Here is a 56,064-nt window from a genome sequence, read left to right as displayed (position 1 = left end):
GCCTGGTCATCAGGTAGTGCAGCACGCCGTACTCCTTGGGGGTCAGCGCCAGCGAGCGGCCGTCGAGCGACACCTCCAGCCGGGCCGTGTCGATGCGCAGCCCGCCCACCTGGAGCACGGAGGTGCGGCCGCCGGTGTCCCTGCGCAGGAGCGCCCGCACCCTGGCCAGCAGCTCGGGGAAGGCGAACGGCTTGACGAGGTAGTCGTCGGCGCCCTCGTCGAGGCCGCGCACGCGGTCGTCGAGCCGGTCGCGGGCGGTCACCATGATGATTCGCGCCCCCTGGCCCGCCGCGCGTACGGTGCGGCAGAGCTGGAACCCGTCGCCGCCGGGCAGATTGAGGTCGAGCAGGACCAGGTCGTAGGTGTTGACCTGCACCTTCTCGTGCGCGGACGGCGCGTCGTAGGCGACGTCGACCGCGTAGCCCGCCCGGACGAGGCCGACGCGCAGCGCGTCGACCAGGTCCTCCTCGTCCTCCACCACAAGCAGTCGCATGCCTTGAACCCTAGTTCGGTGAACCTAGTCGCGAATGATCCGTTCGGCGACGGGCGCCGCCCGGTCGATGGGGATGGCGAAGCCGATGCCGATGTTGCCGCCGCCCCGGCTCGCCGCGATCGCGGTGTTGACCCCGACGACCTCGCCACGGGCGTTCACCAGGGGGCCGCCGGAGTTGCCCGGGTTGATGGAGGCGTCGGTCTGCACCGCCGTACGCGGGGAGCCGCCGAGGCGCACCTCCCGGTCGAGGGCGCTGACGATGCCGGCCGTGACGGTGCCCGACAGGCCCAGCGGGGAGCCGATGGCGAGCACCTCGTCGCCCACGGACAGGTCGGAGGACCTGCCGAGCGTGGCGGGTGTCAGCTCCCCAGGGTAGGCGACCTCCAGTACGGCGAGGTCCTCGTCGTCGTCCGCGCCGATCACGTCGGCGCTCAGCCTGCTGCCGTCGTTGAGCACCACCGTCACCCGGCTGCTGCCGCTGACCACGTGGGCGTTGGTGAGGATGTGGCCGAGGGCGTCCACCACGAAGCCCGAGCCGCCCGAGTTGCGCGTCTCCACGGAGACCACGCTGGGCAGCACCTGGGCCGCCGTCGCGCTCAGCCCGGACAGGCCGGTCGCGGGCGCGGGCGCGGCCCTGGGCAGGGCCGTGACGGGGGCCGGCTCGGACCCTTCGAAGAGCCGGGCCCCCGCCACGCCCGCCGCCGCCCCGGTGAGCGCCGCGACGAGCGCGGCGGCGACCAGGACGCGTCCCCGGTGCGGCGGCCCAGTGGGAGTGGGAGTGCTCGTGGGCGTGCTCGGGGCCGGTACGACGAAGCCCTGCAGAGGACGCGTCCCGTTGTCCCCAGGGGCCTCCTGGCTGACGCCCACCGGCAGCGTGCGGAACTCCGGCCCGCTCGGCCTGCCCAGCCCCCTCATGGCAGCCTCGAGAACCACAACATCGACGTCATCGCCGCGATCAGCGCGAAGATGAGCCCAGCCCCCACGAACCACTGCCAGACCTCCTGAACCTCGGTGCGGTAGCCGACCGACGTGCCGATGTCCTCGTAGACCGCCTGCAACTGGTCGCCGCTGGCCGCCTCGTAGAAGCCGCCGCCCGCCGCCTCGGCCAGGCCGCGCAGGGCGGGCCCGTCCACCGGCACCGGGACGTCCCTGCCCGACAGGCTGATGACGCCGTCCGGGGTGCCGTAGGCGATGGTGGTGACCGGGACGCCCCTGGACGTCGCCTCGGCCGCCGCGTCGTTCACCGTGCGGCCGGTGGTGTTGGAACCGTCGGACAGCAGCACGATGTGCGCGGGCGGCGTCTCCTCCTCCGAGTCGAGGGCGGCGATGGCCTCCAGCGAGGTGAAGACGGCCTCGCCGATGGCGGTGCCCGAGTCGGTGCTGAGCCGCTCCAGCGCGTCCAGCACGGTCTGCCGGTCCGTGGTGGGCGGCACGGCGACCGAGGCCGCCCCTGAGAACGACACCAGCCCCAGGTTGAACCGCTCCGGCAGCCCCTGGACGAACTGCCTGGCCGCCTGCTTGGCCGCCTCGAACCGGTTGGGCGCCACGTCGGTCGCGCCCATGGACGCCGACACGTCGAACGCCACCATGATCGTCGCCCGCTCCCTGGGCACCTGCACCTCGGCCGTCGGCCGGGCGAAGCCCACCACCAGCAGGGCGAACATGAGCAGCAGCGCCGCCGCCGGCACGTGCCTGCGCCATCCCGGCCGCCGCGGCGCCACCTTGTCGAGCAGGTCGAGGTTGGTGAAGCGCACCGCGTAGGAGGTCCGGCTGCGCAGGGCCATGAACACGTACGCGACGGCCAGCAGGGCCACCGGCACGAGCAGCAGCAGCCACAGGGGCGCGAGGAGGCTCACGCCGCGTCACCTCCCCCGCTCGGCGCCCGTCCGCGGCGGGACGGACTGGCGGCCAGCGTGGCCAGGCGGCGCTGGGCCATGACGTGCTTGACCAGGTCGCGCACCCAGTCCCGGTCGGTACGCAGCCGCAGATGGGTGGCCCCGGCCCGGCGCAGCGCCCCCGCGACGGCGTCGCGCTGCGCGGCGGCGGCCTCGGCGTACCTGCGGCGCAGGCGGGCGTTGCCGGTGGCGACCTCGCGCCGCCGCCCGGTCTCCGGGTCGATCAGCGTGAGGATGCCCACGTCCGGCAGGGTCAGCTCGCGCGGGTCGAGCACCTCCACGGCGAGCACCTGGTGGCGGGCGACGAGCCTGCGCAGCGGCAGCTCCCAGGTCTCGGGGGTGTCGAGGAAGTCCGACACGACCACGGCCAGCCCGCGCCGCCGCATCATCCGGCCGAGCTGCTCGGCCGCCACGCCGAGCAGCGGCTCGGCCACCCCCGGCGGGGTGCGCGGCAGCGCGAACGCGGCCTGCAACAGCGCCATCAGGTGCGGCCGGCCCGTCCGGGCGGGCAGCGTCCTGACGCCGCCGCCGTGCAGCAGGTGGGTGCCGATCCGGTTGCCCGTGCGCTGGGTGAGGAAGCCGACCGCGGCCAGGGCCGCCACGGCCAGCTCCCGCTTCTCCATGGCCACGGTCCCGAAGTCCATGCTCGCGCTGGCGTCGAGCAGCGCCCAGATCTCCAGCTCCCGGTCGGCGACCAGGTCCCGGACGTGCGGCTCGTTGGTGCGGGCGGTGACGTTCCAGTCCATCCGCCGCACGTCGTCGCCCGGCTGGTACGGCCGGGACTCCGCCGGTTCGCTGCCCGGACCTGGCACCAGGCCGAGGTGTTCGCCCTGGAGCAGTCCATCCAGCCTCCTGGTGATCGTCAGCTCAAGCCGGCGCAGCGCGGGCTCGGCCATCAGGTACGGCCTCATGCCACGGCGTCCTGCTGCTGGGGGGCGATGACGGGCAGCGGCACGGCGGCCAGCACCCGGTCCACGATCTGCCTGGGCAGCACCCCGTCGGCCAGCGCGTCGAAGGAGAGCACCAGCCGGTGCGCCATGACGTCGTGCGCCAGGTCCCGTACGTCCTCGGGCAGCACGTAGTCGCGGCCGCGCATGAGCGCCAGCGCCCGGCCGGCCGCGAGGAGGCCGAGCGTGGCCCTGGGGCTGGCCCCGAAGGCCAGCAGCCGGCCCGCGTCCTGGACGCCGTAGCGGTCGGGGTCGCGGGTGGCGTAGACCAGGCGGACGGCGTACTCGGCGACCGCGTGGTGCACGAAGACCTCCTCGGCCCGGCGCTGCAGCGCGACGACCTGCGCCGGGCCGAGGATGCTCTGGGGCGTGGGCGGGTCCACGCTCATCCGGTAGACGATCGCCAGCTCCTCCGACTCGCTGGGATAGTCCACGTCGATCTTCATGAGGAAGCGGTCGCGCTGCGCCTCAGGCAGGTGGTAGACGCCCTCCGACTCGATCGGGTTCTGGGTGGCCAGCACCAGGAACGGCCTGGGCACCTGGTGGGTGACGCCGCCGATGCTGACCTGCCGCTCGGCCATGATCTCCAGCAGGGCGGACTGCACCTTCGCCGGCGCCCGGTTGATCTCGTCGGCGAGCAGCAGGTTGACCATGACCGGCCCCAGCTCGACGTCGAACGACTCGGTGGAGGGCCGGTAGATCCGGGTGCCGATGATGTCGGACGGCACCAGGTCCGGGGTGAACTGGATGCGGGCGAACGTCCCCCCGACCACCGTGGCCATGGTCTCGGCGGCCAGCGTCTTGGCGATGCCTGGGACGCCTTCGAGCAGGCAGTGCCCCTTGGCGAGCACCGCCACGAGCAGCCGCTCGACCATGTGGTCCTGCCCGACGATCACCCGCTTGACCTCGAACAGGGCCCTTTCGAGCAGTGCCGGGTCGGTCATGGCTGGACACTTCCGTGGTGGCAGTCGTCCACGACCACGCGCAGTTCCAGAGCGGTCGGCTCCGGGTCGGCGAACGCGGCACTGCCCGTCATGAGCACCGCGGCGGCGGCGAGCAACACCAGAGCGAAACGTGATGTGCGCATGAATTCCTCGTCCCTCGTATGAGCCGTATCGGCTTAGGACGCATGTCATCAAGCGACCGCGAAAGCCCGCGTAACCGCCGCCTTTACACGATTTTTCGGTTGGTATCGCCCCCGGTCCTCCACGCGAAACGGCCGCCCGCGGACGTGCGGGCACGCGAACGGGCCGCCCACCGTGACACCGGTGGACGGCCCGTCGGGCGCCTCGTGAGGCTCAGTCGTTGAGGTGCTGGCGCAGGTAGGACTCCACGCCGTCGATGGAGATGCGCTCCTGACCCATCGAGTCGCGCTCGCGGATCGTCACCGCCTGGTCCTCGAGCGTGTCGAAGTCGACGGTGATGCAGAACGGCGTGCCGATCTCGTCCTGGCGGCGGTAACGGCGGCCGATCGCGCCCGCGTCGTCGAACTCGACGTTCCACCGGCGGCGGAGCTGGGCGGCCAGGTCGCGGGCCTTCGGCGACAGGTCGGCGTTGCGCGACAGCGGCAGCACCGCGGCCTTGACCGGCGCGAGCCGGTGGTCGAGCCGCATGACCGTGCGCTTCTCCATGACGCCCTTGGCGTTGGGCGCCTCGTCCTCGCTGTAGGCGTCGAGCAGGAAGGTCAGCGTGGCGCGGTCGACACCGGCCGCGGGCTCGATGACGTAGGGGATGTAGCGCTCCCCGCTGTCCTGCTCGAAGAAGCTGAGGTCGGCGCCGGACGCCTTGGAGTGGGCGGTGAGGTCGAAGTCGGTGCGGTTGGCGATGCCCTCCAGCTCACCCCACTCCGAGCCGGTGAAGTTGAAGCGGTACTCGACGTCGACCGTGCGCTTGGCGTAGTGGGACAGCTTGTCCTTCGGGTGCTCGTAGAGGCGCAGGTTGTCCTTGTTGATGCCGAGGTCGGAGTACCAGCGGAAGCGCTCGTCGATCCAGTATTGGTGCCACTCCTCGTCGGTGCCCGGCTTGACGAAGAACTCCATCTCCATCTGCTCGAACTCACGCGTGCGGAAGATGAAGTTGCCCGGGGTGATCTCGTTGCGGAACGACTTGCCGATCTGGCCGATGCCGAACGGGATCTTCTTGCGGGCCGACTGCTGCACGTTGAGGTAGTTGATGAAGATGCCCTGCGCGGTCTCGGGCCGCAGGTAGGCCAGGCCCGACTCGTCCTCGACCGGGCCGAGGAAGGTCTTCAGCAGGCCGCTGAACTGCCGGGGCTCGGTGAAGGTGCCCTTGTTGCCGCAGTTGGGGCAGGTGATGTCGGCCAGGCCGCCCTCGGGCACCTTGCCGTTCTTCTCCTCGTACGCCTCGATCAGGTGGTCGGCGCGGAAGCGCTTGTGGCAGGACAGGCACTCGGTCAGCGGGTCGGTGAAGGTGTCGACGTGGCCGCTGGCCCGCCACACCTCGGGCGCGAGGACCACGGAGGAGTCGAGGCCCACCACGTCGTCGCGCGACTGGACCATCGACAGCCACCACTGCCGCTTGACGTTGTTCTTCAGCTCGACACCCAGTGGACCGTAGTCCCACGACGCGCGCAGTCCGCCGTAGATCTCGCTCGACGGGTAAACGAGCCCGCGGCGCTTGGCGAGGCTGACGATGGTGTCCATGACGTCGGTGCGTCGTGCCATGTGGTTGATTCTCTTTCCGGCTGGAGGTCGGCGAGGGAAATTGGTGAGATCCCAGCTTAGGGGACGGTCACCCGCTCTCGCGCGCGAGTAAATGCTACGCCCCGTCCCGCGTGTAGACGTCCTCGAACGCGCTGGGCTCGTTGAGCATGAGAATCATGAGCGGATACATCACCATCCGCGCGGCCGACAGCGCCCGGCGGTAGAAGCCGGCGCCCTCCCACTCCGTGACCAGCGCCCAGAGGTTGGGCTCGTCGACCGAGCGGGCGAGTCTGCCGCGCAGATAGCCGGGCTGCGAGGCGAACGTGTCAAGGATCGTGTGGCCCTGCTTGACGAAGTCTTGGGACTGGGACTCTGGAACGGTGTATCGGATCACGGCGAGCACCCGACCAGCCTAGAGGCGTACACCGCACAAGACGTGCGAACTCCCGTAGGCTCTGTCACGTGGCCCCTGACAACAAGCGCCGCCCGCTGCCCCAGGGCGAGCAGTTCTTCACGCCGGGCGCGACCGGCCTGCGCAAGGCGGTCGAGCAGCGCAGCGCGGTGCCGATGGCGTTCCTGTTCACGCAGGTGCCCCGGTGGGTGGCGCCCGCCGTGCTGGTGATCCTGCTGCTGGCGGGGTTCGCCGTGGCCAATCCGCTGGGCGGCGTGGCGGTGCTGCCGGTGATCGCGTTCGTGGGGTGGCTGGCCTACCTGTCGTGGCCGTCGCTGGGCGTCGCGGGCAGGCTGCTGCGGGTCGCCATGCTGACGTTCCTCGTCCTGCTCGCGGCGACCCGCTTCGGCGCCTTCTAGGCGCGCTGAAGGGCTGCTGGAGGGCTGAAAGCGGCCCTGGAGGGCCCTCCCGCGCCGGAGGGCCCTCGGGGCCGCCTTAGGCAGCTTCGCAGCGCTGGTGAGCGCTAAGGCAGCAGCGTGTAGCTCGGGAAGTTGCCGGGCAGGCGTTCACCGTCCGGGCCGGTGGTGGCGGCGCGGACGAGCAGTTCGCCGCCCACGAACGCGCCCCGCCACGACGCGCCGAGCCCGCCGAACAGCTCCTCGCGGTCCCCGCGTGAGCGCGGCCGGTTGTGACCGACCTTGAACGCGCGCACCTCGGGCGCCAGGCGGCTGAAGGTGTCCTCGTCGTCGCAGGAGAGCGTGGCCACCAGGGCTCCGTTGCTGGCGTTCATGGCGGCCAGCAGCTCGGCCTCGGTGTCCACCAGCACCACCGTGTCCACCGGGCCGAACGGCTCGGCGTGGTGCAGGGGCGAGGAGGGGGGCGGGTTGAGCAGGGCCGTCGGGGCGAAGTACGCCGAGACGTCCTGACCGGGCAGGAAGTGCCCGTCGTCGAGCGACGCCCGGTGCACCGGCACGCCGCCCCTGGCCACGGCCTCGTCCACCTGGTCGGCCAGTTCCTTGGCCTTCGAGGCGTTGATGAGGGGCCCGAAGTCCAGCGCGGGCAGCGGGTCGTCCGGGTCTGCGACCGCCAGCGGGTGCCCGAAGCGCAGCGAGCCCACGGCGTCCAGGTAGGCGCCGAGGAACCGGTGGAACAGCGAGCGCTGCACGACGAAGCGCGGGTAGGCGGTGCAGCGCTGTTTGGCGTAGTCGAAGGAGGCGCGGATCTGGCGCGACAGCAGGTCCCAGTCGTCGTACTCCCACACGCCCCAGGAGTTGAGTCCCTCCTGCTCCAGGACGTGCCGGCGGCCGAGGTCGGCCAGCGAGGTCGCCACCTTGCCGCCGGCGCTCCGGCCGCCCACGAACGACACGCAGCCCAGCGAGCGCGCCCCGACCAGCACTGGAGACAGCTCGGAGCCGCCCCCGCTGACCAGCGTGAACGGCAGCCCCTCCCGTACGGCCAGCGCGCTGGCCAGGGTCAGGCAGCACAGGCCGCCGTCGGTGGGGGTCTTGGCGATCACCGCGTTGCCGGCCAGCGCCTGCACGAGCATGGCGTGCATGAGCACGCTCATCGGGTAGTTCCAGCTCGCGATGTTGCTGACCGGGCCGGGCAGGGGGGTGCGCCCGACCACCATGCGGTCGATCTCCTGGACGTACCAGCGCACGCCGTCCAGGCAGCGGTCCACGTCCGCGCAGGCCGTCTTCCAGGGCTTGCCGATCTCCCAGACCAGCAGCAGGGCCAGCAGGTCACGGTGCGCGGCCATGGATTCCACGGCCGCCGACACCATGGCCTTGCGCTCGGACAGCGGCAGGTAGCGCCACCGGTTGTGCTCCTCCGCCGCGCCCGCCACGGCACGGCCCGCGCCGGCCCGGTCGAGCCGGGGCGGGCCCGCGATGGCGGTGCCGTCGAGTGGCGAGAAGCCGGGCACGGGGCGCCCGTCGCGGTGCCAGATGCCGCCCCAGTGGTTCAGCACCCGGTCGTCGTGGAATGCCTCGGGGGCCGCCGAGCAGCACTGCTCGTACGCGTCCCGCCATGACGTACCCGGCTTGAGCCGCATGTCCATCCTCCTCAGTCGGACCAGTCGGCGGTGATGAGCTCGGGCAGCGGCTCGAACTCCTTGATCGCCTCCAGCGAGGGGCCCATGGCGGCGTTCGCCTCGCGCTCCACCATCACCTCCACCAGCACCGGCAGCCGCTCGCGCGCCGCCTCCTCGGAGGCCCAGGCCAGTGCGTCGCGGAGGTCGCCGGGCAGCTCCACCCGGCGCGCCGGGCAGCCGAACGCCTCCATCGCCTTGACATGGTCGATGCCGCCCTCTCCGTAGTGCAGGTCGACGGCGTAGTTCATGCCGTAGGGAAGCTCTGCCTGCCGGATGAGCCCCAGGTACTCGTTGTTGATCATGACGATCACGAACGGGATCCGGTACTGGGCCGCGACCGCCACCTCCTCCATGAGGAACTGGAAGGAGTAGTCGCCGACCACCGCCACCACCTGGCGCTCCGGGTGGGCCAGCTTGACCCCCATGGCCGCGGGCACCTCCCAGCCCAGCGGCCCCGCCTGCCCGCAGACCAGGTACCGGCGGGGCAGGTACGTCGTCTGGAACTGGCCGGACCAGATCTGGTACAGCCCGATGGCGGTGACGAACGTGGTGTCCCTGGGGAAGAACTCGTTGATCTCCTTGAACACCCTGGGCGGCTTGATCGGCACGTCGTCGAAGTCGTCGCGGCGGGCCATGGTGCCGCGCAACTCGCCGACCTTGCGCACCCACTTGTCCGGCTCGCGCGGCGCGCCCCTGCGGCGGGCCTCGTCGCGCAGCTCGGCCAGCACCGGCCGGGCGTGGCCGACGACGCCGAGGTCGGGCTCGAAGACCCGGCCGATCTGCAACGGGTCGATGTCCACGTGCACGAACTTGCGTCCGCGCCGGTAGACGTCCAGCTCGCCGGTGTGCCGGTCGCCGAACCTGGCGCCCACGGCCAGCACCAGATCGCTCTCCAGGAAGGCGGCGTTGCCCCACCGGGTCTGCGTCTGGATGCCGGCCATCCCGGCGAACAGCGGGTGGTCCTCGGGGAAGGCGCCCTTGCCCATGAGCGTCACCTGCACCGGCACCTGGAGGTGCTCGGCCAGCGCGCGCAGCTCGTCGGCCGCGTCGGCGATGATCACACCGCCGCCGGCCAGGATGATCGGCCGCCTGGCCTCCTCGATCAGGTCCAGGGTCGCCCGCACGGCCTGCGGCAGCGGCTGCGGCACGTCGACGGGCAGGGGCGCGTCCAGGGCGGCGTTGTAGAGGCAGGTGCCGCGCTGGACGTCGATCGGCAGGTCGATGAGCACGGGTCCCGGCCGCCCCGAGCGGGCGATCCTGAACGCCTCCCTGAACACCCAGGGCGCCTGGGCCGGCTCCTTGAGCTGCACGGCCCACTTGGTCACCGGGCGGGCGATCTCCACGATGTCCACCGCCTGGAACGCCTCCTGGTGCAGCTTGGAGGTCGCGGCCTGCCCGGTGACGCAGATGATCGGGATCGAGTCGGCGAGCGCGGTGTAGAGTCCGGTGATCATGTTGGTGCCGGCCGGGCCCGAGGTGCCGATGCAGACGCCGACGTTGCCGGTCACCCTGGCCCATCCGTCGGCGGCGTGGGTGCCGCCCTCCTCGTGCCGTACGGTGATGTGCCGGATCGAGCTGTGCTGCAGCGCGGCGTAGAGCGGCAGGATGGCCGCCCCGGGGATGCCGAAGACCGTGTCCACCCCCTCCGACTCCAGCACCGAGACCACGGCCTCCATGCAGGGCACTCTCACAGCGTCCGGTGTCCTCTCGCTTCGCTCGCTCATGCGTTCAGCCTTTCGATCACCTTGAGCAGGGCGGAGTGGTCGAGCGAGCCGTGGCCCTGCGCGCGGGCCGCGGCCACGAGCTGGGCGACCTGGCCGGTGAGCGGCAGGCTCACGCCGGCCTCGCGGGCGGCGGCGACGGCGATGCCCATGTCCTTGTGGTGCAGGTCGATGCGGAAGCCGGGAGCGAACTCCCGCTTGACCATGGTGTGCCGCTTGAGCTCGAGGATCCGCGAGCCCGCCAGGCCGCCCGCGAGCACGTCGAGCCCGGCCACCGGGTCCACGCCCGACGCCTCCAGCAGCACGATCGCCTCCGCCACCAGCCCGTAGATGCCGCCCACGACCAACTGGTTGGCCGCCTTGACGGTCTGGCCGGATCCCGGGGGGCCGACGTGCACGATCGTGGTGCCGAGACGCTCCAGGACGGGCCTGGCCGCCTGGACGTCCTCGTCCGCCCCGCCGACCATGATCGACAGGGTGGCGTCGATCGCGCCGCGCTCGCCGCCGCTGACCGGCGCGTCGACCGCGCGCACGCCGACGGCCGCCGCCTTCTGGGCCACCCAGCGGGAGGTCTCGGGCTTGATGGTGCTCATGTCGATGTAGAGCAGGTTCGGCTTGCCGTACTCGAGGACGAGCGGCGCGACCTCCTCCACCTGCGGCGAGTCGGGCAGCATCGTGATCACCACGTCCGCCCCGGCGACCGCGTCCACGATGCCCGAGGCGCCCTTGCCGCCCAGCCCGGCGAGCTGCTCGAGCCGCTCGGCGCTCACGTCGAATCCGGTCACCGCGTGCCCGGCCTTGAGGAGGTTGGCCGCCATCGGGCTGCCCATGATCCCCAAGCCGACGAACCCGATGTTCATGCCTGCCTCCAGTCGAACGCGCCCGGTCCCTCGTGCCGGTACTCCAGGCCGACGTGCCCGCGGTAGCCCGCCGCGCCCAGCCGGGCGAAGATCTCCTGGAACGGCATCCGCCCGCTCCCCGGCCGTCCCCTGCCGGGGTCGTCGGCGATCTGCACGTGCCCGAAGCGCGAGGTGTGCCCGTCGATGAGCGCGAGCACGTCCTCGCCCATCCGGTTGAGGTGGTAGAGGTCGGCCAGGAAGGCCACGTTCTCCCTGTCCACCTCGTCGATCAGCTCGAACGCCGCCCGCGACGACGTGATCGGATAGTTCGGGTTCTCGTGGGAGTTGAGCGCCTCGACCACGACGGTCGCGCCGATGCCGGCCGCCGCGTCGGCCGCCCTGCGCAGGTTCGCCACGGCCAGGTCCTTGTCGGTGCCGGGGCCGTTGCCGTACAGGGCGTTGAGCACCCGGCAGCCCAGCTCGCCCGCGAGCCTGACCGCGACGTCGATGTTGGCCTGGAAGCGGGCCGAGCCGTCCGGCCTGGCCAGCAGGCCGCGCTCGCCCGCCGCCATGTCGCCGGCGTCGAAGTTGAGCCCCACCAGGCGGACCCCGGCGTCCCGCAGGGCCTGCCGCAGGGCGGCCAGCTCCGCGTCCGACGGCTCCGGCCCGCCGAACGGCCACCACAGCTCGACGGCGTCGAACCCGTGCTTGGCCGCCGCGGCCGGCCGTTCCAGCAGCGGCAGGTCGGTGAACAGGATGGACAGGTTGACGTCGAAGTTCACGAACCCGCCTTCCTGCCCAGCGCGGAGCGCATGAGACGGGCCGTCTCGGAGGGCGTCCTGCCGACGCGGACCCCGACCGACTCCAGCGCCTCCTTCTTGGCCTGCGCGGTCCCGGACGAACCGGACACGATCGCGCCCGCATGCCCCATGGTCTTGCCCTCCGGCGCGGTGAACCCGGCGACGTAGGCGACCACGGGCTTGGTGACGTTCTCCTGGATGTAGGCGGCGGCCCGCTCCTCGGCGTCGCCGCCGATCTCGCCGATCATGACGATCGCGTCGGTGCCGGGGTCGTCCTGGAAGGCGCGCAGGCAGTCGATGTGCGTGGTGCCCACGACGGGGTCGCCGCCGATGCCCACCGCGGTGGAGAAGCCGAGGTCGCGCAGCTCGTACATGAGCTGGTACGTCAGCGTCCCCGACTTCGAGACCAGCCCGATGCGCCCGGCGGAGGTGATGTCGGCCGGGATGATCCCGGCGGACGACTGGCCGGGGCTGATCAGGCCGGGGCAGTTGGGCCCGATGATCCGGGTCCGGCCGCCCGCCAGCGCGCGGAAGCGGACGGCGTCGTGCACCGGCACGCCCTCGGTGATGACCACGCACAGGGGCACCGCGGCCTCGACCGCCTCCTCCACGGCGGTGGCGGTGAAGCGCGGCGGGACGAAGATGACCGACACGTCGGCGCCGGTCTCGGCGACGGCCTCGGCGACCGAGCCGAACACCGGCACCGTCCGCTCCCCGAAGTCCACCGAGCGCCCGCCCTTGCCGGGCGTCACCCCGGCCACGACGTCCGTCCCGGCGGCGAGCATGCGCGTGGTGTGCCGGGTGCCTTCCGCGCCGGTCATGCCCTGGACGAGCACCCGGCTGTCCTTGGTCAGAAAGATCGCCATTTACGCACCTGCCGCGAGTCTGGCCGCCGTCTCGGCGGCGCCGTCCATGGTGGAGACCTGGCGGACCGCCGGATGCCTGGCGTCGCTGAGTATGCGCCGGCCCACCTCGGCGTTGTTGCCGTCCAGCCGTACGACGATGGGCCTGCCGTGGCCGCGCTCGCCGAGGAGTTCGAGTGCCGTCACGATGCCGTTGGCCACCGCGTCGCAGGCCGTGATGCCGCCGAAGACGTTGACCAGCACCGAGCGCACGTCGGGGTCGGCCAGGATGATCTCCAGCCCGTCGGCCATGACCTGGGCGGACGCGCCGCCGCCGATGTCCAGGAAGTTCGCGGGGTCGGCGCCGGCCCCCGCCACCACGTCGAGCGTGCTCATGACGAGCCCGGCGCCGTTGCCGATCACGCCTACCGTGCCGTCCAGCTTCACGTAGTTGAGCCCCTTGGCCCTGGCACGGGCCTCCAGGGAGTCGGACTCCTCCGCGTAGTCCGCCCATGAGTGGCGGAAGAAGGCGTTGTCGTCAAGGGTGACCTTGCCGTCGAGCGCCACGATGCGCTGGTCGGTGGTGCAGATGAGGGGGTTCACCTCGACCAGGAGGGCGTCCTCCTCGACCAGCACCCGCCACAGCTTCTCCAGCACCTCGGCCGTCTGCTCGGGCAGCCCCGCCTTGGCCGTCAGTAACCGGGCGGTGTCGGCGTCCACCCCGACGGCTGGGTCGATCGGCAGCTTCACCAGGGCGTCGGGGTCGTTCGCCGCCAGCTCCTCGATCTCCATGCCGCCCTGGGCGGACACCATCGCCAGGAACGTGCCTTCCGCCCGGTCCACCAGGAAGGCCGCGTAATACTCCTCGAACGGCACGGTCGCGGCCTCCACCAGCACGCGGCGCGCGATGTGCCCCTTGATGTCCATTCCGATGACGCGATCGGCCTCGGTCTCGGCCGCGACCGGCCCGGCCGCCGGTCTGATCCCGCCTGCCTTGCCCCGTCCGCCGGTCTTCACCTGGGCTTTGATGACAACGGGCGTGTCCAGCTCGGCCGCGACCGCGCGGGCCTCGGCCGGAGTGGTCGCGATCCTGCCTGCTGGAACGGGGATCCCGTGACGCCCGAAGAGCTCCTTTGCCTGGTACTCGTACAGGTCCATTCGAGCCTCCTTTGTACACGGTATACCGTATGGAGTATCCTTCGTCTAGGGTCTCGACACGGTCCGCGTCTTCTGGATATTCCATACGGTATGGAGAATGCAGTAAAGGATTGGCGTGGCCGTTCGTACCGTCCTGGCCCCGTCCCCGCCGACCGCCGTTCGATGTTCCGGCTCGCCCTGGCCGCGATGGCGGCCATCGGCCCTCTCCAGTACGGCTACGCCGCCCTGCACGCCAGGGAGGCCGCCGGCCTGACCCTGCTCGCCGTCTGGATCGCCTGCCAGGCCGCCGGCGCGCTGCCCGCGCTCCACCTCGTCCGCCGCCGTCGCCTGAGCGTGCGCGCGGCCCTGACAGCCGGGGCGGCGCTCAGCGGCCTGGGCCTGGCCGCGGCGGCGCTGGCCGGCCCCGGCTTCGGCCCCGCCGCCCTCGTGGGGTACGCCGTACTCGGCGGCCTCGGCGCCGGCCTCGTCTACGGGGTGTGCGGCGAGGTCGTCTCCTCCTGGTACCCGGAACGGCCCGCGGCCCGCGTCGGGCTCATCACCGGCGCCTTCGGGTACGGCGCGGTCCCCCTGCTGGTGTGGACCGGCCTGGCCCCCGGCGCCGCCGAGTCCGCCTTCCTGGTCGCCGCCCTGCTCGCCACGGCCGTCATCGGCGCCGCCGCCCGGCGCCTGCGGCTGCCCGAGCCCCTGTGGTGGCCCGACGACCTCGACCCGCGGACCCACGCCCTGGACGCCGCCCGGCTGCGTACGGCGCCCGAGGCGGTCAAGCAGTTCGGGCTCGCCCAGGCCGTGCGCACGCGTACGCTGCCCGCGCTCGCCCTCATGCTGACGTGCGCGGGCGCGGTGTCGCTGCTCGACGTGATCGTGGTCGCGAGCACCGGCGCGTGGGGCGCGCTGGCCCTGCTCGTCGCCCTGAACGGCGCGGGCAGGGCGGTGGCCATGCGCGCCTCGGAGCTGTACGGGCGCCGCCGGGTGCTGGCCGCCGTCTTCGGCGCGCTCGCGCTCGGCCAGGTGCTGCTCGCCGTCGCAGTGCAGAACGCCACCGCCGTGGCCGCGCAGAGCGCCACCGCCGTGGGGGTGCAGAACGCCACCGCCGCTGGGGTGCAGAGCGCCGCCGTCCAGGGCGCGGCGGGCGATCTGCTGCTCTGGCTCGGGGCGGCCGCGGCCGGGCTGGGCGGGGGCGCGTTCTACCCCCTGCTGGCCAGCCTCGTACGCGAGCTGTTCGGCGCCGAGCGCGCCACCGAGATCCACGCGGTCGTCTACAGCGCCAAGGCCGTGGCCGGCGCGCTGGCCGTCGCCCTGGCCCTCGCCGCGCTGACCGCCCCCGGCACCGCGCTCCTCGCCGCCGCCGCGCTCGCGGCGCTGCCCGCCCTGGCCACGCCCCGCCTGCGCATCCCCGGCCTGCCCGCCACCATCCCCCTATAGGCCCCCTATAGGCCCCCTTTGGGTCCCCCGTAGGCCCCCTTCACCGGCCCCCGCGGACCCCGCCGAGGATCCCGCGGGGGCCCAAGGATGCCTAAAGTCCCGCTGTAGCAGTGGTAGAGGACGACGCCCCTGTGATGAGACTCACGACCGTGGGTAACCCCCAGACGGTATGCTGTAGGCAGTCGACGAAAAACCGAAACGCTGCGCTGGAGACGTGACATGTTGCTGTCGGATCAGGCCGGTACGGCGGCGGCCGCCAAGATTCCCCGCCCTGCCACGCTCAGGGAGAGCGTGATCGAGGCTATCCAAGAGCTCATCGTCTCCGGCCAGCTCAAGCCGGGCCAGCACCTCGTGGAGAGCGAGCTGGCCGCGCTGCTCGGGGTGTCCAGGCAGCCCGTGCGCGAGGCGCTCCAGCAGCTCAGCGGCGAGGGGTGGGTCGACCTCCACCCAGGGCAGGGCGCGTTCGTGCACGTGCCGACGCTGGAGGAGGCCGACCAGCTCCTCGCGGTCCGCACGCTGCTGGAGACCGAGTCCGCCCGGCTCGCCGCGCAATACGCGGGCGAGGAGGGCGTCAGGCGGCTGCGCTCCCTGTGCGCGCAGGGCATCGCCGCGGTGAAGTCCGACGACGTCGACGGCGCCGTGGCGCTCAACTCCGAGCTGCACGCCCTGGTGACCGACCTGTCGGGCAACAGGGTCCTGGCCGAGCTGGCCGCCCAGGTGGCCAGGCGGGTGCGGTGGTACCACACGCCGGTCGCCCGCCAGCGCGGCATGGCGTCGTGGGACGAGCACACCGCGCTCATCGACGCCATCGAGGCCGGCGACGAGCGCCGGGCCGCGAAGATCATGCGCGAGCACACCGAGCACACCCGGGCCTCCTACATGGAGCAGCGCGGGACCGAGCCGGTCGAGCCGGCGCCCAAGCCCGTACGCCGCCGCCGTCCCCGCCAACTCGGCGGAGCCGGATAAGTGACGTGCTGTTCACAAAAGTCCACACGCTCCGAAACACCTCGGTCAGAGGATGGAGCCATACCAGTTGGAGGTGCATGACCATGAAGGCGTTCCTCCGCCTTCTTCTTGGTGATCCCCTGGGCCAGGGGGCAGACGGCCGGGCCATCGGCATCGGCCTCAGCGCAGCGCTCAGGAAGCACTACTCAGCAGACGACGCCGACCGCTACCTGCGCCAGTGGAGCGCCGAGCGGGAGCGGCTGGATCTCCGCGAGAGCCCGCGGCCCTGACCGCGAGCACCCACAGCGCGAACGTACCACCGGCACAGCCGTTCCACCGGCACGAACGTCTCACCGGCACGGTCGCCCCACGGCCTCGAGCCGCGACAGGGAGGCGGCCACCCGCAAGCAGCCACCGCCCCCGACGCGGCCCGGTTCAACGCTCCGCGGGTTCCGGCTCCACCTCCGCCCTCTTGGCATCGCGAGCCGACTTCATCAGGCTCAACACCGTCGTGACGGCCAGGGTGCCGAGAATGACCCCGAGAGACACCAGGATCGGGATCTCCGGCGCCCACGACACCCCGTCGTGGTGCATGGCCTCGAGGATCAGCTTGACCCCGATGAAGGCCAGCACCACCGACAACCCCTTGCTCAGGTAGACGAGCCGGTCGAGCAGCCCGCCGATGAGGAAGAAGAGCTGCCGGAGCCCCATGAGGGCGAAGGCGTTGGCCGTGAAGACCAGGTAGGGCTCCTTGGTGAGCCCGAAGATGGCCGGGATGGAGTCGAGCGCGAACAGCAGGTCGGTGGTCCCGATGGCGACCATCACGATCAGCATCGGGGTGACCATCCTGCGGCCGTGGTGCACGGTGAGACGGGCGCCGTGATAGGTGTCCGTGGTCGGGAGCACCCGGCGAACCGTCCGCAGAACGGCGTTCTCCGAGAACTCCTCCTCTTCCTCACCGGTCTTGATCAGTTTCCACGCCGTGTAGACGAGGAAGGCGCCGAAGACGTAGAAGAGCCAGTCGAACCTGGAGACGGCCTCCGCGCCGGCGGCGATGAAGGCGCCGCGCATGACCAGCGCCAGGATGATGCCGATGAGCAGCACCTTCTGGCGGTACTGCCGCGGCACCTGGAATCTGCTCATGATCAGCAGGAACACGAAGAGGTTGTCCACGCTGAGTGAATACTCGGTGATCCACCCGGCGAAGAACTCCCCGCCGTGCGCGGGGCCCGACAGCAGGAGCAGGCCGATCCCGAAGAGCACCGCGAGACCCACGTAGAACGACACCCAGCCCACGCACTCCTTGAAGGAGGGCTCGTGGGGGTTGCGGGCGACGAGGTAGAAGTCGAGGGCGAGGACGAGACAGAAGCCGCCGATCGTGGCCAGCCAGATCCACACTGGCAGGTTCACCTACGCGCTCCCTTCCGTGCCCTCACCAGGCTGGCGTAACGGATGTACTGGCTGAGCAGGTCCTTGGCGAGCGGGTTGCCGCCGGCCCTGCGCACCAGCCAGTGGGGCATGAGGCGTTCGTGCATCCACACGAAGCCGATCGCGAAGCCGAGGCTGACCATCGCCTGGAACGCCAGGAACAACGGCACCCCGTCGGCCATGCCGACCCCGGCCACGCTCTCCTGCAGGAGCCGCGAGACGGGGAAGGCGGCCATCCAGTAGAGGCCGACGGGCCCGAAGGTCCCCGGACGGAACACGCCGTGGCCGAGGAGCACGCCGTACAGGCCGCCGAAGAAGGCGAGCGGCGCGGCGAGCGCCAGGGCCGACAGCGCGGCCAGCCCGGTGGGCTGCCCCGCGAACAGGGTCAGCCCACCGGCCATGGCACCGGCGACGGCTCCGATCGACGCCCCTGGCAGGGCGAGCTCGATGCTGTGCCGTCCGATCATCAGCCCACGACCACGCCGAAGGCGAACAGACTGTAGAGCAGCATCCCCAGGTAGAAGACCGCCCCGAAGCCGATGATGGCGTTGGACCACCACTTGGGCCTGATCGGCTTGGGCAACATGCGGTTGTTCACCAGGAGCAGGGTCACGCAGTACGCGCCCATCGCGAACGTCGACAGGAACGCCAGCGTGTCCAGGATCGCGCTGGGCCCGTCTGCCGGGCCGAACAGCAGGATCCCGATGCCGAAGAGGATGACTCCCCAGAGGAAGATGCCGTACAGCTTCGACATGCCGAGCTTCTTCGCGCCGGGCACGAAGTTGAAGGTCATGTCGGCCTGTCCCCTGGAGAAGGAGTCGAACAGGCCCAGTGTGGCGTTCAGGCCGATCAGCGCGATGAACCCGAGGAACACGACCCCGAGAACCGAGCTGCCCGCCGCGGAGACGGCGTCGGCCATCGCGGTCAGCGCCACCTCCCGGTCGTCGCCCCGAATGACGTCACGCACACCAGGGTTGATCCGCACCGCGGACTGGGCGATCACCGTGAAGGAGATCGTGACCAGCATGGTGACGCCCCAGAACAGCAGCAGCGCGTCGAACGTGACCCAGCGCCGCCAGCCCTTCCACTTCGCCATCTCGGCCGGGTCGTCGGTGTCGAACATGAACCCGCGGTTGGGCATCTCCTCTTCCTCGCCCGCGTGGCGCAGGCCGCGCACCTTCGGGATGTGCGCGCCCATTCCGGCCCCGGAGTCGCGCAGGTGCAGCGTGTACCACATCTGCTGCATGCCCGAGGGTCCGGCGAACGCGCACGCCCCGACGATGACGGGGAACCAGGCGGCCGACATGGCCTCCGACGGCAGGTAGCCGATGGAGAACATGCCCGTGATCGTGGTGCCCACGTCGCTCCAGGAGCCGACCATGGCCGCGACCACGGCCGTGCCGAGCACGAGTGCGCCGATGAGCAGGGACAGCACGTTCTCGAGCAGGTTGTAGATCACCTTGGCCAGGGTGAAGACCACGCCGACGAGGATCAACCCGGCGACCGCGGTCACCACCCAGGGTATTCCGGTGATCTCCTCGAACGCCGCCGCTCCCGCCGACAGGTGTCCCGGCCAGATGTAGACGGCGATCGCGACGATGAAGAAGAACCACATCAACGGCTTGAACACCCTGGCCGCGCCGGAGAAGATGCTCTCCCCCGTGGCCATGGCGTAGCGGGCCATCTCCAGCATCACCACGGCCTGCAGGGTGACGCCGATCAGGAACAGCCACCTGATCTCGGGCCCGAACAGCAGCACCAGCCTGGGCCACATGTACGACTCGCCCATGCCGACGCCCAGTGCGACCAGGAAGACCGTCGGCCCGAGGATGTGCACCGAAGGGGGCGCGTCGGGGAGCTTCCTGATGGGCATCGGCTCAAGCCGGCCCGCTTTCCATACTCTGTCGTCCTCGACCGGCGGCGTGGCCGTCGCCGGTGGGGTGTTCGATGTGTCCACCTACGGACCTCCTGGGGGGTTGTTGCCTTTCCTATGCGCCCCGAATAGCCCCCTCGCCTGGTGCTGCTGCGCTCGGCTCTTAGCTCAGCAGACCGGCCGCCCTGGCCCATCGGTACTTGGCACCGAGGACCGCCACGGGCTTCTCCGTCGTGTACGGGTACGCGACCACGCCATGCTCGAACAGGTACTCGCTGGCCTCCTCAACTTCGGTGTCGCCGGCAAGTGACGCGACGACCGGCTTGACATTGCCCTTCGCCCGCTCCTCCGCCACGACGCGGGCGATGAGTTCGGCGAAGACCATCGGCGGCGTCACGATCGTGTGCCAGTAGCCCAGGACGAGAGCGTGGATCCGCTCGTCGGCCAGGCCCAGGCGGACCGTGTTCTCGTAGGTCGAGGGGGGTTCGCCGCCGGTGATGTCGATGGGGTTGCCCGCCGCTCCGAACGGCGGGATGTAGGCGCGGAAAGCCGCGTCCAGGTCGTCCGGGATGTCCATGAGGGTCAGCCCGGCGTCCACGATGGCGTCGGAGAGCAGTACGCCCGATCCGCCCGCCCCGGTGATGATCACGACGTTCTCGCCCTTGGGGGCGGGCAGGATGGGCAGCGCGCGGGCGTACTCGAGCATGTCGTTGAGCCCCGGCGCGCGCACCACCCCGGCCTGGCGCAGGATGTCGTCGTAGACCTTGTCGTCGCCGGCCAGCGCGCCGGTGTGTGAGCCCGCGGCCCGCGCGCCCATCGCGGTGCGCCCGGCCTTGAGCACGATGACCGGCTTCTCCTTGACCACGCGGCGGGCGGCGTCGACGAAGCCGCGCCCGTCCTTGAGGTCTTCCAGGTGCATGGCCACGGCCTTGGTGTTCTCGTCCTGCTCGAAGAAGGTGAGCAGGTCGTCCTCGTCCACGTCGGCCTTGTTGCCGACGCCGACGATGGCCGAGACGCCCATCTTGGTCGTGCGGCTGAAGCCCAGGATGGCCATGCCGATGCCGCCGCTCTGCGAGGTCAGCGCCACGCTGCCGCGCACGTCGTACGGCGTGCAGAAGGTCGCGCAGAGGTTCTCCGGCGTGTAGTAGTAGCCGTAGATGTTCGGCCCGAGCATGCGCACGCCGTGCCTGCGGGCGATCTCGACGATCTCCTTCTGGCCCTCGACGTTGCCGGTCTCGGCGAACCCGGACGGGATCATGATCGCGCCGGCCGCGCCCTTCTCGCCGACCTCCTCCAGCGCCGGGGCGACGAACTTGGCGGGGATCGCGAAGACGGCCACGTCCACGTCGCCGGGCACGTCCGCCACGCTCTTGTACGCCTTCAGCCCCATGATCTCGTCGGCCTTGGGGTTGATCGGGTGGATCTGCCCCTTGTAGCCGCCGTTGATGAGGTTGCGCATGACCGAGTTGCCGATCTTGCCGGTCTCGGCGGAGGCGCCGATCACGGCGACCGAGCGCGGCTTGAAGATGCGGGTCATCTGCCGCAGGATCTCCTCGCGCGGCAGCCTGCCGACCTCGGGCTGCGGCTGCCCGATGAGGACGCGCACGTCGGCGGCGACGGCGCCGTTCGCGTCGGCGAAGACCGGGTTGAGGTCGATCTCGACGATCTCGGGGATGTCGGTGACGAGCCTGCCGACGCGCTCGATCAGCGCCGCCAGCGCCTCCCTGTTCGCGGGCTCGGCACCACGGGCACCACGCAGCACCTCCGCTGCTCTGATGTCGTCCAGCATCCCGAGAGCATCATCGCCTGAAAGTGGGGCAAGCCGGAAGGTCACGTCCTTGAGGACTTCGACCAGGACGCCGCCGAGCCCGAAGGCGACGACCTTGCCGAAGGTCGGGTCGGTGACCGCGCCGACGATGACCTCGTGGCCGCCGCCGACGAGCTGCTGCACCTGGATGCCGTCGATCTTCGCGTCGGGGTTGTAGGCGAGGGCGTTGGCCAGGATCCGGTCGTAGCCCTCGCGTACGTCCTCGGCGGTCTTCAGGCCGACCAGCACGCCGCCGGCGTCGGTCTTGTGCAGGATGTCCGGGGAGACGATCTTCAGCACGACCGGGAACCCGATCTCCCCGGCCAGGCGCTCGGCCTCGTCGGCCGAGGTGGCCAGGCCCTCCCCCGGGGTCGCGATGCCGTACGCCAGGCACAGCTCGCGGCCTTCGGGGGCGGTCAGGGCCGTCCGCCCCTCGGCCAGCGCCTTCTCTATGACATCCCTGATGGGCACTAGATGACTCCGTTCGTCTTGAGGTCGGCGAGTTCGTCCGCGCTCACGCCGAGCTCGCCGTAGATCTCCTGGTTGTGCTCGCCGAGCAGGGGCGGCGTGCGGACGTCCACCGGCGAGTCGGAAAGCTGCAGCGGGCTGCCGACCGTCACGAACTCGCCGCGTTCCGGGTGCTCGACGCGGACGACGATGCCCTCGTCGCGCAGGCTCTCGTCCTCCACCAGCTCCTTGGTGGACAGGATCGGCCCGCAGGGGATGTTCTCGGCGTTGAGGCGGTCGAGCACCGTCCACTTGTCGTGGCGGATCGTCCACTCCTCGATGAGCTGGAACATCTTGTCCAGCTTGGGCAGCCGGGCCTCCGGCGTGGCCCACTCGGGGTCGTCGGCCAGCTCGGGACGGCCGATGATGTTCGCGACCGGCTTCCAGCCGACCGGCTGGACGATGACGTAGATGTAGTCGTTCGGGCCACCGGGGGCGCAGCGGACCGCCCAGCCGGGCTGCCCGCCGCCGCTGGCGTTGCCGGAGCGGGGCACCTCGTCGCCGAACGTCCTGTTCGGGTACTCGCGCAGCGCCCCGTGCGTCAGGCGCTGCTGGTCGCGCAGCTTGACGCGGCACAGGTTCAGCACGGCGTGCTGCATGGCCACCTGTACGCGCTGCCCCCGCCCGGTCTGGTTGCGCTGGAAGAGGGCGGCCAGGATGCCGGCCACCGCGTGCACGCCGGTGCCCGAGTCGCCGATCTGGGCGCCGGTGGCCAGCGGCGGGCCCTCCTCGAAGCCCGTGGTGCTCATCGAGCCGCCCATGGCCTGGGCGATCACCTCGTACGCCTTGAACTTGGCGTACCGGCCCTGGCCGAAGCCCTTGATCGAGGCGTACACGAGGCCCGGGTTGAGCTCCTGGAGGCGCTCCCACGTGAAGCCCATCCGGTCGACCGCGCCCGGGCCGAAGTTCTCCACGAGCACGTCGGCGCTCTTCACCAGCTCGGTGAAGATCTCCTTGCCGCGCTCGCTCTTCATGTTGAGCGTGATGCTGCGCTTGTTGCAGTTGAGCATCGTGAAGTAGAGGCTGTCGACGTCGGGCACGTCACGGAGCTGTTGCCGGGTGATGTCGCCGGTCGGGGCCTCCAGCTTGACCACGTCGGCGCCCAGCCAGGCGAGCAACTGGGTGGCCGACGGGCCGGACTGGACATGGGTCATGTCGAGGACGCGGACACCTTCGAGAGCCTTCATGTCGGATCCCCTACTTGTACATGGTCTGGTTCATGGTGCCGGGGGCGTAGACCTCTGGGTCGACCCAGACGTTGATCAGCGAGGGCTTGCCCGACTGCCGGGCCCGCTCCAGGGCGGGGCGGATCTCGGCCGGGTCGCGCACCTCCTCGCCGTAGCCGCCCAGCAGTTTGGCGAAGTCGCCGTAGCGGATGTCGCCGAGCGTGTTGCCGACGCGGCCCCGGTCCTCGCCGTACTTGGCGGCCTGGCCGTACCTGATCTGGTTCATCGAGGAGTTGTTGCCGACGATCCCGATGAACGGCAGGTCGAAGCGGACCATGGTCTCGAAGTCCCAGCCGGTGAGGCTGAAGGCGCCGTCACCGAACAGGCAGAGCACCTCCTTGTCGCGCCGCGCCTGCTTGGCGGCCATCGCGAACGCCATGCCGACGCCGAGCGTGCCCAGCGGGCCCGGGTCCATCCAGTGGCCGGGGGACTTGGGCTGGACGACCTGGCCGGAGAAGGTGACGATGTCGCCGCCGTCGCCGATGTAGATCGTGTCCTCGGTGAGGAACTCGTTGATCTCGTGGACCAGCCGGTACGGGTCGATGGGCTGGGAGTCGGAGAGCTGGCGGGGCAGGCGCTTCTCGTACGCCTGGGTCTCCACCGCGCGCAGCTCCTCCAGCCACTCCTTGCGGCGGGCCGCGCCGTTCTCGATGCGGCCGCTGGCCGCCTGGGCCGCCGCCGCGAGGACGAGGCCGGCGTCGCCGACGATGCCCAGGTCGATGTCCCGGTTCTTGCCGACCGTGCGGTAGTCGAGGTCGATCTGGACGACCTTGGCGGTCGGCGACAGACGCTTGCCGTAACCCATCCGGAAGTCGAACGGGGTGCCGACGATGATGATGAGGTCGGCCTCGGTGAAGGCGTACCGGCGGCTGAGCTGGAAGTGGTGCGGGTCTCCCGGCGGGAGGGTGCCGCGGCCCGAGCCGTTCATGTACGCGGGCACGTTCAGCGACCGGACGAAGTCGATGGCCGCGTCGGTCCCCCGGCACGTCCAGACCTGGCTGCCGAGCAGGATGCACGGCTTCTCGGCGTGCGCCAGCAGGTCGGCCAGCCGCTCGATCGCCTCCGGGTCGCCCTGCTGGCGGGTGGAGGCGCGGTAGTGGCCGGGCTCGGGGATGCGGGCCTTCTCCACCGGGACCTTCGCGTCGAGCACGTCACGCGGGATCTCCAGGAACGATGGCCCCGGAGCCCCGTGGTAGCACTCGCGGAAGGCCATCGACACGATGTCGGCCACCCGCTCGGTGCTGGGCACCGTGGCCGCGAACTTGGTGATCGGGGTCATCATGTCCACGTGCGGCAGGTCCTGCAACGAGCCCATCTTGTGCTGGCTCAGAGCGCCCTGGCCGCCGATGAGCAACATGGGGCTCTCCGCGCGGAAGGCGTTGGCGACGCCCGTTACCGCGTCGGTCGTGCCCGGGCCGGCGGTGACCACGGCACAACCGGGCTTGCCGGTGATGCGCGCGTATCCGTCGGCGGCGTGCGCGGCCACCTGCTCATGGCGTACGTCGATGACCTCGATGCCCTCATCGACACAGCCGTCGTAGATGTCGATGATGTGGCCACCACAGAGGGTGTAGATCACGTCTACGCCCTCGGCCTTGAGGGCCTTGGCTACGAGATGACCGCCAGAGATCGTTTCCGACATTATGCCACCCTTTCCCGGCGACGAAGCTCTCTGTCTTCCGCATACTGCATACCGTATGAACGCAATGGTTACTCCCTCCGGATCGGCCTGTCTAGACCCCAGCGGGCAACTCGATCAGCTCGACCTGTTCACCGGCCCACCCCGGCGGCACCACCGCCAGGGCGTCGGCCAGCGCCGCTCCCCAGAGCGAGCCGGGCCTGTCGTGCCCCACCGGCACCGCGCCCCGGCCCGACCTCCGGACCGGAACCAGGCGGGTGTCGTGGGGGTGTGCCCGTACCGCTCCAGCCAGCGCGCTCGTCTCCCTGGCGGCGGCGGTGCCGGTCAGCTCGCGCAGGATCGGGGCGAGCAGGGTGAGCGCGGCGGCCAGGGCCGCGTACGGGTTGCCCGGCAGGCCGACGAGGAGCCGGCCGTCGGGCAGTCGGGCCAGGAGCTGCGGGTGCCCCGGGCGTACGGCGACGCCGTCGACGAGCACGTCGGCGCCCAGGTCGGCGAGCACGGCCCGCAGGTGGTCGGCCGGCCCTCTGGACGACGCCCCGCAGACCACGACCACGTCGGCGGCGGCGTCCAGAGCGGCGTCCAGGCCGGTGTCCGGGGCGGTGTCCGGACCGGCGGCCGGGGCGGGCCAGCCGTCGAGCGCGGCGCGCAGCGGCGCCGGGCCGTCGGGCAGCCGGATGCGACCGGCGACCCGCCCCCCCGCCCACTCCACCAGCCCCGGCAGGAACGGCCCGATCGCGTCACGGACCCGTCCCGGCGCGGGCAGCCCGTCGTCGACGACCTCGTCCCCGGTGACCAGGACGGCCACGTTCGGACGAGGACGCACCAGGAGCGCGTCGTGCCCGAGGCCGGCGGCCAGCCCGAGCGCCACCGGCGTGACCACCGCGCCGACGCCCAGGACGACCGCCCCTTCGGGGATGTCCTCGCCCCGCCGCCGGATGTGCTTGCCCGGCTCGACGACGCCGTGCACCAGCGACCCGGGCACCAGCGACCCGGGCATCGGCGATCCCTGCACCGGCGATCCGGGTACCAGCGATCTGACCTCGGCGTGCTCGTAGGCGAGCACCGCCTCGGCGCCCACCGGCACCGGCGCCCCGGTGGCGACCTCCACGGCCTCGCCCGGATCGAGCACCCGGCCGTAGGGGACCCCTCCGGCCAGCACCCGCCCGGCCACGTGCCACGGCCCCGCCCCCGCCACCGCGTAGCCGTCCATCGCCGAGACGTCGACTCCCGGCACGGCCACGAGAGCCCGCAACGGCTCGGCCAGCCGGCAGCCGAGCGCCTGCGCGAGCGGCACCGACGAGGGCTTCAACGGGCAGGCCGCACCGGCCGCGAGGGTGCGCGCGGAGGGCCATGAGATCGCTTCCACCACTGGTCCATGCCACAAAACGGTCACAGGCACACTCCTTGACCCTCGTTTTTCCATACTGTATACCGAATGCACAACGGGCCGCACATAGCGGCCCGTCGCAAGTTACGGGCCCGTACTTGACGAATCCGACGCGAGAACGGAGCGCAGCATGAAGGTCGCTGTTCTTGGCGCCGGCGCCATCGGCGCATACGTGGGGGCCGCCCTGCACAGGGCGGGCGTGGAGGTGCACCTCATCGCGAGAGGCGCACACCTCCAGGCGATACGTAGTGCCGGTGTGCGGGTGCTCACCCCCAGGGGCGACTTCGTCGCCCATCCCCATGCCACCGACGACCCGACGCAGGTAGGGCCGGTGGACCACGTCTTCCTGGGCCTCAAGGCGAACAGCTATGCCTCGTCCGGCCCCATGATCAAGCCACTCCTCCACGACACCACGACCATCATCGCCGCACAGAACGGCATCCCGTGGTGGTACTTCCACGGGCTCAAGGGCCCCTACGAGGGCTACCGCATCGAGAGCGTCGACCCGGGTGGCGCCGTGACGGCCGCGCTGCCCCTGAACCGGGCGATCGGATGCGTCGTCTACGCCGCCACGGAGATCGAGGAACCAGGCGTGATCCGCCACCTCGAAGGCACCCGCTTCTCCATCGGCGAGCCGGACGGCACGCTGACCGAACGATGTGCCTCCTTCAGCCACGCCGCCGTCGAGGGCGGGCTGAAATGCCCGGTGGAACGAGACCTCCGCCGGGACGTCTGGATCAAACTCATGGGAAACATCGCCTTCAACCCGATCAGCGCCCTCGCCAGGGCGACCATGGCCGGGATCTGCCGCCACGACGGCGCCAGGGAGCTGGTCGTGGCCATGATGCAGGAGACCGTCGAGGTCGCCAGGCGGGTCGGCTGCGACCCGGGGATCTCCATCGAGCGCCGTCTGCGCGGCGCGGAAAAGGCGGGCGAGCACAAGACGTCCACGCTCCAGGACCTGGAGAAGGGCAAACCGCTGGAACTCGACGTGCTGCTCGCCGCAGTCGTCGAGCTGGCCGATCTCACCGGCGCGGAGGTGCCGACGCTGCGCGCGATCCACGCGGTGAGCGACCTGCTGAACGAGAACCTTGTTCGTGCGGGGTAGCTCTGAATACCGTAGATTGTGTACTGTATGGAGGATCATGAGCTTAGGCCGCCTGCCCGACGGCGGGCACGGCCGGGATCAGGGCGACGCCGTACGCGTCGGGAAAATTGTCGAGGCCGTGTGAGTACATGGACGTGAGATTCCGCGACGACGAAGTGTCGGGCGGAGACCGCGCCGTGGCCGGCGCCCCCTGCGGGCCGCCCGCCACGGCGCGGGAGGGCGGCCCGCGCGATGGTTCTGGCCCGCGCGCGGCCACCCGCACCTGCGACGGCCCCGCCACGCGAGATGACCTCCGCGCCAAGAGCCGCTTAGGGTGCAAATATGTCTAGGGTCTCCGTGAAGAAGCGCATCCTGCGGGTGCAAGATGCCACCCGCGTCCGCAAGGTCGACATGCTGGCCGCCGAGGAGCCGCTGGAGATCCGGCTCAACGGCGCCCCGCTGACCGTGACCATGCGCACGCCGGGCGACGACTTCGACCTGGCGGCCGGGTTCCTGGTCAGCGAGGGAGCCATCGGCTCGCCGGACGAGATCTCCACGATCCGCTACTGCGCGGGCGCGACGGTGGACGGCGGCAACACCTACAACGTCCTCGACGTGCGGCTGGCTCCGGGGGTCCCGGCGCCGGAGCCGCGCAACTTCTACACCACCTCCTCGTGCGGCGTCTGCGGCAAGGCGTCGCTGGAGGCGGTACGCACCGTTGCTCGCTGGAGTGCCGGTGACGACCCGGTCGAGCTGGCGCAGTCGACTGTCGTGGGCCTTCCCGGCCGGCTGCGTGCGGCCCAGCGGGTCTTCGACAGAACCGGGGGCCTGCACGCGGCCGGCCTGTTCACGGCCGAGGGCGAGCCGCTGTGCGTACGCGAGGACGTGGGCCGGCACAACGCCGTGGACAAACTGCTCGGCTGGGCGCTGCGCGAGGGTCGGCTGCCGCTGCGCGGCACCGTGCTCATGGTGTCGGGCCGGGCGTCGTTCGAGCTGGTGCAGAAGGCGGTCATGGGCGGCGTGCCCGTGCTCGCCGCCGTATCGGCGCCGTCCTCGCTGGCGGTCGAGCTGGCGGCGGAAGAGGGGCTGACGCTCATCGGGTTCCTGCGCGGGGACTCGATGAACGTCTACACAGGCGAGCGGCGACTGCTCGCGGCACGGCCGGCGAAGGGAGCGCCCGGCGAGGCGAGCGGGCAGGACGCGCGAGAAGACGTCACCTCGGGCGCCGGCAACGGCTCTGCCGGCGCACGATCACCGGGGTGATGAACGGGATGCCGCACGGCGCGCCTGGCCCCCAGCCGCCGTCGGCATCCCACTAATCGTGTCAACCCGGCGGATTTTGACAACCATTTTCATTTTGCCGCATACTGACACACATGATGTCAGGACTCTCCCGGTCGTGTGCTGTCGGTCTGCTGGCCGCAGCGACCCTGCTCACCGCCACCGCCTGCGGCTCCGGCACCGCGGACACCTCCGCCGCGCCCGGGGGCGGCAAGCCCGAAGTGGTCGCCGCCTTCTACCCGCTGCAGTGGCTGACCGAGCAGGTCGGGGGGTCCGACGCGCAGGTGACGGTGCTGACCGCGCCCGGGGTCGAGCCGCACGACCTGGAGCTGGGCATCCCGCAGGTCACCGAGATCAAGAACGCCGCGCTCACCGTCTACGTCAAGGGCGTCCAACCGGCCGTGGACGACGCCGTCGACCCCGCCAGGAGCTTCGACGCGGCCACCGCCGTCACCACGATCCCGGCGGGCGGGCATGCCGAAGAGGCACACGCGGCGGGTGAGGAGGAGCACGCCCACGAGGTCTCGTACGACCCGCACATCTGGCTCGACCCCTCCCGCCTGGCCACCGTCGCCACCAAGCTCGGCGAGCGCCTGGCCGCGGCCGACCCCGCGCACGCCCAGGGATACCGCGACCGCGCCGCCACGACGGCCGCCGCGCTCGGCACGCTCGACCAGGAGTTCGCCCGGGGACTGAGCGCGTGCAGGACCAAGACGCTGGTGACCGCGCACGAGGCGTTCGGCTACCTGGCCGACCGCTACCGGCTCAAGCAGGTCGGCATCACGCTCGACCCGGAGACCGAGCCGTCGCCCACGCGCCTGTCCGAGGTGGCCAAGCTGGCCAGGTCCGAGGGCGTGACCACGATCTTCACCGAGTCCCTCGTGAGCCCGAAGGTGGCCGAGGTGCTCGCGAGCCAGGTCGGCGCCAAGACCGCCGTGCTCGATCCGCTGGAGAGCAAGCCCTCGGGCGACTACGTGTCCGCCATGCGCGATAACCTCAAAACACTACAAACAGCACTGGGGTGTACGGCATGAGCGAAACGGCCTTCGCGATGACAGACGGCCGGGTCTCCTTCGACGGCAAGCCCGTCCTGCGGGGGATCGACCTGACCGTCCGTCCCGGGGAGGTCGTCGCCCTGCTGGGCGCCAACGGCTCCGGCAAGTCGACGCTGGTACGGGCGCTGCTCGGGCTCACCCCGCTCACCGGCGGCCACACCCTGCTGTACGGCGTCCCGCCCGGCAGGTTCCGGGACTGGTGGCGCATCGGCTACGTGCCGCAGCGGCTCCAGGTGGGCGGCGGGGTGCCCGCGACCGTGCGCGAGGTGGTCGCCTCGGGCCGGATCGCCCGGCAGAGCCGGCTGCGCAGGACCAGCGCGGCCGACCGGGCGGCAGTGACGGGCGCGCTGGCGGCCGTCCGCCTGTCCGACCGGGCCCACGACCCGGTCCAGTCGTTGTCCGGGGGGCAGCAGCAGCGGGTGCTCATCGCCCGCGCGCTGGCCGGGGAGCCCGACACGTACGTGATGGACGAGCCCACCGCGGGCGTCGACGCCGAGACCCAGCGGTTGCTCGCCGACACGCTGGCCGGGCTGGTGCTCGGCGGCAAGACGGTGGTGCTCGTGGCGCACGAGCTGGGCCCGCTGGAGCCGATCATCACCCGCGGCGTGCTGATCCGCGAGGGCCGCGTCGCCCACGACGGCCGTCCGCCGCGTCCCGAGGGCGAATGCGCCCGGCCGGGGCACGAGCACCAGCACCCGCACGCCGCGGAACCCGTCGCGGGACCGCTCACCGGGTGGCAGGGGGAACCAAGGTGATCTTCGAACTTCTGCAGGAGCAGCTCTTCCAGCTCGCCCTCGTCGCGGCGCTGCTGGTGGGCCTCTGCGCGCCGGCCGTGGGCACGTTCATCGTGCAGCGCCGGCTGGCGCTCTTGGGCGACGGCGTCGGGCACGTGGCGCTGACCGGCGTGGCGCTGGGCTTCCTGACCGGCACCGCGCCCGTCCTGACCGCCGTGATCGTCTCGATCGCCGGAGCCGTGGCCATCGAGCTGGTCAGGGCGCGCGGCCGGACGAGCGGCGACGTGGCGCTCGCGCTGCTGTTCTACGGGGGCATCGCGGGCGGTGTCATGCTCATGGGCATCGCACCCGGCGGGAGCACCGCCAAGCTCAACTCCTACCTGTTCGGCGCCATCGCCAGCGTCACGGTCGAGGACATCTGGGTCATCGCCGCGCTGGCCGCCGCCGTGCTCGCGGTCGTCGCGGTCTTCGGCAGGGAGCTGTTCGTGCTCTGCCAGGACGAGGAGATGGCCAGGGCCAGCGGCCTGCCGGTGCGCTTCCTGAGCCTGCTCATCGCGGTCACGGCCGCGCTCACCGTGGTCATCGCCATGCGGGTGGTCGGCCTGCTGCTGGTCAGCGCGCTCATGGTGATCCCCGTGGCGACCAGCCAGCAGCTCACGCGCGGGTTCCGTACGACGATGGGGCTGGCCATGGTGTTCGGGGTGCTCGCCTCCGTGGGCGGGCTGCTGGCCTCCACCTACTCGGCGAAGGTGCCCCCGGGCGCCGCGATCGTCCTTCTTGCGCTCGCCGGCTTCGTCCTGGCCCTCGGTGTCGGTAGATTCGTACGGCGAGGCCGTACCCAGCAGTCGACATCGAGCGAGCGACCAACGCTGCGCGTCGAGGAGGTCGCATGACGACAAGGCGCGATGCCGTGCACGACACCCTGCGCAAGAGCGAGGGTTTCCGCAGCGCGCAGGACGTCTATGCCGAGATGCGCCTGCACGGCGCGAAGATCGGGCTGACCACCGTCTACCGGGCCTTGCAGGCGCTGGCCGACGGCGGCAAGGTCGACGTGCTGCGTACCGACGACGGCGAGTCCGTCTACCGGGCGTGCGCGACCGACACCCATCACCACCACCTGGTGTGCCGCCGCTGCGGGCGCACCGCGGAGGTCGCCGGGCCGGCCGTCGAGCGGTGGGCGGACACGGTGGGGCGCGAGCACGGGTTCACGGAGATCACGCATACGGTCGAGGTCTTCGGGACCTGCGCGTCCTGCTCGGGCCCGGCCAAGACGCGCTGAGCGGCTCCTGTCCCGCTCCGTCTCCGGCCGGGGCGGGTCCGGGTGGCGCGGAGGCGTGGCGGGAGCCGTACAGGACGCCCAGGACGATCACCGCGCACCCGGCGAGCTGCAGCGGCGACGGCCGCTCCGCCAGCGCGAGCGCGGAGATCGCCACTGTCGTCATGGGCTGCACCAGCAGCAGGAGCGCGGTCAGCGCGGCGGGCCGGTGCGGCAGCGAGTACGTGATCAGCGACCACCCCAGCACCTGCGGCCCCAGCGCGAGCAGCACCAGCCACCCGTGCCCCGGCCAGGCCGGCACGAGGTCGACGCCCCCGAACCACGGGCCGAGCAGCGCGATCACCAGCGTGGCCACGACCGTGGCGTGCGCCAGCGGCCCCGCCGCCCGATCGGACCCGGCCTTCATCAGCAGCAGGAACGCGGCGTAGAAGACGGAGGTCGCCACCCCCGCGAGCACACCCATCGGCGGATCGCTCCCGTAGGCGGCGCTGTCGAACATCCCCGAGATGAGCACGACCCCGGCGAAGACGACGGGCGTGCCGATCATCAGGCGCGTGGACGGCCGCTCCCCGAACACCCACCAGGCGGCGAACGCCACGATGAACACCTGCAGATTGCCCAGCACGGTCGCCGGCCCGGCGCCCACGTAGCCGATCGCGTGGTGCCAGAACAGCAGGTCGAGCGCGAAGACGACCCCCGCGGCCCAGGAGTGCACGAGCGCCCGGCGCGGCAGCGGGCCCAGCCTGCGCCGCTCCAGCCAGGCCAGCAACAGCATCGGCGGGACGGCGTACGCGCAGCGGAACAACGCCGAGGTCGCCGGCGATACACCGGCGAGCCGCACCAGCGGAGCGGAGGTGGAGATGACGAGCGCACCGGCGATCGCGATCAGCACGATACGACGATGTGCGCTCACGGAAACCTCTCGAACCCCCCACAGGAGATACGCTGCGACCACGCTAGAACCCGGCGCGGACAGGAGTCGACATGCCGTTTGGCCATGACATGGTGCATGCTTTGGCCACCGTTGTCGAGTTGGTCAACACCTCGCCGTCCACCGGCGGCGACGAGGGTCTCGCCGACCTGGCCGAGTTGCAGGCGTTCGTGGAGTCCAGGGAGATCAGCGGCATCGACCGGCTCACGGCCCGCGACCTGGGCCAGGTGCGCATGGTGCGCGAGGCGTTCCACCGCGTCTTCACGGCGTCCGACCAGCCGGCGGCCGTACGCATACTCAACGCCCTGCTCGCGGAGACGCGCATCACGCCCCGCCTGACGGAGCACGACGGGCACCCGCTCCACGTGCACTACTTCGCCGCCGACGCCACGCTGGCCGAGCACGTGGCGGCCGACTGCGGGGTCGCGCTCGCCCACCTGCTCGTGGAGGGGGAGGCCGAACGCCTGCGCACCTGCTCGGCCCCCGACTGCGACCGGGTGTTCGTGGACGAGTCACGCAACCGGTCGCGCGTCTACTGCGACAGCCGCACCTGCGGCAACCGCATGCACGTCGCCGCCTACCGCGCCCGCCGCCGCGCCTGAAACGGCCGTTTCCGACGGGTGGTGAGCGGTCAGGCGCCGAAGTCGCGGTGGCGCAGGGCCAGGAGGCCGGGTGCGGCGAGGAGGGCGGTGGCGGTGATCAGCCCCGCCGTGGAGCCCAGGGCGAAGGGGCGCCGGTGATCGCCACGTGAGGGGACGGCAGGCGCGCCTCGGTGACCAGCAGGTGCCCACCCGCCCAGCGCAGCACGGTCAGCGGGGTCGACTGCAGCGTCTGCGCCCGACCCGAGGTCTCCTCCGAACGCGGCCGCAGCGTCATGAGCACCGGGTAGAGCGCGACGGCGTAGGCGAGGATCAGGCACCACGGGTACGCGGCGAGCTGCGTCGGCCCCCATGGGCACGCCGAGAAAGTGCGTGATGTTGTCCACCACGACGCTCGGGGAGCAGGCCGGGCCCGAGGTCGCAGCGGTCGAGCAGCGCGTACGCGACGGCGTATGGGAATGGCGGTCACCAGCGCCGAGAGCCCGAGCACCCGCCGCTCCTCCTGGTACGGCCGCACCAGATGGCTCCAGCCGATCGGCGTCAGCCCCGTCTGCCCGGTCGCGTCCGCGGCGAAGCGCGTGACGTGGGCGAGCACGAGGAGGGTCAGGCCGATCGCCGTGGCCGTGTGCGCGCTGCGGACGAGCTGGGCCGCGACCGCGCCGAGCGCGTGCTCCCCAGCACAGCTCCTGGAGCAGGGCGGGCGGCTAGACCTGGTTGGGGATCGCGCCGCCGTAGCGGCGGTCGCGCTTGGCGTAGATCTCGCACGCCTCCCACAGGTCGCGGCGGTCGAAGTCGGGCCAGAGCCGGTCGAGGAACACCATCTCGGCGTAGGCCGACTGCCACAGCAGGAAGTTCGAGATCCGCTGCTCCCCCGAGGGGCGCAGGAACAGGTCGACCGACGGGATCTCGGGCTCGTCGAGATAGCGGGCGAAGACCTTCTCGCTGACCTTGGACGGCTTGACCCGTCCGGCCGCGATGTCCGCGGCCAGCTTGACGGCCGCGTCGACGATCTCCGCCTGCCCGCCGTAATTGACGCAGAACTGCAACGTCAGCGTCCGGTTGGACACGGTCATCTGCTCGGCCGCCTGCAACTCGGAGATGACGCTCTTCCACAGCCGCCCGGGCCGGCCCGCCCAGCGCACGCGTACGCCCATGGCGTTCAGCTCGTCACGCCGTCGCCGGATGACCTCGCGGTTGAACCCCATCAGGAAGCGCACCTCGTCGGGCGAGCGCTTCCAGTTCTCCGTCGAGAACGCGTACGCGCTGAGGTAGGGGATGCCCATCTCGATGGCGCCCTCGATGACGTCGAACAGCGAGGACTCGCCCGCCTTGTGCCCCTCGGTGCGGGGGAGCCCGCGGGCCTTGGCCCAGCGGCCGTTGCCGTCCATGACGACGGCGACGTGCCGGGGCACCAGCTCCCGAGGGATGGGCGGCGGAGTGGCCCCCGACGGATGCGGGGACGGAGGTCGTACGTTCACGCGGGCTCCCTTTCGACGTGTCGGAGAGAGCGTATTCCGTGTTCGAGGTGCCATTGCAGATATGCCGCGACCAGGCCGCTGCACTCGCTGCGATGGCGTGACTCCGAAGCGTCGGCGGTGGCCCAGTCGCCGCGCAGCAGCGCCGTCATGAGGCCGAGCGTCTCTCCGGCGGGCACGGCCGAGCCGGCCGGCCGGCACGCCCCGCACACCACTCCCCCGGCGACGATGGCGAACGCCCTGACCGCCGGGGCCTGGCACTTGGCGCACGCCTCCAGCGCGGGGGCGTAGCCGGCCACGGCCAGGGAGCGCAGGAAGTAGGCGTCGAGCACGAGCCGGGCCTCGTGCCCGCGGTCGGCCAGCGTGCGCAGCCCGCCCACCAGCAGCAGGAACTGCCGCAGCGCCGGCTCCTTCTCGCCGTGCGTCAGCCGGTCGGCGGTCTCCAGCATCGCGCTGCCGGCGGTGTAGCGGGGATAGTCGGCCGCCAGCGCCTCGCCGTAGGGCCTGATCGTCTCCGCCTGGGTGACGACGTCGAGTGTGCGGCCGGTGTGAAGCTGCACGTCGACGTGCGTGAACGGCTCGAGCCTGGCCCCGAAGCGCGAGGTCGTGCGGCGCACGCCCTTGGCCACCGCCCGGATCTTGCCGGTGCGCTTGGCCAGGATCGTGACGATGCGGTCGGCCTCACCGAGCTTCTGAGTGCGCAGCACCACGCCTTCGTCACGGTAGAGACTCACTCGCAACATCTTACGGCCACACCGCATTCCGGCGGACTGGACGTTACGGGCATGCTCTGGTGACACGACTTTGCGTCACTCTCACTAGACTTTGACGTCTGTCCCCGCATTACCCGTTGTTCAACCCCCCGCTACCGCCTCGAAAGGGAGTCATGACCCGCGTGGTCCTGCTGGGCGCCTCGCCCGGCCCCGACATCTCTCCGACCGGCCTGAGGCTGGCCGCGCTCTCCGGCAATCCCTCCGTGTCCGAACGCCTGCGCAGCCAGCTCACCTCGATGGATCCGCGTTTCGCCACGGTCAAGGCCGACGACGTGGCCGAAGCCCTGCGCGCCGTGGCCGACGTCGCCGAGTCCGCAACGGAGAGCCTGTTCATTATCCCGGAGAACTCGGTCGTCCACGACGAGCTGATCTACCAGATCACCAAGTCCAAGCGCGGCGCGCTGGCGCTCGTCGCGAAAGAGCCGCGCGTGGGGGTGACGGAGGACAACGGCCTGGAGGACAACGGCCCTGACGGGGTCGGAGTGGACGACAACGGGCCGGAAGACCGCATCCCCATCGAGGAGGCCGACCCGGAGATCGGCCTCAACCGCGTCGAGGGCCTGCCCGTGCGCGCCCGCATCGGCAAGTCGCGAGTGGTCTCGGTGGGCACCGCGACGCACGCCGTGACCAGGCCCAACGCCGTGATGCTCGGCCCGCTGCACATCAGCGCGCGCAACGCGCCCGTCCTGGCTCAGACGTGCCGCGAGCTGGCCGCGATGGCCGACCGCTTCGGCGGCGACGACGACCTGGTGCAGCTCATCGTGTTCGGCCTGGTGCGCAACGGCGTGTCGGTCGGCATCCGGGGCCGCCGCGACCTGTTCTACCGCCGGGTCACCACCCAGGAGGAGGTCAACGAGGCCGGCGCCGAGATGGCCGGCATGGACGAAGACCGCTCCCGGCTCAACAACGCGGTCAAGGGCGCCGACGGCTTCTTCACCACGTACTTCGTCTCCACCTACTCGCGCTACATCGCCCGCTGGGCCGCCCGGCGCGGGCTGACGCCCAACCAGGTGACGCTGATCTCGATCGCGCTCGGCGTGGCCGCGGCCGCCTGCTTCGCCACCGGTGACCGCCCGTGGATGGTGCTCGGCGGCGCGCTGATCTACTTCGCCTTCGTCTTCGACTGCGTCGACGGGCAGGTCGCCCGCTACGCCCGCAAGTTCGGCGTGCTGGGGGCGTGGCTCGACGCGACGTTCGACCGGTTCAAGGAATACGTGGTCTTCGCCGGGCTGGCGGTCGGCTGGGTGGTCTCCGGCAACGGCGAGGAGATCTGGATCCTGGCCCTGGCCGCGCTGGGCCTGCAGTCCGTACGCCACCTGCTCGACTTCTCCTTCGGCGCCGCCAACCGGCGCAAGCCCCCGTCCCCGCTGCCCACGATCCCGCTCGACGCCCCCGACGACCGGGAGCTGCGCCAGGCGCTGACCCGCCGCAAGGTCGAGCGCAGCCAGGGTCTGCGCGGCCTGCTCAAGATGTGGACGAAGGCGGGCAAGTTCCGTGCGGTCCACTGGGCGCGTAAGATGATCGTCTTCCCCATCGGCGAACGTTTCGCGGCCATCGCGATCACCGCCGCCCTCTTCGACGCCCGGATCACCTTCATCACCCTCGTGATCTGGGGCTCCCTCGCCGCCGCCTACACCCTCACCGGACGCCTCATGAGGTCGCTCGTATGATCACCCACCCCCGAACCACGGCCGCCCCCACGCCGGATCCCGACGAGGAGCGCCGCCGCATCCAGACCGCCCGCCTCGTCGCCTACCGCGACGACGGCCCGCTGGCCAACGCCCTGTCGAGCAGGATCGGCACCGGCCTGCCCCCGTTGCCCGCCACGCTCGTGGCCCTGCTCGCCGTGGTCGCCATCACGGTCTTGGGCCTGCTGGAGCCGGGCCCCGTCCTCCTGCTGCCCGTGGCGATCGTGCTGCTGCTCGTGCTGCCCACGACGCCGCGCGACCACCTGGGCCGCCTCGACTGGCTCACCCCGCCGCTGCTGCGCGCCGCGGAGTTCTTCACCGTGATCGCGGTCGGTCTGGCCGCCGACGCCCCGAAGTGGCTGCTGTTCGTGCTCGTGTACGTCGTCGGCTACCACACCTACGACACCGTCTACCGCACCCGCCAGAGCATCTGGCCGCCCGCCTGGGTGTTCCACGCCGGGCTCGGCTGGGAGCTGCGGTTGCTGATCATCGGTGCCGGTGCGGCGTTCGGCGTGGTCACGCCGGTGCTGGCGGTGCTGACGGCGTACTTGTTCGTGCTGTTCGCGGTGGAGAGCGTGACGAGCTGGGTGCGCCTGGACAAGGCGTCCGCCCAGGCGGGCGCCGACGCCGAGCAGGACCTGGAGGCCTCCCCTGAAGACGCCCTCGAGCAGGCCACGGGCGAGGCGGAGAAGGGCTGAGCACCGGTTTCCTCCCGTTCGTCTCGCCGCGGCGCCGCACCTGTGTGCGGCGCCGCGCGTGTTCCCCGAGGCGCCCGTCCCGCCGTACGAGAGCGCTCTCCGCACTCTTTCCCGCCCGATGCCCGGGTTCTCGTCCCCGTCGGGCACGACATTGACAGAAGGTAAGGTCCGTGTTCACATCGCCCTAAGAGAGCGCTCTCTCCTGCCTCCACACCCCCATGGAGCGATGATGACAACACCCATCAGGCACCGGCGCCGCCTGGCGGTGCTGGCCACGGTGCTCACGGCACTCGCCGGCCTGCTCGTCCAGGTGGCCGTCAGCGCCTCGGCCTCCGTCCCGCCCACCCCGTCGGGCTGGTCACTGGTCTGGTCGGACGACTTCAACGGCGCGGCCAACACCCTGCCGTCCTCGAACGACTGGATCATCGACACCGGCCACTCCTACCCCGGCGGCCCGGCCAACTGGGGCACCGGCGAGATCCAGAACTACACCTCCAGCACCGCCAACCTCAGCCAGGACGGCGCCGGCAACCTGCGCATCACGCCCCTGCGCGGTTCGTCCGGCGAATGGACCTCGGCGCGCATCGAGACCAGGCGGGCCGACTTCAAGCCCGCCGACGGGCGCGTCCTGCGCATCGAGAGCCGACTCCAGATGCCGAACGTGACCGGCGCGGCCGCCCTGGGCTACTGGCCGGCGTTCTGGGCGCTGGGGGCGCCGTACCGGGGGAACTACTGGAACTGGCCGGGCATCGGCGAGTTCGACGTCATGGAGAACGTCAACGGGATCGACTCCGTCTGGGGCGTGCTGCACTGCGGCGTCAGCCCGGGCGGGCCGTGCAACGAGACCAACGGCCTGGGCGCCAGCCGCGCGTGCCCCGGATCGACGTGCCAGTCGGCGTTCCACACCTACCGGTTCGAGTGGGACCGCGGCGTGAGCCCCAACCAGTTGCGCTGGTACGTGGACGGACAGCAGTTCCACAGCCTGAGCCAGGCCCAGTTCGACGCGACGACCTGGGCGAACATGACCGGCCACGCGGGCTACTTCCTGCTGCTCAACGTGGCCATGGGCGGCGCGTTCCCCAACGGGGTGAGCGGGCAGACGACGCCGACGGCGGCGACCGTGCCGGGGCGGCCGATGGTGGTCGACTACGTCGCGGTGTGGCAGAGCGGCGCGGGCACCGACCCCACCACCCCGCCCGGCGGCGTCGACGCCCGATCCACCGTCCAGGCCGAGCGCTACCAGGCGCAGTCGGGCACCATCGTGGAGACCACGACGGACTCGGGCGGGGGCCAGAACGTCGGGGCGATCGCGAACGGCGACTGGCTGCGCTACGACGGGGTGAACTTCGGCTCGACGGCCGCCACCCAGTTCAGGGCCAGGGTGGCCTCGGGGGCCGCGGCCGGGGTGAGCGGGCTCGTCCAGGTCCGCCTCGACAGCCCGACGGCCACGCCCATCGGCGACTTCGCGGTGGGCAACACGGGCGGATGGCAGAGCTGGCGTACCGTGCCGGCGAACGTCTCGGGGGTGACGGGCACGCACACGGTGTACCTGACCTTCTCCTCGGGCCAGCCGTCCGACTTCGTCAACGTCAACTGGTTCACGTTCTCGACGTCCTGACCCCTCGTACGGGCTCCCGGGCGGCCCTCACCGCGCCGCCCGGGAGTCCCGGCGGCCCGATGCGCGGGTGCGGCGGGCCGTGGATTCGCCGGCGAATTCAGGAACAATGGTGCGGGTGAGCGAACTGCCGGTCATCGACGTGTCGCCGCTGATCACCGATTCCGCGGGAAAGCGGGACGCCGCGGAGGCGATCGGGGCGGCCTGCCGCGACAGCGGCTTCTTCTACGTGTCCGGCCACGGCGCGCCGCCCGCGCTGGTCGACCGGCTCGACGCGGCGAGCAGGCGGTTCTTCGCGCTTCCCGAGCCCGTCAAGAACGAGATCGCGATGGCGCGCGGCGGCCGGGCCTGGCGCGGCTTCTTCCCGGTGGGCGGCGAGCTGACCTCCGGGCGGCCCGACCTGAAGGAGGGCGTCTACTTCGGGGCCGAGCAGCCGCCGGGTCCGCGGCCCCTGCACGGCCCGAACCTGTTCCCCGCCCAGGTGCCCGAGCTGCGGGAGGCGGTGCTGGAATACCTCCGGACGATGACGGGGGTCGCCCAGGCGGTCATGGGCGGGATCGCGCTGAGCCTGGGCCTCGGGGAGGACTACTTCCGTACGGGATACACGGCCGACCCGACCATCCTTTTCCGGATATTTCATTACCCGCCCGGCCCGCCCGACGACCCCGATGCCTGGGGCGTGGGCGAGCACACCGACTACGGGCTGCTCACCCTGCTCCTCCAGGACCACAACGGCGGGCTCCAGGTGCACACCGGACGAGGCTGGGTCGAGGCGCCCCCGCTGGAGGGCACGTTCGTGTGCAACATCGGCGACATGCTCGACAAGCTCACCGGCGGCCACTACCGCTCCACGCCGCACCGCGTACGCAACCGCAGCGGCAACGAGCGCCTCAGCTACCCGTTCTTCTTCGACCCCGGCTGGGACAGCGAGGTGCCGCCCCTCCCCTACGCCCCCGGCCGCCGCTGGGACGGCCAGGTCGACTTCACCGGCACGTACGGCGAGTACCTGCTGTCCAAGGTCTCCAAGGTCTTCCCGCACCTGTTCGAGCAGCAGGAGCTGTGAACCGGGTCATCCGGCCCCCTCGGGGAGGACCCATCCGTAGACGTGCCAGAGTCCGCTCTTCTCCCGGTCCACGTGCTCGACGAAATACGAACGGTCCCTGCCCGCCATGAACTCCATCTCACCCGCGTTGCCGCTGATCAGGTCCAGGTAAAAGCCGGGCGTGCCCTCAGGCAGCCGAAGATGCAGGACCACGTCGTAGTCGACCCAGGACACCTCCTTGCCGAGGTTGGTCGACATGAAGCCCCGTTCGTGCTGCACGGTGCCCGACAGCTCTTCGATGGGCACCGTGAAGAGGCCCTCGGTCAGTCTCACGCCCCGGTGCACGTCGATCGTCTCCGTGAGCGGCAGGCGTCTCACCAACCGGTCCAGGTTCACGACGTCCTTGAGCACCTGCCGGTGCTCGCCGCCCGTCAGCGGGGTCCTCGTGTTCCTCCTGAGCACGTCGGGGGGCGGGACGTCGGAGCTTCGCAGCAGCCTGTTGATCTCGACGTAACCTCCCATCGAGTAGGACCGTCCCGAGGTGCGCTCCCCGTACGACAGGCGATCGGCGACCCGGCTCCAGAGGGCGGTCCCGAACGAAGGGCCGACCGTACGAGCCCCGAAGGGCGCGTCCGTGGGGACGCCCGGGGAGACTCCGGTGTACAGCAGGCCCGAGCGGGACCTGCGGACGACGTCCCCGGCGGGGTCTCCCGAGTGCGGCCGCCCCGCCTCGTCCACGAGTCCAGAGAAGGGCGCCGGGCTCCGACCCCGGTCGCCAGAGACGTACGGACGGTCGGCGGCGGTCGCCGTCCCGGCGACGACGGCCGGGGAGTCCTCGCGGAACAGGGACACCAGATCGGGAAGGGCTTTCGCCAGGGCAGGATGCAGGTGCTTGGAGTTCGCCAGGTCGACGAGAACGTCCAGGGTGACCCACCTGGCCCCGCGCGGCTCGAGGCCGTCGAGCTTCGGGGTGAAGATCTGCCCCTCCGCGACCAGGTTGGTGTAGGTCGAGCCCTTCCCCGCCTTCACCGGGAACTCGCCCCTGAGGTCGAGCCCGTCGAGATACGCCTTGTCGGCCCCGAGCCCGTCGCTGATCTCACGGGCGGCGGCCTGGACGGGGGTCTCCAGGCCGTGGAGGGCGCCACCGGGCAACTGCCACCGTTCGGCGCCGGAGACGTGCTCGCCCTGTCGTACGAGGAGGTAGCGCGGTTCGCCCGACGCGTCGGTGGCCCTGATCAGCACGCCCGCGGCGTCGGGCCTGCCTCGGTGCCCGGACGTCGCGTGCTCCTCGCCCGGTTTGCCGACCTGTTCGAGGAGCTGGAAGGGACCCGGCTGGGTGCGCGAGTCCGTCGCCAGGGGCAGGTCCATCGCGGTGGGTCTGTTGATCAGGGAGTCGATGCTGCGGTCCAGCTTGGCGGGAATGAGGTCGGGTTTGCCTCCCGCGCCGGAAAAGCCGCCTCCGCCTCCGTCCGGGCGCGCCGCGGTGTCCGGCGGGAGCTTGTTGACCACCTGCGGCCCGGACATGCCGTCCGGCTTCGGCTTGCCGATGGGCGTCGGCTCCGTCAGCGCCCCTGACGCGACCGGCTGCTCGACGGTGTGCTTGAACGCGGACGACAGCGACGTGAATTCGGGCGTGGACGTCGAGTGGCTCCCGTACCCGTGGGACGAGCCGTGGCCGTTACCGGAGGGACCGTGGCCGTTACCGGAGGGACCGTGGCCGTTACCGGAGGGACCGTGACCGCTGCTGGAAGGGCCGTCGATGTGGTGCCTGCCGGGGGACCAACTGGCCCAGTGCGCGTCGGCGCCGCCAAGGACGCCTGCTGTGACGTTCTTCAGCAGCCGTTCCCCGTCGAGGGGCGCTCCGCCGAGAAGTTGGAGTGACAGGTCGGTCGACCCGCTGGCCAGCCCCGACCGGACCATCAGCCCCCACATCGACCTGGTGGGCCAGATCCCGGTGAAGACCGTCAGGAAGCCGCCCAGCAGGGCGCCCGTTCCGGCCGACGCCATGATCTGCTCCCAGTCGAGCTGGTCCCGCCGCGACTGCGAAGCCTGCACAGCCAGGTCCATGCCGGCCAGAAGGGTGCCGAACAGGCCGACGTTGATGAGCAGCCGTTTGCCGAGCTGGGCGATGACCAGCCGGGTGAGCTTCACCCGGCTCCCGATCAGGGCGAAGGAGAGCCCGCCCCATGGTCCGATCGCCATGGCCAGCAGCCAGCCGATCTGGAAGATCAGGAACCAGACGGAGACCTCGATCATCCGTTTGGTGTACTGGACCTGGACCCCCAGCTCGTTGCAGTCGACGGCGGCCGTGACGAGTTCCTCGACCAGCTCGGACAGGGCCGGGCCGGCATGGGAGCGGGCGTACTCGACGAACGCCGTCAGCGCCTCGCCGTCCCAGTCGTCGCCTTCCTGTACGGCGCTGACGAGCCCGCCGACGATCCCCACGTTCCGCGCGGCCTCGGCGAGCGCGTCGGCCAGCCGGAAGCAACCGTCCTCATCGCCTTCGGGCCAGTCCATGCCGACGGCGTAGCCCACGTACGGTTTGGCCCAGTCAGGCACCAAAAAGCCGTCGAACCCCAAGTGAGGTCACCAGCCCTCCGGCCCCTGAGAGGGCTGGTGAGGCGGCTCGCCGCTCTCACCGGGGCCCGCCCCGAAGCCCGGCACGGAACCCGGCCCAGCGCCCGGCACGGCCTCGTTCCGGTCCTCGACGCCCGCGTAGGTCCGCGCGTTGACCGACAGACCGTCGCGCAGTCGCGCCAGGTGGTCGAGGTAGCCGTAGAAGGCCCCGAAGACGCGTTCCCTGACCTTGGGGAGGTTCCGCTCCAGTTCGGCGCCGTACTGGTCCTTCCCCAGCGGGTTGCCCTCGCGCTCGAACGCCCTCACGAGGACCTCACGCTGCTCTTGCACGGCGTCGTACGCGTCTCCCGCGTGCCCCGACCGTCGCAGCACGCCCTGGGGCTCGGCCCGGTAGCCGACAGCGTCGTGGCTACCCACGCGCGTCGTGGCCGGGCGAGGGTGGCGGCACCGGCTGCGGCAGGAAGGACTCGAAGCTCACACCCTCGCCGTAGATGTCGTCGAAGGCCAGGCCCTCCGGCACGAACGGCGCCATCAGCTCCTTCGTCCGCTCGGCCACCTCGACCGTGGCGACGCCGATCTGCTCCATGATCGTCTGCGCGAGCTGGGACGGCGAGAGCTTGCGGTACACCCTGGGGTCCAGGTCAATGCTCCGCACCTGCCCGCGCGGGCCGACGGACACGGTGACCAGGCTGTCGGCGGACTCGGCGGTCGCCGTCATCTCGGACAGCCTGCCGAACGCCTCGCGCAACTGAGCGGTGTGCCGGTTGTATTCCGCGGCCAGTTCCTCAATGGTCTGCCGGAACTCGTCGCTCAACGAGCCTGCCTTCCGTCGGACACCGATTACTGTACGAAGATATAGAACATAAATCGGCATATGTCTCAGCAGCGCACATAATTACGGAGTTCGTCAGCGATCGTTCACCTGTCACGCATCCGGGTGAACGCGGGCGATCACCGGCGACCGCACCGTCGCCGTGACCTGTTCAGGCCGACTCCCGCACGACGAGCCGGGCCGGCAGCACGACCGAGGTGGTGTGGCGGCCCTCCAGCCGGGAGAGCAGCAGCCGGGCCAGCGCCAGCGCCTGGTCGGCGACCGGAACGCGGACGGTGGTCAGGCCGGGCGTGGTGGCCGAGGCGGCGTCCACGTCGTCGAAGCCCACGACCGCCAGGTCCTCCGGCACCCGCCGCCCCAGCTCCCGCGCCGCCCGCAGGGCCCCGATGGCGAGCTGGTCGGTGGCGGCGAAGACGGCGTCGAGCGACGGCGAGTCCGACAGGAGCCGCAGGGTCGCCGCCGCGCCCGAGGCGCGGGTGAGGTCGTCGGCCAGGGCGAGGTGCGGCGTCAGCCCCGCCTTCTGGAGCGCGGCCCGGTGCCCGGCCAGCCGGTCCTGTACGGTCACCAGGTCCATGGGCCCGCACACCATGCCGATCCGGCGGCGGCCGAGCGCCAGCAGGTGCTCGGTGGCCGCCGCAGCGCCCGCGGCGTTGTCCACGTCCACGTACGGCACCAGCGACGCGATCGCCGGCTTGCCCAGCAGCACGACCGGCACCCCGGTACGCGAGAGCCGCTCGGCCAGCGTGTCGGCCCGGTCGGGCGGCAGCAGCACGGCCCCGTCCACCAGGCGGGCCTCCACGTGGGCGACGATGCGCCGGTGGCTCTCGGCGGTGTCGGCGAGCATGAGCGTGATCTGCTTGCCCGCGCCCTCCAGCAGGCTCGTGACGTACTGGACGACGGCGGCGGTCAGCGCGTCGCCGCCCTGCCTGGGCACCGACAGGACCAGCGCGATCGCGTTGGTGCGCCGGGTCACCAGGCTGCGCGCGGCGGCGTTGGGCACGTAGCCCAGCTCGTTGACGGCCCGCAGCACGCCGGCGCGGACCTCGGGGCTGACCGACGACTCGCCGTTGACGACGCGCGAGACCGTGGCCCTGGACACGCCCGCGCGGGCGGCCACCGTCTCCAGGGTGGGCCGTCTGGGACGCGTCTCGGCCAGGCCGTTGCGGCGGATGACGTCGCGGTACCACAGCGCGCTGTCCTTGGGCCGCCGCCGCTGGGTGGCGAAGTCGACGTGCACGAGGCCGAACTTGCGCCGGTAGCCGTCGGCCCATTCGAGGTTGTCGAGCAGGGTCCAGACGAGGTAGCCGCGTACCCGGGCGCCCTCCTCGACGGCCGCGCGCAGGGCGCGCAGGTGCTCCTCGATGAAGCTGATGCGCTCGACGTCGTGAATGCCGTCGCCGGTCACCACGTCCACGAAGTCGGCGCCGTTCTCGGTGATCATCAGATCGAGGTCGGGATGGTCGTGGGAGAGGCGCCGCAGGAGCAGGGAGAGGCCGCCCGGCACGATGGGCCAGCCCATGGCGGTGACGGCCGTGGGAACGGTGCAGAACAGCACGCCCTCGCTGCCCGGCCAGGCGGGGTCGGCGGGCTCGCTCGGCTGCGCCTGGACGACCAGCGGTGTGTAGTAGTTGACGCCGAGCAGGTCGAGGGGCTGGGCGATGGTCTGGAGGTCGCCGTCGCGCACGTGGCCGAGCCCGCCGTCGCGCTCGATGATCGGCAGCAGCTCGGCGGGGAGGGAGCCGCGCAGCATCGGCTCCAGGAACTGCCGGTTGGCCAGCGCGTCGATCCTGCGCACGGCCTCGGCGTCCTCGTCCGCGAGCGGCCGGTCGAAGTCGCTGACCTGGGCGGGCGTCATGACCGGCGAGAGGTTGAGCACCGCGCCGACCCTGGCCGCCCCGGCCGCGCGCAGGGCCTGCGTGGCCAGCCCGTGGGCGAGCAGCAGGTGGTGGGCGCTCCTGAACGCCGCCGCGGCCGATGCGCGGCCCGGCGCGTGGCTGCCGGAGCCGTAGCCGAGGAACGCCGCCACCCACGGCTCGTTCAGCGTGAACCAGGTGTCCACCCGGTCGCCCAGCCGCTCGTGCACGGCGGCGGCGTAGTCGGCGAAGTGCCGGGCCGTGTCGCGCGAGGGCCAGCCGCCCCGGTCTTCGAGCGCCTGCGGCAGGTCCCAGTGGTAGAGGGTGGCGTACGGCGTGATGCCCGCCTCACCCAGCTCGTCCAGCAGGCGGTCGTAGAAGTCGAGCCCGGCCGCGTTCGGCTTGCCGTCGCCCTGGGGGAAGACGCGCGCCCAGCTCACCGAGAACCGGTAGGCGGCCATCCCCAGGTCCTTCATCAGCCGCACGTCTTCGGCGTAGCGGTGGTAGTGGTCGCACGCCTCCGCCCGGTCGGCGGAGAAGGTGTCCCAGATGGACGGCAGACGGCCGTCGGCGGACGTCGCCCCCTCGATCTGGTAGGCCGAGGTCGACACTCCCCATACGAAGCCTTCGGGGAAGCCTGCGCTGCTCATTTCTGCGGATGCCCTCCGGTCACGGTCACGCCGCCCAGTCTCCCGCGTGCCGCTCGTCGCGCGCCAGCCTGGCCAGGCGGTATACAGAGCGCGTGGAACTGGACCGGCTCGATCGTGACATCATCGCAGCGCTCGTCGACGACGCCCGCCAGACCTATGCCGACATCGGCCACCAGGTGGGGCTGAGCGCGTCGGCGGTCAAGCGGCGGGTCGACCGGCTGCGCGAGGCGGGGGCGATCACCGGGTTCAGCGCGCGGGTGGCGCCGCGGGCGCTCGGCTGGACGACCGAGGCGTACGTCGAGCTGTTCTGCCAGGGCAAGACGAAGCCGTCGGACATCGCGCTGGCCGTGGCCAGATACCCCGAGGTGGTGGGCGCGGCCACGATCACCGGCGAGGCGGACGCGCTGCTGCACATCAGGGCCACGGACGTTCGCCACGTCGAGCGGGTGATCGAGCGCATCGCGGCGGAGTCGTTCGTGGTGCGGACCAAGAGCTCCATCGTGCTGTCGAGGCTGGTGGACGCACCTCCCGGCGCCTCCCCGCCCGAGCCGCGCAACGGATCGGGCACCTCTGCCTGAGAGACGCAACAGATCCGCGCGAACACGCAAGGTCAAGACCTTGGCTTGCCGAATCATGCGTTCCTAGGCTGTCCTCGTCTCCCCGAATGGGGATTTTCCCTGGTTAAGGACCCGATGGAGCGTTGCATGCCCAAACACTTCCTCATGTGCCGCCCGGACTACTTCACGGTCGAGTACGCGATCAACCCGTGGATGCATCCTGAGACCGGGGCGGACCGCGACCTGGCGGTCCGGCAGTGGGAGGGTCTGAAGTCCGCGTACGAGGAGCTCGGGCACGAGGTGAGCCTCATCGAGCCGATCGACGGGCTGCCCGACATGGTCTTCGCCGCGAACGGCGCCCTGGTCGTGGGCGGGCGCGTCTACGGCGCCCGCTTCGCCTACCCGCAGCGCGGTCCCGAGGGGCCCGCCTACCTGCGCTGGTTCGCCGAGCGCGGCTACCCGGTGCTGGAGCCGTCCCACGTCAACGAGGGCGAGGGCGACTTCCTCACGCTGGACGACGTCGTCCTGGCGGGCACCGGCTTCCGCACCGACGTGGTCGCCCACCAGGAGGCGCAGGAGTACCTGGGCCGTCCGGTCGTCTCGCTGACGCTGGTCGACCCGCGCTTCTACCACCTCGACACGGCGCTGTTCCCGCTCGACGGGCACAACGTCGCCTACTACCCCGCCGCCTTCTCTCCCGGCAGCCTCGCGGTGCTGCGCCGCATGTTCCCGGACGCGGTGCTCGCCACCGCCGAGGACGCCGGGGTGCTCGGGCTCAACGCGGTCAGCGACGGCACGAACGTGGTCGTCAACGCCGAGGCGTCCACCCTCCAGTTGGAGCTCAAGCGTCGTGGGTACGAGGTGATCCCGGTCGACCTGTCGGAACTGCGCAAGGCAGGCGGGGGCCCCAAGTGCTGCACACTGGAGATCAGGGGGGAGAACTGATCATGACCACCACCGCAGAGCTGATCGAAGTGAGCGAGCGCCGCAGCGCGCACAACTACCATCCGCTGCCCGTGGTGATCCACGAGGCCCACGGGGCCTGGGTCACCGACGTCGACGGCAGACGCTACCTGGACTGCCTGGCCGGCTACTCCTCGCTCAACTTCGGCCACGGCAACCCGAAGATCATCGAAGCCGCGAAGGAGCAGCTCGAACGGCTCACCCTGACCAGCCGGGCCTTCTACCACGACCAGTTCGCGCAGTTCTGCGCCGGTCTGGGGGACCTCACGGGCAAGGACCTGATCCTGCCCATGAACACCGGCGCAGAGGCCGTCGAGACCGCCATCAAGGTCGCCCGCAAGTGGGGCTACGAGGTCAAGGGCGTCGAGCCCGGCCAGGCCACGATCATCGTGATGGAGGGCAACTTCCACGGCCGCACCACGACGATCGTGAGCTTCTCCACCGACCCGGAGGCGCACGACAACTTCGGCCCGTACACGCCGGGCTTCCGGATCGTCCCGTACGGCTCCGCCGAGGCCGTCCGGCAGGCGGTCGACGCCAACACGGTCGCCGTGCTGGTCGAGCCGATCCAGGGCGAGGCCGGGGTGCTGGTGCCGCCGGACGGCTACCTGAGCGAGATCCGGGACCTGTGCTCGGCCGAGGGCCTCCTGATGATCGCCGACGAGATCCAGTCGGGGCTGGGGCGCACGGGCCGGACGTTCGCCTGCGACCACGAAGGGGTCGTGCCGGACATCTACGTGCTGGGCAAGGCGCTCGGGGGCGGTGTCGTACCGGTGTCGGCCATCGCGGCCAACCGTGACGTGCTCGGCGTCATCCACCCGGGGCAGCACGGCTCCACGTTCGGCGGCAACCCGTTGGCCTGCGCCGTGGCCAACGCGGTCATCGAGATCCTGAACACGGGCGAGTTCCAGGCCAGGGCCGCCAAGCTGGGCGAGGTGCTGCACGCGCGGCTGCGCGAGCTGATCGGCAAGGGCGTGGTCGAGGTGCGCGGGCGCGGGCTGTGGGCGGGCGTGGACATCGACCCGTCGCTGGCGACCGGGCGCGAGGTGTCCAAGGCGCTGATGAAGCGCGGCGTGCTGGCCAAGGACACCCACGGGTCCACGATCCGGCTGGCCCCGCCCATCGTCGTCTCCGAGGACGACCTCAACTGGGCCGTCGACCAGCTCGCCGACGCGGTCTACGAGCTGAAGACCCGCTGACCCGCCTGGGCCCGGCCGGGGACATCCTGCCGGGCCCGCGCGACAGAGGGCGTCACCGCGTGCCGGAGACCGCGCTTCCGCGCGCCCCGGCTACTCCGGCAGGAGCCACACGTGCATGCCGTCGGGCGCCTCGCCCGGCACGAACCCGTGCTCCTTCAGCTCGGACGAGAGCACCTCCCCCGCCGGCCAGTGGTTGACGCCCGCCACCTCGTCCTCGCTGACCACCGCGTCGCCCCGCAGGACCCGATAGACGAAGCGCGAGCTGACGCTCTCCCCCGCCACGTCGAGCACCTGCCCGGCGATCTCGTACGTGTGCCGGCCCACCTGGTAGGAGTCCATGACCGCGAGGTCGCCCGGCACGGGCGTGGCCCGCTCGTGCCAGTTGAACACCAGCCGCCCGCCGGGCACGAGCAGCCCGGCCAGCACCCGCCACAGCTCGGCCCGCTCGGCGGCGGCGAAGCTCTGCAGCACCGAGATCATCACGACGGCCTCGACCGGCTCGTCCACCCGCACGTCGAGGGCCCCGCACGGCAGCACGGTCACCCGGCGCAGGACGTCGGGGCCGAGCCCGGCCAGGCGGGAGACCAGCACCGAGCGCATGCCGAGCGACGGCTCGACGGCGTAGATCTCGGCCGGCGTCTCGCGGGCGATCAGCTCGGTGATCAGCCCGGTGCCCGCGCCCAGCTCGACCACGCTTCGCCCGACGCCCGTGAGCAGCGGGGACAGCAGCTCGCGCACCACGGGCACGTGGCCGTCCTCGTGCTGCAGGTCGTAGAAGGGCACGGCGGCGGCATAATGGTCAGCGGTCATGGGTGTCAGCCTAGGTCGGCCGAGTCGATCGGCCTGACGACCTCCCCGGTGGAGCCGTACCAGGTGACGCGGCCGGGCAGGGTGAGGATGGCCAGCGCGTTCTGGAACCAGGGCCCCTTGGTGATCCGCCAGCGGAACGGCGGGCGCGGCACCCCCGCCAGCCGCGCCAGCAGGCTGCCCATCAGCGTCGCCACCGAGAACTGGGTGAAGACGTTGGCCCAGCGCAGCAGGCGGCTGAGCGGGTTGCGGATGGGCGAGCAGACGATCTGGTGGAACTGCCCTCCGTCGGCCTTGGCCAGGTAGGAGTAGTGCACGTCGCCCGAGAGGATCAGCACCGGCTTGCCCAGGCCGATCAGCAGCCGGGCCAGGTCGTCGAACGAGCGCCGGAAGGCCGCCCAGTGCTCCAGGTCGATGGCCTGACGGAACGCCTCCGACCACCGCCGCACCAGCGGGCCCCACTTGCCGTCGCACAGGGCCTCGTTCCAGTTCTGTACGCCGTGCACGCCCTCGGGCAGCAGGAACGGGATCGACGAGCCGATGACCAGCCGCTCGGCCGGCCGTCGCACCTGCTCCTCCAGCCAGGCCCACTCCCCCGGGTCGAGCATGCGGCGGTCGCCGGGGGTGAGCTGCCGGGCGCACCGGGTGTCCACCATGATCAGGCGGGTGGGGCCGAGGTCGCGGGCGTAGCTCCAGCGGTTGCTGCCCGGCTCGGCGTCGGCCCGCTCGGCGAACGCGTCGAGCGCCGCCCCGCCGTCGCCCGCCATCAGCTTGGCCAGCAGCGGGTCGTCGGCGCGCTCGGCCGGCGAGAGGTTGCCGAGATGCTGGTAGATCCAGTACGCCCCCAGCCCCGCCACCACCCGGCGGGGCCACCACGGGGTCTGGGCCATCTGTTCGCGCCAGGGCTGGGAGGTGTTCCAGTCGTCGCGCAGGTCGTGGTCGTCGAAGATCATCGCGGTCGGCACGGTGGACAGCAGCCAGCGAATCTCGGTCTCGGTCCACGCCTGGCGGTACAGCTCGGCGTACTCCTCGAAGTCGGCGATCTCCCCCTGCGGCTCGCTGTTCCTGCGGGAGCGGATGTAGGCCAGCATGTCGGGCGAGGGGTTGTCGGCGTAGACCTGGTCGCCGAGGAGCAGCAGCAGGTCGGGCCACTCGTCCTCGCCCGCCTCCACGAGGTGCTCGCCGAAGGCGCGCAGGACGTCGTCGCCGTGCGTGCGTACGTGGGCGGCGTCGTGCGGGACGCTCGTCCGGCACGAGCCGAACGCCAGCCGCCTGGCCCCTTCGGCGGGCAGCAGCCGGATCCGGCTCGGCGGGCGACCCGCGAGCGGCCATACCGGCTCCCCGTCGAGCCGCACCGAATACGACGCGATATCCTGGGACAACGCAACGAGATCCACGATCGCGTAGTGGTGACCGTGCACGGTGAAGGTAGGCGACCGGTAAGTCCTGCCGTCCGCCTCGACGGCGACCGTGCAAGGGTCGGCGGTCTCCACCCAGATCGAGGCGCTGTCGGTGTCGACATGTCGCAGCATGGGCCCCACCACGAGTGCGGGCAATTTCTCCAACCCCCGATTCGACGATTCGGCACACTCTCGCCGGCAAGCCTGCCAGAGTGGCACGGTCCACAGCACCCGATCACCGGCTGGGATTTCTACCAAGAACTAGGCAAGGCCAAACCTCCCGCCTTAGGATGATCGTGACAACAACGCCCAAACGGGGAAGGCAATGGCGCTTTTTCCGCAAAAAGGGCGTACATACCAGGAGGAATTCCTGCCATGAGCATCATGGTGCCGTCAAAGACGCCGGCCCTGATCACCCCGGGCCGTCAGGCCCTCGACTCCGCGCTCCACCAACTCGACCAGGCCGCCGGGCAGCTCGGGCTCGACGACGGGCTCCGTACGATGCTGGCCACACCACGCCGCTCGCTGACCGTCTCGGTCCCGGTGCGGCGCGAGGACGGCACCCTGGACGTCGTCCAGGGCTTCCGGGTCCAGCACAACGTCTCACGCGGCCCGGCCAAGGGCGGGCTCCGTTTTCATCCCGCCACCGACATCCACGAGGTCACCGCGCTCGCGATGTGGATGACGTGGAAGTGCGCACTGGTCGGCATCCCGTACGGCGGCGCCAAAGGCGGCGTGGCCGTGGACCCGACCGGGCTCACCACCCGCGAGCTGGAGCGGCTGACCCGCCGCTACGTCAACGAGATCATGCCGCTGATCGGCCCGGAGAAGGACATCCCGGCCCCCGACGTCGGCACCGACGAGCAGACCATGGCCTGGATCATGGACACCTACAGCGTCACCGCCGGCTACTCGGTGCCCGGGGTGGTCACCGGCAAGCCGTTGACGCTGGGCGGCTCGCGCGGACGCGCGGGCGCGACCGCGCGCGGCGTGCAGATCACCACGCTGGCCGCGCTCGGCCGCTCGCCCGAGGGCGTGACCGTGGCCGTGCAGGGCTTCGGCAAGGTGGGCGCGCCGGCCGCGCAATACCTGTCCGACGCCGGGTTCAAGGTGGTGGCGGTGTCCGACGCCACCGGCGCCGTCCACAACGCCGGGGGCCTCGACCTCGCGCGGCTGCGTGCCTGGGTCGCCGAGTGCGGGGGCGTGCTCGGCTTCCCGCAGGCCGACGCGATGTCCCACGACGACCTGTTCGAGCTGGACGTCGACGTGCTCGTCCCGGCCGCGCTGGAGGGCGCGATCACCGAGGCGAACGCGCCGAGGATCCGCGCCCGCCTGATCGTCGAGGGGGCCAACGGCCCCACCACGCCCGAGGCCGACGAGATCCTCGCCGCGGGCGGCACGACGGTCGTGCCCGACATCCTGGCCAACGCGGGCGGGGTGATCGTGTCGTACCTGGAGTGGGTCCAGAACCTGCAGTCCTGCTCCTGGAGCGCCGGGGAGGTCGAGCTCAAGCTGCGCGACCTGATGCTCGACGCCTTCTCCGAGGTCACCTCGACAGCCGCCGACCGCGGTCTGACGCTCCGCCAGGCCGCGCACGTCATCGGCGTGGGCCGGGTGGCCGAGGCGCACCAGACGCGCGGCCTCTACCCGTGAGCGCGGCTCGGACAGCGCCGCGACTTTAGTAGCACGGGGCTCGCCCAAGGTTCGATGCCTGGGCGGGCCCCGTGCCGCGACCGTGGAGCCATGAGAGGTCTCATCAACTTCGTGGCCGTGATCGCCGTCATCCAGGGGCTCGCCGGTTTCGCCGGCCGCGTGTGGTTCGACAGCGAATGGGGGTTCCTGCACCGGCTCGTCGATCTGCCCGTGCCCGCCTACCTGGGCGTGGCCCTGGCCGGGGTGGTGGTGCTGATCTGGGTGGACAGCGCCAAGAACCGCGGTCAGGGCTGACCCGCCGCGGGCCCGGCAGGGCCGGTCAGAGCTGTGCCGCAGCGGGCTCGCCGGCGCTGGTCAGGGCCTTCGCGGGCTCGTCGAGGCTGGTCAGGGCCGCAGTTCGGCGTAGTCGAGCGCCTCCGCCAGGCTTTCCAGGTCGCGCATGAGCTGCTCGGTGCGCTCGCGCCCGAACGCCGCCGCGATCGTCCCCTGCTGCTCGGCCACGGCCCCGTCGATCCGGCCCAGCAACTCGGCTCCCCTGTCGGAGACGAACACCGCCACCCGCCGCCGATCGCCCTTCGACGGCCCCCGGTAGACCAGCGCCCGGTCGATGAGCCGGTCGACGGCCTTGGTGAGCGTGGGATGCGGCATCAGCACGGCCTCGGCCAGCTCGCCCATCGACTCGCCGCGGCCGTCGGCCAGGGCTCGCATGATCCGCCACTGCTCGACCGTGACGTCCTCACCGGCGAGCACCGCCGCCAGCCCGCGGTTGACGCTGCGCTCCGCACGGCTGAGCAGGTAGGCGAGCGAGGACCCGAGGCCGGAGGTGGTCATGAAAGGTCCCTTTCGTCGGGGGGCTAGAAGGGAGGATACTCGTCGGCGTGGCGGCGACAGTCGACCCTCTCGAAGCGCGGCTGCTCCCTTCCGAGGCGATCAGGATCGCCCTGATCGTCCCCGTGTCCGGGGTGCTCGGCCTGATGGGCCCCTGCGCGATCAACTGCGCCGTGCTGGCCGCCGAGGAGATCAACGCCCGGGGCGGCCTGCTGGGGCGGGCGGTCGAGCTGGTCCTCGTCGACGGCGGGCGGCCCGCGCGCGAGGTGGCGGCCGAGGTGGCCGGGCTGGTGCGCTCGGGCACGGTGGCGGGGGCGGCCGGGGCCCACGCCAGCGACGTGCGCGTGGAGGTGGTGGCCGCGATCGCGGGGCGGGTCCCGTTCGTCTACGCGCCGCCGTACGAGGGCGGGGGCCGCGCGCCGGGCGTCTACTTCCTCGGCGAGACCCCCGGCCGGCAGCTCGCCCCCGGCATCGAGCGGCTGGTCCGCACCGGGCGGGCGCGCCGGTGGTACCTGCTGGGCAACGACTACGTCTGGCCGCGCCTGGTGCACGCCGGCGCCCGCAGGCGGCTGCGCGCGGCGGGCGCCACGGTGGTGGGCGAGAGCCTCGTCGAGCACGGCGCGGCCGCCGGCCAGCTGGAGCGGGTGGCCGACGCCCGGCCGGACGCGATCCTGCTGACGCTGATCGGCAGCGACCTGATCGCCTTCAACCGCGCGTACGCGGCCTCCGGGCTCGGCGCGGCCCGGCTGTGCGCCGCGCTGGAGGAGCACGGCCTGCTGGGCATCGGCGGCGACGCCACCGGCGAGCTGTACGCGTCGATGGGCTACTTCCGCGACCTGCCGACCGAGGCCAGCCTCGGCTTCTCCGAGCGCTACGCGGCCAGGTTCGGCCACGACGCCCCCATGCTCAACGCCCACGGCCACGGCTGCTACGAGGCCGTGGCGATGCTGGCGGCCCTGTGCGCGCGGGCCGGTTCGCTGACGGTGCCCGCGCTGGACGCGGTGGCCGACGGCACCGCCATCACGACGGCGCGCGGCACGCTCACGCTCTTCGATCACCAGGTACGCCATCCCGTCCACCTCGGCAGGGCCGACGGCCTGAACTTCTTTCTAGAGAAACCTTTTCATTAGAAAGCTTTGGCTCTAAGGTGCCAATCACCCTCATGCACCAAGGAGCCGTTCATGAGCACAATCGAGCAGTTCGGCTACCGCCAGGAACTCCAGCGGTCCCTGGGATTCACCGATCTGATGATCTACGGCCTGATCTTCATGGTGCCGATCGCGCCCTTCGGCATCTTCGGCAGCGTCTTCACCGCCTCCCACGGGATGGTGGCGATGGCGTACGTGATCGGGCTGGTGGCGATGGCGTTCACGGCGCTGTCGTACGCGCAGATGGCGCGGGCCTTCCCGATGGCCGGATCGGTCTACACCTACGCCGGGCGCGGCATCGGCGCCCCGGTCGGCTTCCTCGCCGGCTGGGCGATCCTGCTGGACTACGTGCTCGTGCCGTCGCTGCTCTACCTGGTGGCCGGCACGGCCATGAACTCCTTCGTACCGCTTCCCGTCTGGGCGTGGCTGCTGGTGTTCGTGGTGCTCAACACGGTCGTCAACTACCTGGGCATCCAGATGACGGCCAAGATCACCCGGATCATGCTGGTCGCCGAGCTGGCCGTGCTGGCGATCTTCCTCGTCGTGGGCGGCATCGCGCTGGCCCAGGGCAAGGCGCAGACCGGCGCGCTCACCCCGCTCTTCGACCCCTCCTCCTTCTCCTGGGGCGTGGTGCTCGCGGCGGCGTCGCTGGCGGTGCTGTCGTTCCTCGGCTTCGACGGCATCTCGACGCTGGCCGAGGAGAACCGCGAGGACGCCCGCCGCCTCGGCCGCTCCATGGTGGCCGCGCTGGCGGTGGCGGCCGTGCTGTTCGTCGTCCAGACGTGGGTGGCGGCGCTGCTCACCCCCGACCGGGCGCGGCTGATCGCCGAGGGCGACGCCGCGGGGAGCGCGTTCTACGACACCGCCGCGTTCGCCGGCGGACCGTGGCTCGCCGTGCTCACCGCCGTGGCCACCGCCATCGCCTGGGGCTTCGCCAACTCGCTGGTGGCGCAGGCGGCCACCTCGCGGCTGCTGTTCGCGATGGCCCGCGACCGCCAGCTCCCCGCCTTCCTGGCCAAGGTGCACCCCAGGCACAGGGTGCCCGTCAACGCGACACTGCTGGTCGCCGCCGTCTCACTGGTGCTCGGCGTCTCCATGAGCATGCGCGAGAACGGCATCGGCGAGCTGACCTCCCTGGTCAACTTCGGCGCGCTGAGCGCCTTCCTGCTGCTGCACGTCGCCGTGGTCGTCCACTACGTGATCAGGCGGGGCAGCCGCAACTACTGGGCGCACCTGGTCGCGCCCGCGATCGGCTTCGCCGTCCTGGT

Annotated in this window: 54 protein-coding genes (2 of these 54 only partly in view); 22 read left to right on the top strand and 32 right to left on the bottom strand. The window is 71.4% G+C overall.

Going from position 1 to position 56,064, the window contains the following annotated elements:
- The 8 genes from ACZ6S0_RS20365 to ACZ6S0_RS20330 all read right to left on the bottom strand — a co-directional run.
- On the bottom strand, positions 1-493 hold the 5' portion of the coding sequence (locus tag ACZ6S0_RS20365; RefSeq protein ID WP_465919703.1) for a response regulator transcription factor. The gene continues 176 nt to the left of window position 1, outside the view; only the first 493 of its 669 coding nucleotides appear in the window; its start codon is at positions 491-493; its stop codon lies beyond the left edge, outside the window.
- A gap of 24 nt (positions 494-517) precedes the next feature.
- Positions 518-1,426: a S1C family serine protease gene (locus tag ACZ6S0_RS20360; protein ID WP_465919701.1), complete on the bottom strand. Its 909-nt coding sequence runs from the start codon at positions 1,424-1,426 to the stop codon at positions 518-520.
- On the bottom strand, positions 1,405-2,349 hold the full coding sequence (locus ACZ6S0_RS20355) for a VWA domain-containing protein (protein ID WP_465919699.1): 945 nt from the start codon (positions 2,347-2,349) through the stop codon (positions 1,405-1,407). The genes ACZ6S0_RS20360 and ACZ6S0_RS20355 overlap by 22 nt, the downstream gene beginning before the upstream one ends.
- Positions 2,346-3,299 carry a DUF58 domain-containing protein gene (locus ACZ6S0_RS20350; protein WP_465919696.1) on the bottom strand — a complete coding sequence of 318 codons (954 nt, stop codon included), beginning with the start codon at positions 3,297-3,299 and terminating at the stop codon, positions 2,346-2,348. Before ACZ6S0_RS20350 ends, ACZ6S0_RS20355 begins: the two co-directional genes overlap by 4 nt.
- Positions 3,296-4,279, bottom strand: coding sequence for an AAA family ATPase (locus ACZ6S0_RS20345; RefSeq protein ID WP_465919694.1), 984 nt, complete (start codon positions 4,277-4,279; stop codon positions 3,296-3,298). The genes ACZ6S0_RS20350 and ACZ6S0_RS20345 overlap by 4 nt, the downstream gene beginning before the upstream one ends.
- Positions 4,276-4,422 carry a hypothetical protein gene (locus tag ACZ6S0_RS20340; RefSeq protein ID WP_344892131.1) on the bottom strand — a complete coding sequence of 49 codons (147 nt, stop codon included), beginning with the start codon at positions 4,420-4,422 and terminating at the stop codon, positions 4,276-4,278. The genes ACZ6S0_RS20345 and ACZ6S0_RS20340 overlap by 4 nt, the downstream gene beginning before the upstream one ends.
- Before the next feature lie 211 nt (positions 4,423-4,633).
- Positions 4,634-6,019: a glycine--tRNA ligase gene (locus ACZ6S0_RS20335; protein WP_344892128.1), complete on the bottom strand. Its 1,386-nt coding sequence runs from the start codon at positions 6,017-6,019 to the stop codon at positions 4,634-4,636.
- Positions 6,020-6,113: 94 nt separating this feature from the next.
- Positions 6,114-6,401 carry an antibiotic biosynthesis monooxygenase family protein gene (locus ACZ6S0_RS20330; protein ID WP_344892125.1) on the bottom strand — a complete coding sequence of 96 codons (288 nt, stop codon included), beginning with the start codon at positions 6,399-6,401 and terminating at the stop codon, positions 6,114-6,116.
- Between the two features lie 59 nt (positions 6,402-6,460).
- Between ACZ6S0_RS20330 and ACZ6S0_RS20325 the strand changes: the two genes are divergently transcribed.
- Positions 6,461-6,808 (top strand): DUF6703 family protein, encoded by a 348-nt coding sequence (locus ACZ6S0_RS20325; RefSeq protein WP_465919689.1) that lies wholly within the window; start codon positions 6,461-6,463, stop codon positions 6,806-6,808.
- 104 nt (positions 6,809-6,912) lie between these two features.
- Here the strand turns inward: ACZ6S0_RS20325 and ACZ6S0_RS20320 are convergent, their stop codons facing one another.
- From ACZ6S0_RS20320 to sucC, 6 genes are read right to left on the bottom strand one after another with little or no spacing between them, the layout of a single operon-like run.
- Entirely contained in the window at positions 6,913-8,448 is a 1,536-nt protein-coding gene (locus tag ACZ6S0_RS20320) for an aldehyde dehydrogenase family protein (RefSeq protein ID WP_465919686.1), read from the bottom strand.
- A 5-nt stretch (positions 8,449-8,453) separates the two neighbouring features.
- Positions 8,454-10,157 (bottom strand): glyoxylate carboligase, encoded by a 1,704-nt coding sequence (gcl, locus tag ACZ6S0_RS20315; protein ID WP_465919685.1) that lies wholly within the window; start codon positions 10,155-10,157, stop codon positions 8,454-8,456.
- 44 nt (positions 10,158-10,201) lie between these two features.
- Complete coding sequence (locus tag ACZ6S0_RS20310) at positions 10,202-11,062, bottom strand: NAD(P)-dependent oxidoreductase (RefSeq protein WP_465919682.1); 861 nt, start codon at positions 11,060-11,062, stop codon at positions 10,202-10,204.
- Positions 11,059-11,823: a hydroxypyruvate isomerase family protein gene (locus ACZ6S0_RS20305; protein WP_465919678.1), complete on the bottom strand. Its 765-nt coding sequence runs from the start codon at positions 11,821-11,823 to the stop codon at positions 11,059-11,061. The genes ACZ6S0_RS20310 and ACZ6S0_RS20305 overlap by 4 nt, the downstream gene beginning before the upstream one ends.
- Positions 11,820-12,707 (bottom strand): succinate--CoA ligase subunit alpha, encoded by an 888-nt coding sequence (gene sucD, locus ACZ6S0_RS20300; RefSeq protein ID WP_465919674.1) that lies wholly within the window; start codon positions 12,705-12,707, stop codon positions 11,820-11,822. The genes ACZ6S0_RS20305 and sucD overlap by 4 nt, the downstream gene beginning before the upstream one ends.
- The gene (sucC, locus tag ACZ6S0_RS20295) at positions 12,708-13,865 is read right to left on the bottom strand and encodes an ADP-forming succinate--CoA ligase subunit beta (protein WP_465920311.1); all 1,158 of its coding nucleotides are present in this window, start codon (positions 13,863-13,865) and stop codon (positions 12,708-12,710) included.
- Between the two features lie 138 nt (positions 13,866-14,003).
- Here sucC and ACZ6S0_RS20290 point away from each other — a divergent pair, with 138 nt between their 5' ends.
- The 3 genes from ACZ6S0_RS20290 (at position 14,004) to ACZ6S0_RS20280 (ending at position 16,498) form a co-directional block, all read left to right on the top strand.
- A complete protein-coding gene (locus ACZ6S0_RS20290; protein ID WP_465919671.1) occupies positions 14,004-15,263 on the top strand; it encodes an MFS transporter in 1,260 nt (419 codons plus the stop codon).
- Positions 15,264-15,482: 219 nt separating this feature from the next.
- Positions 15,483-16,229: a GntR family transcriptional regulator gene (locus tag ACZ6S0_RS20285; RefSeq protein ID WP_465919668.1), complete on the top strand. Its 747-nt coding sequence runs from the start codon at positions 15,483-15,485 to the stop codon at positions 16,227-16,229.
- An 83-nt stretch (positions 16,230-16,312) separates the two neighbouring features.
- The gene (locus ACZ6S0_RS20280; protein ID WP_344892098.1) at positions 16,313-16,498 is read left to right on the top strand and encodes a hypothetical protein; all 186 of its coding nucleotides are present in this window, start codon (positions 16,313-16,315) and stop codon (positions 16,496-16,498) included.
- 145 nt (positions 16,499-16,643) lie between these two features.
- On the opposite strand, the gene ACZ6S0_RS20275 is transcribed toward ACZ6S0_RS20280, so the two are convergent.
- The 7 genes from ACZ6S0_RS20275 to ACZ6S0_RS20245 form a co-directional block, all read right to left on the bottom strand.
- Positions 16,644-17,618, bottom strand: coding sequence for a TerC family protein (locus ACZ6S0_RS20275; RefSeq protein ID WP_465919663.1), 975 nt, complete (start codon positions 17,616-17,618; stop codon positions 16,644-16,646).
- A complete protein-coding gene (locus ACZ6S0_RS20270) occupies positions 17,615-18,103 on the bottom strand; it encodes a hypothetical protein (RefSeq protein WP_465919661.1) in 489 nt (162 codons plus the stop codon). The genes ACZ6S0_RS20275 and ACZ6S0_RS20270 overlap by 4 nt, the downstream gene beginning before the upstream one ends.
- Entirely contained in the window at positions 18,103-19,593 is a 1,491-nt protein-coding gene (locus ACZ6S0_RS20265) for an Nramp family divalent metal transporter (RefSeq protein ID WP_344892089.1), read from the bottom strand. The genes ACZ6S0_RS20270 and ACZ6S0_RS20265 overlap by 1 nt, the downstream gene beginning before the upstream one ends.
- A gap of 79 nt (positions 19,594-19,672) precedes the next feature.
- Positions 19,673-21,787 carry an acetate--CoA ligase family protein gene (locus ACZ6S0_RS20260; protein WP_465919654.1) on the bottom strand — a complete coding sequence of 705 codons (2,115 nt, stop codon included), beginning with the start codon at positions 21,785-21,787 and terminating at the stop codon, positions 19,673-19,675.
- Positions 21,787-23,010, bottom strand: coding sequence for a formyl-CoA transferase (gene frc, locus ACZ6S0_RS20255; RefSeq protein WP_465919652.1), 1,224 nt, complete (start codon positions 23,008-23,010; stop codon positions 21,787-21,789). The genes ACZ6S0_RS20260 and frc overlap by 1 nt, the downstream gene beginning before the upstream one ends.
- A gap of 10 nt (positions 23,011-23,020) precedes the next feature.
- Positions 23,021-24,691 carry a thiamine pyrophosphate-binding protein gene (locus tag ACZ6S0_RS20250; protein WP_465919650.1) on the bottom strand — a complete coding sequence of 557 codons (1,671 nt, stop codon included), beginning with the start codon at positions 24,689-24,691 and terminating at the stop codon, positions 23,021-23,023.
- Positions 24,692-24,782: 91 nt separating this feature from the next.
- On the bottom strand, positions 24,783-26,057 hold the full coding sequence (locus tag ACZ6S0_RS20245; RefSeq protein ID WP_465920308.1) for a molybdopterin molybdotransferase MoeA: 1,275 nt from the start codon (positions 26,055-26,057) through the stop codon (positions 24,783-24,785).
- A 148-nt stretch (positions 26,058-26,205) separates the two neighbouring features.
- Here ACZ6S0_RS20245 and ACZ6S0_RS20240 point away from each other — a divergent pair, with 148 nt between their 5' ends.
- From ACZ6S0_RS20240 to ACZ6S0_RS20215, 6 genes are all read left to right on the top strand, one after another.
- The gene (locus ACZ6S0_RS20240; RefSeq protein WP_465919646.1) at positions 26,206-27,183 is read left to right on the top strand and encodes a 2-dehydropantoate 2-reductase; all 978 of its coding nucleotides are present in this window, start codon (positions 26,206-26,208) and stop codon (positions 27,181-27,183) included.
- 321 nt (positions 27,184-27,504) lie between these two features.
- Complete coding sequence (gene fdhD / locus ACZ6S0_RS20235) at positions 27,505-28,425, top strand: formate dehydrogenase accessory sulfurtransferase FdhD (protein ID WP_465919643.1); 921 nt, start codon at positions 27,505-27,507, stop codon at positions 28,423-28,425.
- Positions 28,426-28,538: 113 nt separating this feature from the next.
- Complete coding sequence (locus tag ACZ6S0_RS20230; protein ID WP_465919641.1) at positions 28,539-29,477, top strand: metal ABC transporter substrate-binding protein; 939 nt, start codon at positions 28,539-28,541, stop codon at positions 29,475-29,477.
- Positions 29,474-30,253: a metal ABC transporter ATP-binding protein gene (locus ACZ6S0_RS20225; protein WP_465919637.1), complete on the top strand. Its 780-nt coding sequence runs from the start codon at positions 29,474-29,476 to the stop codon at positions 30,251-30,253. Before ACZ6S0_RS20230 ends, ACZ6S0_RS20225 begins: the two co-directional genes overlap by 4 nt.
- Positions 30,253-31,125, top strand: a complete 873-nt coding sequence (locus ACZ6S0_RS20220) for a metal ABC transporter permease (protein WP_465920304.1) — start codon at positions 30,253-30,255, stop codon at positions 31,123-31,125. Before ACZ6S0_RS20225 ends, ACZ6S0_RS20220 begins: the two co-directional genes overlap by 1 nt.
- A complete protein-coding gene (locus ACZ6S0_RS20215; RefSeq protein ID WP_465919635.1) occupies positions 31,122-31,511 on the top strand; it encodes a Fur family transcriptional regulator in 390 nt (129 codons plus the stop codon). The genes ACZ6S0_RS20220 and ACZ6S0_RS20215 overlap by 4 nt, the downstream gene beginning before the upstream one ends.
- Here the strand turns inward: ACZ6S0_RS20215 and ACZ6S0_RS20210 are convergent.
- Positions 31,447-32,400: a DMT family transporter gene (locus tag ACZ6S0_RS20210; protein WP_465919632.1), complete on the bottom strand. Its 954-nt coding sequence runs from the start codon at positions 32,398-32,400 to the stop codon at positions 31,447-31,449. The two genes, ACZ6S0_RS20215 and ACZ6S0_RS20210, sit on opposite strands and share 65 nt — an antisense overlap.
- A 113-nt stretch (positions 32,401-32,513) precedes the next feature.
- Between ACZ6S0_RS20210 and ACZ6S0_RS20205 the strand changes: the two genes are divergently transcribed.
- The gene (locus ACZ6S0_RS20205; protein ID WP_465920301.1) at positions 32,514-33,041 is read left to right on the top strand and encodes a CGNR zinc finger domain-containing protein; all 528 of its coding nucleotides are present in this window, start codon (positions 32,514-32,516) and stop codon (positions 33,039-33,041) included.
- 97 nt (positions 33,042-33,138) lie between these two features.
- On the opposite strand, the gene ACZ6S0_RS20200 is transcribed toward ACZ6S0_RS20205, so the two are convergent.
- The 3 genes from ACZ6S0_RS20200 to recO form a co-directional block, all read right to left on the bottom strand.
- Positions 33,139-33,633 (bottom strand): hypothetical protein, encoded by a 495-nt coding sequence (locus ACZ6S0_RS20200; RefSeq protein ID WP_465919628.1) that lies wholly within the window; start codon positions 33,631-33,633, stop codon positions 33,139-33,141.
- Positions 33,634-33,742: 109 nt separating this feature from the next.
- Positions 33,743-34,570: an isoprenyl transferase gene (locus tag ACZ6S0_RS20195; RefSeq protein WP_465919625.1), complete on the bottom strand. Its 828-nt coding sequence runs from the start codon at positions 34,568-34,570 to the stop codon at positions 33,743-33,745.
- Complete coding sequence (recO, locus tag ACZ6S0_RS20190; protein WP_465919622.1) at positions 34,513-35,247, bottom strand: DNA repair protein RecO; 735 nt, start codon at positions 35,245-35,247, stop codon at positions 34,513-34,515. Before recO ends, ACZ6S0_RS20195 begins: the two co-directional genes overlap by 58 nt.
- Before the next feature lie 152 nt (positions 35,248-35,399).
- Here recO and ACZ6S0_RS20185 point away from each other — a divergent pair, with 152 nt between their 5' ends.
- The 4 genes from ACZ6S0_RS20185 to ACZ6S0_RS20170 all read left to right on the top strand — a co-directional run bounded on the left by ACZ6S0_RS20185 (position 35,400) and on the right by ACZ6S0_RS20170 (position 40,350).
- Positions 35,400-36,956, top strand: a complete 1,557-nt coding sequence (locus ACZ6S0_RS20185) for a CDP-alcohol phosphatidyltransferase family protein (protein WP_465919620.1) — start codon at positions 35,400-35,402, stop codon at positions 36,954-36,956.
- Positions 36,953-37,672, top strand: a complete 720-nt coding sequence (locus ACZ6S0_RS20180; protein WP_465919618.1) for a DUF5941 domain-containing protein — start codon at positions 36,953-36,955, stop codon at positions 37,670-37,672. The genes ACZ6S0_RS20185 and ACZ6S0_RS20180 overlap by 4 nt, the downstream gene beginning before the upstream one ends.
- Positions 37,673-37,901: 229 nt before the next feature.
- Entirely contained in the window at positions 37,902-39,290 is a 1,389-nt protein-coding gene (locus ACZ6S0_RS20175) for a glycoside hydrolase family 16 protein (RefSeq protein ID WP_465919617.1), read from the top strand.
- A 115-nt stretch (positions 39,291-39,405) separates the two neighbouring features.
- Positions 39,406-40,350, top strand: coding sequence for an isopenicillin N synthase family dioxygenase (locus ACZ6S0_RS20170; protein ID WP_465919614.1), 945 nt, complete (start codon positions 39,406-39,408; stop codon positions 40,348-40,350).
- Positions 40,351-40,356: 6 nt separating this feature from the next.
- On the opposite strand, the gene ACZ6S0_RS20165 is transcribed toward ACZ6S0_RS20170, so the two are convergent.
- The 4 genes from ACZ6S0_RS20165 to ACZ6S0_RS20150 form a co-directional block, all read right to left on the bottom strand.
- Positions 40,357-42,846, bottom strand: coding sequence for an ADP-ribosyltransferase (locus ACZ6S0_RS20165; protein WP_465919611.1), 2,490 nt, complete (start codon positions 42,844-42,846; stop codon positions 40,357-40,359).
- Between the two features lie 69 nt (positions 42,847-42,915).
- Positions 42,916-43,323: a hypothetical protein gene (locus ACZ6S0_RS20160; protein ID WP_465919609.1), complete on the bottom strand. Its 408-nt coding sequence runs from the start codon at positions 43,321-43,323 to the stop codon at positions 42,916-42,918.
- Positions 43,316-43,720: a YbaB/EbfC family nucleoid-associated protein gene (locus ACZ6S0_RS20155; RefSeq protein ID WP_465919606.1), complete on the bottom strand. Its 405-nt coding sequence runs from the start codon at positions 43,718-43,720 to the stop codon at positions 43,316-43,318. The genes ACZ6S0_RS20160 and ACZ6S0_RS20155 overlap by 8 nt, the downstream gene beginning before the upstream one ends.
- 169 nt (positions 43,721-43,889) lie before the next feature.
- Entirely contained in the window at positions 43,890-46,241 is a 2,352-nt protein-coding gene (locus ACZ6S0_RS20150) for a GH1 family beta-glucosidase (RefSeq protein WP_465919604.1), read from the bottom strand.
- A 92-nt stretch (positions 46,242-46,333) separates the two neighbouring features.
- On the opposite strand from ACZ6S0_RS20150, the gene ACZ6S0_RS20145 reads away from it, so the two are divergent.
- The 3 genes from ACZ6S0_RS20145 (at position 46,334) to rocD (ending at position 48,960) form a co-directional block, all read left to right on the top strand.
- The gene (locus tag ACZ6S0_RS20145; protein WP_344892022.1) at positions 46,334-46,819 is read left to right on the top strand and encodes an Lrp/AsnC family transcriptional regulator; all 486 of its coding nucleotides are present in this window, start codon (positions 46,334-46,336) and stop codon (positions 46,817-46,819) included.
- A 126-nt stretch (positions 46,820-46,945) separates the two neighbouring features.
- Positions 46,946-47,743, top strand: a complete 798-nt coding sequence (ddaH, locus tag ACZ6S0_RS20140; protein ID WP_465919598.1) for a dimethylargininase — start codon at positions 46,946-46,948, stop codon at positions 47,741-47,743.
- 2 nt (positions 47,744-47,745) lie between these two features.
- Positions 47,746-48,960 (top strand): ornithine--oxo-acid transaminase, encoded by a 1,215-nt coding sequence (gene rocD, locus ACZ6S0_RS20135; protein WP_465919595.1) that lies wholly within the window; start codon positions 47,746-47,748, stop codon positions 48,958-48,960.
- Positions 48,961-49,050: 90 nt separating this feature from the next.
- On the opposite strand, the gene ACZ6S0_RS20130 is transcribed toward rocD, so the two are convergent.
- Positions 49,051-49,770 carry a class I SAM-dependent methyltransferase gene (locus ACZ6S0_RS20130; RefSeq protein WP_465919592.1) on the bottom strand — a complete coding sequence of 240 codons (720 nt, stop codon included), beginning with the start codon at positions 49,768-49,770 and terminating at the stop codon, positions 49,051-49,053.
- A 5-nt stretch (positions 49,771-49,775) separates the two neighbouring features.
- Positions 49,776-51,311 carry an alkaline phosphatase D family protein gene (locus ACZ6S0_RS20125; protein WP_465920300.1) on the bottom strand — a complete coding sequence of 512 codons (1,536 nt, stop codon included), beginning with the start codon at positions 51,309-51,311 and terminating at the stop codon, positions 49,776-49,778.
- 231 nt (positions 51,312-51,542) lie between these two features.
- Between ACZ6S0_RS20125 and ACZ6S0_RS20120 the strand changes: the two genes are divergently transcribed.
- On the top strand, positions 51,543-52,820 hold the full coding sequence (locus tag ACZ6S0_RS20120) for a Glu/Leu/Phe/Val family dehydrogenase (RefSeq protein ID WP_465919589.1): 1,278 nt from the start codon (positions 51,543-51,545) through the stop codon (positions 52,818-52,820).
- A gap of 90 nt (positions 52,821-52,910) precedes the next feature.
- Positions 52,911-53,114 (top strand): hypothetical protein, encoded by a 204-nt coding sequence (locus ACZ6S0_RS20115; protein ID WP_344892004.1) that lies wholly within the window; start codon positions 52,911-52,913, stop codon positions 53,112-53,114.
- A 90-nt stretch (positions 53,115-53,204) separates the two neighbouring features.
- Here the strand turns inward: ACZ6S0_RS20115 and ACZ6S0_RS20110 are convergent, their stop codons facing one another.
- A complete protein-coding gene (locus ACZ6S0_RS20110; protein ID WP_465919586.1) occupies positions 53,205-53,651 on the bottom strand; it encodes a MarR family winged helix-turn-helix transcriptional regulator in 447 nt (148 codons plus the stop codon).
- A gap of 47 nt (positions 53,652-53,698) precedes the next feature.
- Here ACZ6S0_RS20110 and ACZ6S0_RS20105 point away from each other — a divergent pair, with 47 nt between their 5' ends.
- Together ACZ6S0_RS20105 and ACZ6S0_RS20100 are read left to right on the top strand one after the other, a co-directional pair.
- Positions 53,699-54,778 (top strand): substrate-binding domain-containing protein, encoded by a 1,080-nt coding sequence (locus tag ACZ6S0_RS20105; protein ID WP_465919583.1) that lies wholly within the window; start codon positions 53,699-53,701, stop codon positions 54,776-54,778.
- 51 nt (positions 54,779-54,829) lie between these two features.
- Positions 54,830-56,064, top strand: partial view of an APC family permease gene (locus tag ACZ6S0_RS20100; protein ID WP_465919579.1) — the 5' portion only. The gene runs 130 nt beyond the window's last position; only the first 1,235 of its 1,365 coding nucleotides appear in the window; the start codon lies at positions 54,830-54,832; its stop codon lies off the right edge, out of view.

The organism is Nonomuraea sp. NPDC051298 (assembly GCF_055586305.1).
The sequence above is the reverse complement of the archived record's forward strand: the minus strand, read 5'-3'. Positions and strand labels throughout refer to the sequence as shown.

Excerpts from the sequence above, each read along its gene's own strand:
- ACZ6S0_RS20350 (WP_465919696.1), bottom strand. The coding sequence starts at position 3,299 with ATGAGGCCGTACCTGATGGCCGAGCCCGCGCTGCGCCGGCTTGAGCTG.
- ACZ6S0_RS20345 (WP_465919694.1), bottom strand. The coding sequence starts at position 4,279 with ATGACCGACCCGGCACTGCTCGAAAGGGCCCTGTTCGAGGTCAAGCGG.
- ACZ6S0_RS20340 (WP_344892131.1), bottom strand. The coding sequence starts at position 4,422 with ATGCGCACATCACGTTTCGCTCTGGTGTTGCTCGCCGCCGCCGCGGTG.
- ACZ6S0_RS20335 (WP_344892128.1), bottom strand. The coding sequence starts at position 6,019 with ATGGCACGACGCACCGACGTCATGGACACCATCGTCAGCCTCGCCAAG.
- ACZ6S0_RS20320 (WP_465919686.1), bottom strand. The coding sequence starts at position 8,448 with ATGGACATGCGGCTCAAGCCGGGTACGTCATGGCGGGACGCGTACGAG.
- gcl (WP_465919685.1), bottom strand. The coding sequence starts at position 10,157 with ATGGAGGCCGTGGTCTCGGTGCTGGAGTCGGAGGGGGTGGACACGGTC.
- ACZ6S0_RS20310 (WP_465919682.1), bottom strand. The coding sequence starts at position 11,062 with ATGAACATCGGGTTCGTCGGCTTGGGGATCATGGGCAGCCCGATGGCG.
- sucD (WP_465919674.1), bottom strand. The coding sequence starts at position 12,707 with ATGGCGATCTTTCTGACCAAGGACAGCCGGGTGCTCGTCCAGGGCATG.
- ACZ6S0_RS20290 (WP_465919671.1), top strand. The coding sequence starts at position 14,004 with ATGTTCCGGCTCGCCCTGGCCGCGATGGCGGCCATCGGCCCTCTCCAG.
- ACZ6S0_RS20285 (WP_465919668.1), top strand. The coding sequence starts at position 15,483 with ATGTTGCTGTCGGATCAGGCCGGTACGGCGGCGGCCGCCAAGATTCCC.
- ACZ6S0_RS20280 (WP_344892098.1), top strand. The coding sequence starts at position 16,313 with ATGAAGGCGTTCCTCCGCCTTCTTCTTGGTGATCCCCTGGGCCAGGGG.
- ACZ6S0_RS20270 (WP_465919661.1), bottom strand. The coding sequence starts at position 18,103 with ATGATCGGACGGCACAGCATCGAGCTCGCCCTGCCAGGGGCGTCGATC.
- frc (WP_465919652.1), bottom strand. The coding sequence starts at position 23,010 with ATGAAGGCTCTCGAAGGTGTCCGCGTCCTCGACATGACCCATGTCCAG.
- ACZ6S0_RS20250 (WP_465919650.1), bottom strand. The coding sequence starts at position 24,691 with ATGTCGGAAACGATCTCTGGCGGTCATCTCGTAGCCAAGGCCCTCAAG.
- ACZ6S0_RS20240 (WP_465919646.1), top strand. The coding sequence starts at position 26,206 with ATGAAGGTCGCTGTTCTTGGCGCCGGCGCCATCGGCGCATACGTGGGG.
- fdhD (WP_465919643.1), top strand. The coding sequence starts at position 27,505 with ATGTCTAGGGTCTCCGTGAAGAAGCGCATCCTGCGGGTGCAAGATGCC.
- ACZ6S0_RS20230 (WP_465919641.1), top strand. The coding sequence starts at position 28,539 with ATGATGTCAGGACTCTCCCGGTCGTGTGCTGTCGGTCTGCTGGCCGCA.
- ACZ6S0_RS20225 (WP_465919637.1), top strand. The coding sequence starts at position 29,474 with ATGAGCGAAACGGCCTTCGCGATGACAGACGGCCGGGTCTCCTTCGAC.
- ACZ6S0_RS20215 (WP_465919635.1), top strand. The coding sequence starts at position 31,122 with ATGACGACAAGGCGCGATGCCGTGCACGACACCCTGCGCAAGAGCGAG.
- ACZ6S0_RS20195 (WP_465919625.1), bottom strand. The coding sequence starts at position 34,570 with ATGGCACCTCGAACACGGAATACGCTCTCTCCGACACGTCGAAAGGGA.
- ACZ6S0_RS20185 (WP_465919620.1), top strand. The coding sequence starts at position 35,400 with ATGACCCGCGTGGTCCTGCTGGGCGCCTCGCCCGGCCCCGACATCTCT.
- ACZ6S0_RS20180 (WP_465919618.1), top strand. The coding sequence starts at position 36,953 with ATGATCACCCACCCCCGAACCACGGCCGCCCCCACGCCGGATCCCGAC.
- ACZ6S0_RS20175 (WP_465919617.1), top strand. The coding sequence starts at position 37,902 with ATGACAACACCCATCAGGCACCGGCGCCGCCTGGCGGTGCTGGCCACG.
- ACZ6S0_RS20165 (WP_465919611.1), bottom strand. The coding sequence starts at position 42,846 with ATGGACTGGCCCGAAGGCGATGAGGACGGTTGCTTCCGGCTGGCCGAC.
- ACZ6S0_RS20150 (WP_465919604.1), bottom strand. The coding sequence starts at position 46,241 with ATGAGCAGCGCAGGCTTCCCCGAAGGCTTCGTATGGGGAGTGTCGACC.
- ddaH (WP_465919598.1), top strand. The coding sequence starts at position 46,946 with ATGCCCAAACACTTCCTCATGTGCCGCCCGGACTACTTCACGGTCGAG.
- rocD (WP_465919595.1), top strand. The coding sequence starts at position 47,746 with ATGACCACCACCGCAGAGCTGATCGAAGTGAGCGAGCGCCGCAGCGCG.
- ACZ6S0_RS20130 (WP_465919592.1), bottom strand. The coding sequence starts at position 49,770 with ATGACCGCTGACCATTATGCCGCCGCCGTGCCCTTCTACGACCTGCAG.
- ACZ6S0_RS20120 (WP_465919589.1), top strand. The coding sequence starts at position 51,543 with ATGAGCATCATGGTGCCGTCAAAGACGCCGGCCCTGATCACCCCGGGC.
- ACZ6S0_RS20115 (WP_344892004.1), top strand. The coding sequence starts at position 52,911 with ATGAGAGGTCTCATCAACTTCGTGGCCGTGATCGCCGTCATCCAGGGG.
- ACZ6S0_RS20110 (WP_465919586.1), bottom strand. The coding sequence starts at position 53,651 with ATGACCACCTCCGGCCTCGGGTCCTCGCTCGCCTACCTGCTCAGCCGT.